This window comes from Haemophilus parainfluenzae (assembly GCF_003253005.1).
GTDB lineage: Bacteria > Pseudomonadota > Gammaproteobacteria > Enterobacterales > Pasteurellaceae > Haemophilus_D > Haemophilus_D parainfluenzae_M.
Genome location: NZ_QEPZ01000002.1, coordinates 115,343 through 173,013, shown reverse-complemented (window position 1 = coordinate 173,013; position 57,671 = coordinate 115,343). Strand labels below are relative to the sequence as shown.

Here is a 57,671-nt window from a genome sequence, read left to right as displayed (position 1 = left end):
TCAAGTAAACCGTGATTGACGCCATTTACATAAATATTATTCACATCTAAATGAATACCACAATCCGCTTCTTGTGCAATAGCATTTAAAAATTCTACTTCATTCATTGTGCTGGTGGGAGAATGTAAATAATAAGAGGTGTTTTCTAATGAAATTTGTAATCCTAAAAAATCTTGCACATAGCGGATTCTCTGTGCTACGTGTTTTACAGCTTCTTCTGTAAATGGCATAGGTAATAAATCATATAAATGCCCTTCACATTCACAATAACTCAAATGTTCAGAAAAAAATGTCGAATTATATTGAGTCATTAATGCTTTAGTATTTTTTAATAACTCGCGATCAAGTGGTGCTTGCCCGCCTAATGAAAGTGATAGTCCGTGTACCGCAAGTGGATATCTTTCCGCTGCCTGATCAAATTTATAACGAGCAGCCCCCCCCATTTTTACCCAATTTTCTGGAGCAACTTCCATAAACCGAATCGCATTATTTGATGATAAATTCAAAAAATCATTTGCTAAATCTCGACGATACCCTAATCCTGCACCTTGTAACATAATTATTTACTCCTTTTAATACAACACTGGCGTAAATTTACACCAGTGTTATGTATGGCATCTAGATTTAAATACGATTATTTAGAGCCGCATTTACCTTCACCACATTTACCTTCTGCGGCTTTCGTTTCGTTTGCTCCACATTTTCCTTCTCCGCATTTACCTTCTGCAGCTTTTGTTTTCACACATTTATCACCCACACAAGGTGTTGCAGCTTTATCTGTACTGCTTGATTTTGACTCAGCATGTGCAACAGTAGCTACTGTCATCGTTAATGCTCCTGCTAATGCGGCTAAAGTGGATAATTTTTTCATTTGAATCTCCTAGAATTTGATATTGAATATATAGTTAGAGGAATTTTAACCAGCTTTTAGTTGGATAAACCTTCTTAATAAGCGTGTCTAAAGAGAGTTTCCCTGCTCCCTGCGTAATTAAGATTAATAAAGTTACCACATAAATTAATGGTAATTTATAACCATTATCACAAACGTTATAACCTGAATCAGCGTGAATACTATACCACGCAACAGAGATTAAAATCGTTAAACCTAATGCACTAAAACGAGTTAGTACTCCGAATATTAGCAAGAAAGGGAGAAGTAATTCCGACCCCATTGCAACGTGCCAATTAATATCAGCAGGAATAAGATTAAACGGAAAAGGAAAACGATCTTGTATTTCAGTAAACCAATTTTGACCATTCCATTTTTCTAACCCTGCCTCTAAAAACTCCCACGCAAGAAAAAAGCGTAAAATCAATAAACTCACGCCGCTGCTGATACCTTGCATCTTACAATCCTTCATTTTTTACCTTTCAAATTTTCTCGCTTTTAAAGCGAAAAGTGTATTGAGTCATTTACCTTACCACACTAGGAAATATTACCCAATTATTTAATTAGTCGAAGATAAACCTTTTTTCTTACAAATTTTTTTGAAAAATTTTAAATATCAACAAAAATCGGGTAATATGTGCACGAATTTTTAACCCCTTATGGAGTAAAACACCTATGGCAATGAATAGTATTCTCGGATTATTTGCCCAGTCTCCTTTAAAACCACTGCAGAAACATTCTGACAAAGTGACTGAATGTTGTGATTTATTAATTCCATTCTTCCAACATACTTTTGTAAAACAATGGGATGATGCAGAAAAAACACGTCTAGACATTTCTCAATGTGAACGAGAAGCAGATAGTCTAAAACGCGAAATCCGTTTGAAATTGCCTCGCGGTTTATTTTTACCCATTGATCGTACCGATTTACTCGAATTAGTCACCCAACAAGACAAATTAGCTAACTATGCAAAAGACATTGCGGGTCGTATGATTGGTCGTCAATTTGGGATTCCTGAAGAAATGCAGGAAGAATTTTTGCATTATGTACAACGTAGTTTAGATTCTATTCATCAAGCTCATTTAGTGATTGAAGAAATGGATAAACTACTTGAAACCGGTTTTAAAGGCCGTGAATTAAAGTTAGTGAACCATATGATTCAAGAACTAGACAGCATTGAAGATGATACGGATCAAATGCAAATTAAATTACGCAAAATGCTCTACACGATTGAAAGTCGTTATAACCCTATCGATGTGATGTTCTTATACAAAATCATCGAATGGGTGGGCGTATTAGCCGATCAAGCTCAACGTGTAGGATCTCGCATTGAATTAATGCTAGCCCGTTCCTAATTTTGACGACATTAACTACAACATAGGAAATCACTATGGAAATTATTAATGCATACGGTTCGTGGTTAGTCTTAATTACCGCGGTATTCGGTTTTTTTATGGCATTTGGTATTGGTGCCAACGACGTATCAAACTCAATGGGTACCTCGGTTGGTTCTGGTACCATTACAGCCAAACAAGCAATTATTATTGCCCTTATTTTTGAATCTGCCGGGGCTTATTTAGCCGGTGGTGAAGTAACAGAAACCATCAAAAGTGGTGTGATCGACCCCACTCAATTTGTCGAAATGCCAGACATATTGGCATTGGGAATGCTTTCTGCTCTCTTTGCATCAGGAGCTTGGTTATTTATCGCTACTAAAATGGGTTGGCCTGTTTCAGGTACTCACACCATCATTGGGGCTTTAATTGGTTTTGCTTGTATTACGATTGGTCCAACTTCTGTTGACTGGTCTACTATTGGTGGGATCGTTGGAAGCTGGTTTATCACCCCCGTGATCGCAGGACTTTTAGCTTATACCATCTTTGCAAGTATCCAGAAACTCATTTTCGATACAGAAGAACCGCTGAAAAACGCACAAAAATACGGGCCTTACTACATGGCGATTACCGTATTCGTACTTTGTATCGTTACCATGGCAAAAGGTTTAAAACACGTTGGTTTAAATCTTTCCAACAATGAAACGCTCATTATTTCATTACTTATCAGTGTTGTTGGTATGATTTTCTGCCATTTCTACTTCCGCAGTAAAGCATTTACAGCAAAAGCAAGAAAAGGATCGTTCGGATCAGTAGAAAAGATTTTTAGTATCTTAATGCTTTTAACCGCTTGTGCTATGGCGTTCGCACATGGTTCTAATGACGTAGCCAATGCAATTGGTCCGCTTTCTTCTGTGGTATCAATCGTGCAAAATGGCGGGAAAATCCTGAGTGGTGGTGATTTAGCTTGGTGGATTTTACCTTTAGGTGCATTAGGTATCGCTGTTGGTCTTATCGCAATGGGACAAAAAGTGATGGCAACCGTAGGGTCAGGAATTACAGATTTAACCCCAAGTCGTGGTTTTGCTGCACAATTTGCAACGGCGATGACTGTTGTTGTTGCATCTGGTACAGGTTTACCAATCTCTACCACACAAACTTTAGTGGGTGCAATCTTAGGTATCGGTTTCGCACGTGGTATTGCGGCGCTTAACTTGACGGTTATCCGTAACATCATTAGTTCATGGGTTGTGACGTTACCTGCTGGTGCATTCTTTGCGATTGTGATTTTCTACATCCTTCGCGCGGTTTTCCACTAGTATAATTATTATAAGTGCTGTTTGTTTCATTTTCTAACCGCACTTTGTTCATGCTAGGAAGTATTATGTCAAAAGTGAGTAAACATTTATTTTCTTGTGTTCTATTGGGCTCAACCATTGGAACAGTACAAGCTGAAACGCAATATGTAACAGAAAATCTGAACACCTATTTACGTCGTGGTGCAGGTGATCAATTTAAGATCGCGGGTGCAATCCAATCTGGCGAAGCGGTAACAGTCTTGGAACAACAAGGAAAATACACCCTAATTCGTGATAATAAAAATCGTGAAGCTTGGATTTTAACCTCTGAACTGAGTTCTACGCCAAGTAGCCGCGAAGAAAATCCAAGATTGAAAGCGCAGGTTCAAGAATTGACTTTGAAGCTGAGTCGCGTTGATTCAGATTGGCAGCAACGTACAAACGAAATTCAACGTCGTAGTAAACAAGCGGAACAACAAAGCAGTGAATTGCTTGAACAAAATTCACAACTTAAACGTGAATTAGAAATGACGAAAAATAAAAATCGTGATTTAGAAGCCATGCTTGATGCCAATAAACGTGAAATTGCAATTCAATGGTTTATTTATGGTGGTTCTGTGTTGGGCGTAGGTTTATTAATTGGTCTTGTAGTACCTTACATTTTACCTAGACGTAAACGCCGTGATAGCTGGTAATGATTCATCGTTGAGGTAGGCTTTTGCCTACCTTTTCTTTATATTTTGACGGGAGAGCAAAATGGAAATTTATCTTGTCGGCGGTGCTGTACGTGATCAACTTTTAGGTTTACCGATTAAAGATCGTGACTGGGTTGTCGTGGGAGCCACACCAGAAATGTTGCTGGCTCAAGGTTACCAACAAGTTGGCAAAGACTTCCCTGTTTTTCTTAATCCTGAAAGCCATGAAGAATACGCGCTTGCCCGTACAGAACGAAAATCAGGTAAAGGCTACACTGGATTTATTTGTGATTTTTCAGATGATATTACGCTTGAACAAGATTTAATTCGTCGAGATCTCACCATTAATGCCATTGCCCAAGACAAAGATGGCAAGCTGCACGATCCTTATCATGGCGTAGAAGATATCCACCAACGTATTTTACGCCATATTTCCCCCGCTTTTGCTGAAGATCCACTTCGTGTATTACGTGTTGCGCGCTTTGCTGCTCGCTTTCATCATTTGGGTTTCTCTATTGCCGAAGAAACCCTTAAATTAATGGCTAAACTCACAGAACAAGGCGAACTCGACCACCTAACGGCTGAGCGTGTTTGGATGGAAACAGAAAAAGCATTAAACGAACCGCATCCTGAAATTTATTTTGAAACACTACATCAAGTTGGCGCGCTCAAAATGCTCTTCCCTGAGATTGCCGCCTTAGATGGTGTACCGAACCCAGCCAAATATCATCCTGAAATTGATAGCTTTGTTCATACTATGCTCGTATTGCAACAATCCGTTAAGCTTACAGAAAATAGCAATTTGAATAAAAGTGCGGTCCGTTTTGCTGCGATTTGTCATGATCTTGGAAAAGCCCTTACCCCAAAAGAAATGTGGCCTAGTCATCATGGACATGAAAAAGCGGGGATTAAACCGACTCGCTCATTATGCAAACGCCTTAGAGTGCCTAATTATCTTCAAGAATTAGCTGAATTAACTTGCGAATATCACACGCATGCACACAAAGCATTAGAACTTCGTCCAGAAACAGTAGTGAAACTCTTTAATACTTTTGATGTTTGGCGCAAACCTCAGAGATTTGAGGAATTTTTATTGGTATGTTTATCTGATACTCGCGGACGAACTGGCTTTGAAAATAAAGAATATCCGCAAATTGATTACCTCAAAACACTTTATCAAGCTGCTCTAGCCGTTGATGCGCAACAAGTGATTTCCGATGGTTTTGAAAAGCAAGGTATTCGAGATGAATTAACCCGTCGAAGAATTGCCGCAGTGAAAGCCGAGAAAACTCGCTTAAATGCTTAATCAAGCTTTACTAAAAGTAAACTAACCCTTACAATATGTGCAATTTTTTAGTAAATATTTTGTTATGAAATTATTAAAATCTCTTCTCGCACCTGTATTTGCAAGTGTGATCTTGTCTGCTTGTACCCTTGATGCAGAACGCCCAACAGATGTTCAACATATCGATAAGAACGATATTACGTGGCAACAGCACCTCAAAAAAATCAAACAAATTCAATCTTATAGCACAAAAGGACAAATTGGTTACATCAGTCCACAAGAGCGTTTTTCTAGTCGCTTTGAATGGCAATATCAAAACCCTAAAGCCTATAAGTTAAAACTTTATTCTCTGATTAGCAAAACGACGCTAACTATGGAAATGCATCCTAATGGCATGACGATTTCAGATAATAAAGGCAATCAACAATCTGATAAAAATGCCAAATTATTGTTACGCGAAATCATCGGAATGGATGTGCCATTAGAGCACTTATCTTATTGGTTAAAAGGTCAGCCAGCAGATAACGCAGATTACCAAGTTGGAACGAATCATCTTTTATCCGAATTTAGCTACCCACTTGATGGCTCGATGTGGACAGCCGATTACTTAAGTTATCATGCCGATAATTCGATGCCTGAAAATATTCTGTTAAAGAACAAAAGCACATCGCAAACCCTAAAAATTCGTGTGGATGAATGGGCGTTCTAATGAAAACACATCACTTTTCGACCGCACTTTCAACTTCTCTTGGAAAGCCTAACCGCTTTCCAAGCCCCGCAAAACTCAATTTATTTCTCTATATAAACGGTAAACTGCCAAACGGCTACCACGAATTACAAACTCTTTTCCAATTTCTTGATTTCGGCGATTGGCTCACCATTGATATTCGCCAAGATAGGCAAATCCATATTACACCAGAAATTCCAGGCTTACCTCTAGAGCAAAACTTAATCTATCGTGCAGCCACGCTCCTACAAGAAAAAACAGGTTGTACGCTCGGCACAACAATTCATTTAGATAAAATTCTTCCAATGGGCGGTGGGATTGGAGGTGGCTCATCCAATGCCGCAACAACTCTGCTTGCTTTAAACTATTTATGGCAAACCCATTTATCCATTGATGAACTTGCCGAACTTGGGCTAAAACTTGGGGCTGATGTGCCTATCTTTGTTCATGGCCAAGCCGCTTTTGCAGAAGGTGTGGGTGAAAAAATTCAATACTGCGAACCACAAGAAAAATATTATGTGGTACTAAAACCTGAAACTGCGATTTCTACTGCAGTAGTTTTTAGCGATCCCGATTTACCACGTAATACAGAAAAAAGATCCCTTGCCGAACTTTTGAATCAACCGTTTGCAAACGATTGCGAAAAAGTCGTGCGAACTCAATATCCTGAAGTTGAAAAAGCCCTACTATGGTTGCTACAATATGCACCAGCCAGATTAACCGGAACCGGGGCTTGTGTTTTTGCTGAATTTGATGATGAAAAATCGGCACAAGCTGTTTTCCAACAAAAACCGAAGGAATTTTTCGGCTTTGTTGCTAAAGGATTAAACGTTTCACCATTACATGCTATGTTGAAACAACTCTCGACCAACCAATCTATCTACACTCAATCTGAGGTTATATAAAATGCCAGACATTAAACTCTTTGCTGGAAATGCTACGCCTGAGCTAGCGAAAAAGATTTCTGAACGTCTTTACATTTCATTAGGCGATGCCACAGTTGGACGCTTTAGCGATGGTGAAATCCAAGTGCAAATTAATGAAAATGTGCGTGGTGCAGACGTGTTTATTATTCAATCCACTTGTGCGCCAACGAATGACAACCTGATGGAATTGATTGTAATGGTTGATGCTTTACGTCGTGCATCTGCCGGCCGTATTACTGCCGTTGTTCCTTATTTTGGTTATGCTCGTCAAGATCGTCGTGTGCGTTCTGCTCGTGTTCCAATCACTGCAAAAGTGGTAGCAGATTTACTTTCAATAGTAGGGATTGACCGAGTATTAACTTGTGACTTACACGCAGAGCAAATCCAAGGTTTCTTTGATGTACCAGTTGATAACGTATTCGGTTCACCAGTTTTACTTGATGATATCTTGAAGAAAACCGATCTTGTCAATCCTATCGTTGTTTCTCCTGATATCGGCGGTGTGGTACGTGCTCGCGCGGTAGCGAAATTATTAAACGATACCGAAATGGCTATTATCGACAAACGTCGTCCACGCGCAAACGTATCGCAAGTTATGCATATTATCGGGGATGTCGCAGATCGTGATTGTATCCTTGTAGATGATATGATTGATACAGGTGGTACATTATGTAAAGCAGCTGAAGCATTAAAAGAACGCGGTGCAAAACGCGTATTTGCTTACGCAACTCACGCCGTATTCTCTGGTGCAGCCGCACAACATTTAGCGAGCGATGCGATTGATGAAATCGTGGTGACTGATACTGTTCCACTTTCACCTGAAATGAAAGCGCTTGGTAAAGTACGCGTGCTTACCCTTTCAGCTATGCTTGCTGAAGCAATTCGTCGTATCAGTAATGAAGAATCTATTTCAGCAATGTTTGAATAATTCTTGTGCTTAGCATTCATTTTAAAAGTGCGGTCAGAAAATCCAGTGTTTTTTGACCGCACTTTTTATGCTGCGACTAAAAATAAGGCAAAAAAAAAGTGCCCCACTGGGGCACTACTCGGAAAGCAAAATAGATGTCGGCTATTTAAGAATAGCACTTATTTTTAGTGATTTAAGAATACGGCAAAGTCCTTTACATTGCAAATAGCAATGTTCAAATTTGTGAGCTAAATCACGATTTTTCTTCACTTTTTTATGTTTAATCGTTTTCATATAAAAAAAGAGGAGCTGACTACTCCTCTTCTCCAGAAATAGAATTAAATTAGCCGTTAATAAATTTTTCGCCTAATTCAATATCCGCACGCAATGTTGGTAACATTGCTTCTAAAGCTTCTTGTTCAAATTTGCTTAAGGTACCGATTGGTAAAATTTCTTCTACACCTTCTTTACCTAAACGTACAGGTTGAGCAAAGAAACGTGCATATTTACCGTCACCTTCAACATAAGTACATTCAACCACAGTTTCGCCTCTTAAGCCTTTCACTAATGAACGCGCAAAACGTGCTGCCGCTTGAGCCATAGAAAGTGTTGCAGAACCGCCACCTGCTTTTGCTTCAACCACTTCAGTACCTGCGTTTTGGATACGTTTAGTTAATGGTGCAATTTCCTCTTCTTTCCACTCAGCATACTGAACTTGTGAAAGTAATGGAAGAATCGTCACACCTGAGTGTCCACCAATAACTGGTACGCTTGTACGAGAAACATTTAAGCCTTTTAATTCAGATACAAATGTTTCAGAACGTAACACATCTAAAGTGGTGACTCCGAATAATTTACGTTTGTCGTAAACACCCGCTTTTTTCAATACTTCTGCAGCAATCGCAACAGTCGTGTTCACAGGGTTGGTGATAATACCTACACAAGCTTTTGGACAAGTTTTTGCAACATGTTCAATTAAGTTACGCACGATACCTGCATTGATATTGAAAAGATCTGAACGATCCATACCCGGTTTACGAGCTACCCCTGCAGAAATTAAAACGACATCAGCACCTTTAAGTGCAGGTGTTGGATCTTCTCCTGCAAAACCTTCTACTTTAACCGCTGTCGGAATATGACTCACATCTTTAGCCACACCTGGTGTCACTGGTGCAATATCATACAGTGCTAATTCACTTTCAGCGGGTAATTGTAATTTAAGTAATAAGGCTAATGCTTGACCAATACCGCCTGCTGCGCCTAATACTGCAATTTTCATAAAATACTCCTCATGTATTAATTAATCCTAACTAGGTAGGATTTTAAAGTTTTCATTAATAAATTACAAACAGAGAAATTCAATTATGCGATCTAGTTCAAACTTTTCAAATGACAGGTTTATTTTAATTGCCTAAAATGAATTTTTATGCAATTCTTATGCAAATTCCCCTATATGAGAATATCTATGTCAGATCAATTAACTAAAGCATTTAAAGAACTGCTCAATCAAGAACGATTTGCTTCTCAAAGTGAAATTGTTGAAGCCTTAAAAAACCAAGGATTTCAAAGCATTAACCAGTCTAAAGTTTCACGCATGCTAAGTAAATTTGGTGCAGTTCGTGCAAGAAATACGAAAATGGAAATGGTGTATTGCTTACCAAGTGAATTAAGCGTCCCCGCCACTAGCAGCCCATTAAAAAATCTGGTTTTGGATATTGATCACAATGATTTCGTTATCGTCATTAAAACCTCTCCCGGTGCGGCACAGTTAATTGCCCGCTTATTGGACTCCATTGGTAAACCTGAAGGCATTTTGGGTACGATTGCGGGAGATGACACCATTTTTGTAACACCAACAAAAGACATAACAATCAAATCACTTCTAGAGCAAATTCAAATGCTTTTTGAAAGTAATCTATCATGAATATCTTAGTGACCGGCGGAACGGGATTCGTTGGAAAACCCTTAGTTGAAGCGCTACTTTCACGTGGCGATACCGTGACAGTATTAACTCGCTCTATTGAAAAAGCCCAAGCTGTTTTTTCTGAAAAAACACCTCAATTTTTGACCGCACTTTTAACACTCAAAGACTTGAATACCTTTGATGCGGTTATTAATCTTGCCGGTGAGCCAATCTTCAATAAAAAATGGACGGTTCAACAAAAAGAAAAACTGCGTCATAGTCGCATTGATTTAACACAGCAGCTTGTTCAACTCATTAACCAAAGTGAATATCCCCCAGCTCTGATTTCAGGTTCTGCAACTGGAGTTTATGGAAACTGCGGTGACGAGCAGATCACTGAAAATACAAATCCAAGTACTCAATTTACCGCACAGCTTTGTATTGATTGGGAAAATGCAGCAAAGCAAGCCAACACAAGAGTCTGTTTAGTGAGAACCGGATTAGTACTTTCTCCAAAAGGTGGGGCTTTTGCTAAAATTCTACCGCTCTATCGCTTCGGATTAGGCGGAAAATTAGGGAATGGTGAGCAACATTGGAGTTGGATTGCGTTAGAGGATATGGTAGAAGGACTTCTCTTTTTACTTGATCATAATAATTGTGAAGGTGCATTTAATTTTACTGCGCCACATCCTGTTAAAAACAAGAGATTCAACCAACTATTAGGTAAAGCATTACATCGACCTTGTTTTGCTCAAGTGCCTCAATTTTTATTAACTACTATTCTAGGTGAGAGTGCTTGCATTCTTTTAGATAGCCAAAATGCCTATCCAAAACATTTGTTAGATTGCGGATTTACATTCCAATACTCAGAATTAAGTGATTACTTTCACAAAATACTTTAAAAACAAAAGGCTGCTCAAAACCAGCCTTTATTATATCCATTAAGCTAAATATTCTAAAAATTCCCCTACGGTGTGGAAAGATCCAAATACCAGCACAATGTCATTTTTATCTACATTTTTAACCGCACTTTGAATCCCTTCAATGACAGAGTCTTCAGAAACACTTTTTGCTGATGGACAAACTGTTGTTAATTTTGCATTTAAGTCATCACCCGATTGACCACGGTAACCGCCTAATGTTACACAGTGCCATTGGTCAATAACGGAAGTAAGTTGGGTAAACACCGACTCGGCATCTTTATCTTTTAACATTCCGCAAACGGCAATGATTCGACCTGAAATTTGTGTTTTAAGTACGGTCAATTTTTCGGCTAAATATTTTGCCGCATGAGGATTATGCCCAACATCGATGATCACTTTTGGCAACTGTGAATAGGATACATTCAAGTGTTCTGCTAGCTTTTCTAATTGATTACCTTTCAATTGCTGGAAACGACCCACCAATCCCACTTCAATTAATGAACGTTTAATGGTATCGACAGAAATATCAAAAGGCAGCTGTTCAACAGCAGCCAAAGCGGTTGCCGCATTAGCTAATGGAATTTGGCAAAATGGCAGATTTTCTAACCGCACTTTATTACTCTGCCACATCCAAGTTTGCTCATTAGCTTTAAACGACCAAGTGACATCTCGGCGTGAAACATGGCAATGTAATTTCTCCGCTTGTTCTAACATAGGTTGCGGAACATTTGGTTCGCCAATTACAACCGGTTTATTCGCACGGAAAATCCCCGCTTTTTCAAAGCTAATTTCTTCGCGAGTTGAACCAAGAAAATCTGTATGATCAATATCAATACTGGTGATAACCGCCAGATCATTATCGACAATATTCGTTGCATCCAAACGCCCACCAAGCCCTACTTCTAAAATCACCACATCAAGTTTTGCTTGTTTGAATAAATGCAAAGCTGATAAGGTGCTAAATTCAAAATAAGTGAGGGACTGCGTTTTATGTTTTTCAATAAAATCAAAAGAAGCGGTATGCATTTCATCTGGCAAGTCTTGATTTTGAATACGAACACGTTCGTTATAACGCAATAAATGAGGTGAGGAATATACCCCCACACGCAAGCCGTGATTTAACAAAATAGTTTCAAGCAAACGACAAGTCGTGCCTTTACCATTTGTGCCCCCCACCGTGATCACATAAGGTGCGAGATTCAAAAGATCTAATTCTTCTGCCACGGATTTAATACGATCCAGCCCTAAATCAATAGCTTTAAAGTGACTATTTTCCAAATAAGAAAGCCACTCAGCGAGTGGCGAAGTGGCTTTTAAATTCATTGTATTACTCATGTTCAACAACTTCTACTTCAACAAAGGGTGAAGGTTGATTGGTGAGTTTGCTTAAAAGGTTTCCAAGGGTTGAACGCATTTCTGAACGTTTCACGATCATATCAATCGCCCCTTTCTCGAGTAAGAATTCACTACGTTGGAAGCCTTCCGGTAATTTTTCACGTACGGTTTGTTCGATAACACGTGGGCCTGCAAAACCGATTAATGCTTTTGGCTCAGCAATATTCACATCACCTAACATCGCAAAACTTGCAGACACCCCACCTAATGTTGGGTCAGTTAATACAGAAATAAACGGCACACCTTTTTCACGCATTTTTGCTAAGACAGCACTGGTTTTTGCCATTTGCATTAAGGAGAAAAGTGCTTCTTGCATACGCGCACCACCACTTGCAGAGAAACAAACGAACGGACAATTTAATTCCATTGCTTTTTCTGCCGCTTTCACAAATTTTGCACCCACAACAGAGCCCATTGAACCGCCCATGAAACTGAAGTTAGATGCGGCAACGACTACAGGCATGTTGTAAAGTGTACCCGTCATTGTGATTAATGCATCTTTTTCACCGGTTTCTTTTTGTGCAGCAGTAATACGATCTTTATATTTTTTTAAATCTTTAAATTTAAGAATATCTTTTGGTTCTAAATCAGCCGACAATTCTTGGCTTGAACCCTCATCTAATAAGGCTAAAAGGCGCTCACGAGCATCAATGCGCATATGATGGCCGCATTTTGGACAAACATATAAATTACGTTTTACTTCTTCACCGTAAAGAACTTGTTCACAAGAGGTACATTTTGTCCAAACCCCTTCTGGTACGTTGGCTTTACGTGATGCAGAGGAAGAGGTTCCTTTGCTAAAAATTCTATCAATCCAGCTCATTTTTTACCTTTTTTATTAACTAGAAAAGTTTGCGTATTTAATCATAATTTAACGAAATTTGCTAGTCAGATGAGATTATCTTCTAAAAACAATGGCCCTAAATTTTTCTGTGGAATCGCAAATTTTTCAGGGTAAATGACATTCACTAAATATAAGCCTTCGGGTTTCGCTGTTGGAGCGGCTAATTTACGATCTTTTTGCTCTAACAACCATTTTATCCACTCAACAGATTGATTGCCTGCGCCGACTTCTATCAAGCTTCCCACAATATTGCGTACCATATGATGCACAAAAGCATTAGCTTGAATATCCACAATAATGTACTGACCTTTTCGCACCACATTTAAATGATGCACATTTCGCCAAGGGGTATTCGATTGACATTGTGCCGCACGGAAAGAGGAGAAATCATTTTCGCCCAATAAAAACTGCCCCGCTTGGTGCATTTTCTTTTCGTCTAAATCTAAATGGCAATGGGTAATCCCTTCTGGCAAAATGGCTGAACGTAATTTATTACAATACAAAATATAACGATAGCGACGCGCGGTTGCCGAAAAACGGGCATGAAATTCATCATCCACTACTTTTGCCCAACTCACTGAAATATCATCGGGTAAATTCGCATTGGTACCAAATGCCCAAGCTTTTTCAGGGCGAACTGCTGTGGTTTCAAAATGCACCACTTGTCCTGTACCATGCACACCAGAATCTGTTCTGCCCGCACAAAACACTTCAATTTTTTCATTTGCCACGAAAGATAACGCTTTTTCTAATTCTTCTTGTACGCTACGCACTTTCTCTTGTCGCTGCCAACCACAATACTGTTTTCCGTTATATTCAATGCCTAAGGCTATCTTCATTGGAAAATACTCCTAAAACGATTTCAAATTTGACCGCACTTTGCCCGAAAAGAAAAAAACACCAATAACTCATCATTATTGGTGTTCTTATCACAAGCTAAAAATTAAGCACGTTTGAAGTCAATGTGAACCAATTTTGGTTTGAATGGGTGACGTTGCATTGCTTGAACTTTCACTGCAACTTCTTTACCTTCAACCACTAAAGTGATTACATCGCTATAGAAAGAATCGTGAACTTGTGCGTTGTTTAATTCATCGTGATTTAAGATGATTGAAACAGGCGCTTCGCTGCCACCATAAATGATTGCAGGGATTTGACCGTTGTGACGCAGGCGGCGGCTCGCACCCTTACCTTGCGCTTGACGAACTTCAGCGTTAAATTTAAATGCCATTTTAATGTTCTCTTGATTAAAAGTTTAAAATAAAAAATTGCAGGCGACCCAGCAATTTTCCTAAATTTGCTCAAAGACAAACTTTGAGAGCGACGGATTATAAAATATTCAGCCCCACAATGCAAATTTACACAGCAAATTTTTTCTAGGCTTTTCAAGGCAAAGCGATTAAAATAAGCCCCAATTTTTAATTAATTTTAACTAACTGATTGTAAGTGGGTTTCAAATGGAATTTCTTATCAGCTTTTTTACCGATTACGGTTATTGGGCGGTGCTATTTGTTCTTATTATTTGTGGCTTTGGTGTACCTATTCCAGAAGATATCACGCTTGTCTCCGGCGGTGTAATCGCTGGCCTCTATCCTGAAAGCGTCAATTCCCACTTGATGTTAGTCGTGAGTATGATTGGTGTACTTGCCGGTGACTCAACCATGTACTGGCTTGGTCGCATTTACGGCACCCGAATTTTACGTTTCCGACCAATGCGTAAAATTGTAACATTAGAGCGCCTCAAAATGGTGCGTGAAAAATTTGCCCAATACGGCAACCGTGTTTTATTTGTAGCTCGTTTCCTTCCAGGATTACGCGCACCAATTTATATGGTTTCAGGCATCACCCGCCGTGTCAGCTACACTCGCTTTGTATTAATTGATTTCTGTGCTGCCATTATTTCCGTACCAATTTGGGTTTATCTTGGCGAATTTGGTGCAAAAAACTTAGATTGGTTACACGAACAAATTCAAAAAGGTCAGCTTGTAATTTATATCCTTGTTGGCACATTAGCGGTTTTCTTATTCTGGAAATGGAAAAAAGCGAAGAAATCTAAAGTTAACTAATCTCATACAATCCAATAAAAAGTGCGGTAAAAAACAACATTGTTTTCTACCGCACTTTTTTCATTCCAACTAAGCTTTAGCTGCTAAATATCGTTCCACTGTATCCACAATCGCTTGTGTTTGCGGATCAATTTCAATATTCACTAAATCACCAATTTGGCGTTTACCTATAAGTGTTCGGTGTAAAGTTTCAGGAATTAAATTCACGCAGAATTCATCGTCTTTCACTTCACCGATAGTAAGACTGATGCCGTCAATCGCGATAAATCCTTTGGTGAGTATATATTTCATCACGTCTTTAGTAGGTAATTTAAACCAAACCTGACGATTGTTTTCGCTTTCAATAATCTGTGAAACGCTTGCGGTACAATAAACGTGACCAGATAAAATATGCCCGCCAATTTCAGCGCCCATTTGCATCGCGCGTTCGATATTGACAAAATCTCCTGCTTTTAAGTTGCCAAGATTGGTGATACGCAAGGTTTCTTGCATTAAGTCAAAGCTCACAAGATCGTCATGAATTTCAGTCACCGTTAAGCACACGCCATTATTCGCCACTGATGCACCGATTGCTAGACCTTTTCGCATTTCAGCTGGTAATTTTACGATCTGTGTTCTAAAATTATCGCTATCTTTGATTGCATGAATTTGGGCGATGCCCTGTACAATACCTGTAAACATTATTATTCCTTCATAAAAAATTTTTCCAATATTATAGCAAATTTTATGAATTCTCGTCTTTTTTCTCAATACCGCATTGATATTCAAAAACTTATCCGAATTGCGACACCTATCGGGCTTGCCCAGTTAGCTCAAACTGGCATGGGCACCGTGGATGTGATTATGGCGGGGCGTGTAAGCTCGGCTGATGTTGGCGGTGTCGGTATTGGTGCCTCTATTTGGCTACCTTTAGTGCTTTTCGGACAAGGATTATTACTCGCCTTGCCACCAACAATTTCCTATTTAAATGGTTCAGGGCAGCGCCATCGTATTGCACACCAAGTGAGACAAGGCCTTTGGATTTCATTTTTAGTGATGATTCCCCTTGCTTTCATCATCTATCATAATGATTTCATATTACAGTTTATGAATATGGATGCCCACATGGCAGATGTGACGATGAATTATTTGCGTGCGATGGTGTGGGGCTTACCTGCCTATTTATTGCTGATTAATTTCCGCTGTTTGAATGATGGCATTGCCAAAACAAAACCCGCTATGGTAATTACCTTCATGGGGTTAATGCTGAACATTCCACTGAATTATATGTTTATTTACGGCAAATTTGGTGCACCTGCACTGGGCGGTGTCGGTTGTGGTGTGGCAACGGCTATTGTCAACTGGGCGATGGCAATTTTGATGATTACCTATTCGACCAAAAACTATAATGAACGTAGTTTAAAAGTCTTTGAAAAGATTATTGAAAAGCCTGACATCAAAACACTGAAAAAATTGACCGCACTTGGTTTACCTATTGCCATTGCGCTGTGCAGTGAAGTGTCACTATTTGCCTTGAGTAGTTTATTACTTTCCCCATTAGGTGCGGATGTGGTCGCTAGCCACCAAATTGCCTTAAACACCAGTGCCGTAGCCTTTATGTTCCCCATGTCTATTGCCATGGCTGCAACTATTTTAGTGGCGCAAGAGCTCGGTAATCACGCACCACAAAAAGCCAAAATCATGGCTTACGCCGCTATTATTCTTGGTTTGATGGCGGCAAGTGTATTGGCGTTGGTGATTTGGGTATTTAGTGCAGAAATAGCCGCATTAATTGTGGGTGATAATACCACAGTTATTGCCCTTTCAGGCAGCTTATTAGCGATGGCGGCGATTTATCAATTTTCAGATTCAGTGCAAGTCGTCGTGAGCGGTATTTTACGTGGCTATAAAGACACTAAAATTATCCTTTATATCACGTTACTTGCTTATTGGGGCGTGGGTATCCCTGTTGGTTATATTCTTTCCCGAACGGATTGGATTGTTCCAAGCATCGGTGCAAAAGGTTTCTGGGTTGCGTTTATCATTGCATTAACTATTGCTGCCGCTTTACTCTTTATACGTATGCGAAAAATCCAATCACAACCTGATGAAACCATTATTCAACAGTTAGAAAGATTGAAATAGTTAAAGGAAAAACCATACAAGTTTCTTTTAGCTGTTTACAGTTGCAAAAGGGAGAAAATCTATGACAATATTAAAAGTATTATCTATCTTCCCCCTCAAAAATTATGAAATTAGTAGTGATTTTCCATATTCAAAATATGCTAGAACATTCCCGTATTCTTTATTTAGAATGTCCAAAATAGTTTTATCTAACAAAGATATAATCTTATCTCTACTAACACCGATAAGCATCTTCTCATTTTGATGTTTAATAAGTATCCCTGCAAAATGAAGGTTAATTTCTTTCTGTTTTTTGAATTCCTTTTTTTCATTATCATAACCACCTATAGAATAGGAATATTCCTTTTTATCTGCATAAAATATTGCTCCCCCACTCATTCCTTTTGGAGAATATCCTTTTTCTTTTTTTCCGTCGTAAAAATACTCTGCATTCGACAAATCGTTATAAGAAATTATATGTCTATCATTATATTCTTCAAATTTTGAAATTAAAATAAGCGACTGATTAATTGACGAACGTTCTTTTTCATGACCATCTATTGATTGTGTAGTAAGTTTACTATTATATAAATCTTTTACATTTATAGTTTTATGAATTACTTTTGGTGATTTCTTCACTGGATATCCTACAATATAAAGAAAATCAATATCAGATCCGCTCCCTAACCGCTCATCTATAACAATATATTCATGATCTGAAATAATAATTTTAACATCCATAATCAGAATGTCATATTCAGAATATCTGTATAAACCCTTAATATACTCACTGATATTTATATCACCATGTTTACTTATAAGAAAAACCCCGTTTTTTTTATAATCATAAGAATCATGAATACAGTGAGAAGCAGTGATAAAGTAAGGTCTTTCTTTATAATATACAAGAGTTAATGTTCCTGCGAAAAACAAATTACCACAGTCTTGTTTTATATAAAAAGGCAAAACATAATTTTCACAATAGCCATATTCATGATACCAATCAAGATAATCCACATAATCTCCAATTAAATATTATATTAAAAGTCTATTTTTATTGATAATTTTTTAAATAAGTTAACCTTATTTAGCTATAAAAATCGCTGTCAAATTTGACCGAACTTTTGTCTTTTACATCACCACCACATCAAACTGTTCTTGGTTGTAGTACTGCTCTGTTTTAACTTGAACCTGTTTGCTTATGAACATTTCAACCTCTGGCAATAAACCGTGCGATTCTTCTTTGATTAAATAATCCGCTACGGCTGGAGATGCATAAACCACAAATTGTTCACTTGAGAATAAGTGGTTAACGCGAATGATCTCACGCATAATTTCATAACATACCGTTTCGACGGTTTTCACGCGTCCACGACCTTGGCAAGTTGGGCATTCATCACATAAGACATGCTCTAAACTTTCGCGTGTGCGTTTACGGGTCATTTCTACTAAACCAAGTTGAGTGAAACCATTCACATTCGTTTTTACGCGATCTTTTGACAGGGCTTCTTCCAAGGATTCAATCACGCGATTGCGATGCTCATCGGTTTGCATATCAATAAAATCAATAATGATAATACCGCCTAAATTACGCAGTTGTAACTGCTGAGCAATGGCTTTAGTGGCTTCAATATTGGTGTTAAAAATTGTTTCATCTAAATTTCGATGACCAACGAATGCGCCCGTATTGATATCAATGGTCGTCATGGCTTCGGTTTGCTCAATAATGAGATAGCCGCCTGATTTTAAATTCACCCGTTTCTCAAGTGCATTTTGAATGCCTCGTTCTACACCATAAATATCAAAAATCGGCTGACTGCCCGTATAAAGCATTAATTTTTCACTTAATTCCGGCATAAATTCATCGGTAAATTCTTTCACTTCGTTAAAACAAAGTTTGGAATCAATATGAATTTTCTCTAAATTAGCACCGATAAAATCACGCAGAATACGTTGTGGTAATGCGGGCTCACCATAAATTTTAGAACGGGTTGGATATTTGCCTTTACGCTCAAGCACTTTACGCCATAAACGTTTTAAAAATTCTGCATCTTGACGCAATTCCTCTTCCGTTGCACCTTCGGTGGCCGTTCTAATAATAAAACCACCTAATTCATCACAAAAAGGCTCAACTAACGCTTTTAATCTTGCGCGTTCCTCTTCGCTTTCAATACGTTGCGACACACCAACATGGCTATTTTCTGGCATAAAGACAAGATAACGAGAAGGCAACGTAATATCGGTGGTTAATCTTGCGCCTTTGGTACCCAAAGGATCTTTTACCACTTGTACCACGATATCCTGTCCTTCTCGTACGAGTTCAGAAATGCTTTTTGCACGGAATTGCTTTTGTTCATTCACATCCACACACTCGGTATGTGAAACAATATCGGAGGCATGCAAAAATGCAGCTTTTTCTAAACCGATATCCACAAACGCAGATTGCATCCCTGGTAAAACACGGGTTACTCGCCCTTTATAGATATTCCCCACGATGCCACGTTTGGCTTGACGTTCAATATGAACTTCTTTTAAAACGCCCGTTTCCACCAACGCAACGCGGGTTTCATTGGGCGTAACATTCATTAATAATTCAACAGAATTCATTTTTTCGACCTTAGTTTTAATGATATAAGTCTATCGAAAAGGAAAATAGAATAATAGACCCAAATAAGGTAAAATATGACCTTTCTCAAATTTTCATGACTTTTTGGGGTACTTAATGTTTGGTTTAGACCCAACACTTATTACTTTTAGTATTTATATTTTCGGCATGATTTTAATCGGTGTCCTTGCCTATTATTATACAAACAACTTATCCGATTACATTTTAGGCGGCCGTAAACTCGGTAGTTTTGTGACCGCCATGTCTGCAGGCGCATCTGATATGTCAGGCTGGCTATTAATGGGCTTGCCAGGTGCGGTATATGTATCTGGCCTAGTAGAAGGTTGGATCGCCATTGGTTTAATCCTTGGAGCTTATTTTAACTGGTTGCTCGTGGCGGGTCGCTTACGAATTTATACCGAATTTAACAACAATGCGCTCACATTACCAGAATATTTCCACCATCGCTTTGGTACAAATCATCATCTCTTAAAAATTGTGTCTGCATCAATCATCTTAGTATTCTTCACGATTTACTGTGCTTCAGGTGTGGTTGCGGGTGCTAAATTATTCCAAAACCTATTCTCAGTCGACTACTCCACCGCCATTTGGTACGGCGCATTAGCGACGATTATTTATACCTTTATCGGTGGATTTTTAGCGGTAAGTTGGACTGATACCATTCAAGCTACTTTGATGATTTTTGCCTTAATTTTAACGCCACTCTTCATCTTTTTAAGTTTGGGCGATACATCACAATTTACGGAAGTACTCCATCAAGCTGAAATTGCTGCAAGTAAAGACTTTACCGATTTATTTAGTTCTACCACGCCATTAGGTTTATTAAGTTTAGCGGCTTGGGGCTTAGGTTATTTTGGTCAACCGCATATCCTTGCGCGTTTTATGGCGGCTTATTCAGTAAAATCATTAATCAAAGCACGCCGTATTAGTATGACGTGGATGGTGATTTGCTTAGCAGGTGCTATCGGTATCGGTTTCTTCGGTATCCCTTATTTCTTTGCGAATCCTGATGTTGCGGGCGTAGTAAATAATGAACCAGAACAAGTGTTTATTGAACTGGCTAAATTGCTCTTTAATCCATGGATTGCCGGTATTCTGCTTTCTGCAATTTTGGCAGCGGTAATGAGCACACTTTCCGCACAATTATTAATTTCTTCAAGCTCTATTACTGAAGATTTTTATAAAGGGTTTATTCGCCCAAAAGCCGCTGAAAAAGAATTAGTTTGGTTAGGTCGTGCAATGGTTTTAGTTATTGCCGCTATCGCCATTTGGATTGCGCAAGATGAAAACAGCAAAGTACTAAAACTCGTTGAATTTGCCTGGGCAGGATTTGGTTCAGCATTTGGTCCTGTGGTGCTTTTCTCCTTATTTTGGAAACGTATGACTTCTTCTGCAGCTTTAATTGGAATGATTGTGGGGGCTACCGTCGTATTTTCTTGGAAATATGTGATTCCTAAAACCAGTGAGTGGTTTAACGTCTATGAAATGATCCCAGGTTTTACGCTTGCTAGCCTTGCAATTATTGTGGTTTCTCTCCTTTCTGCCGAACCAGAAAATGAAGTTAAAGAAACCTTTGAGAAAGCCGAAAAAGCCTATAAGGAAGCAAAATAATGATTGATTTTCGTCCTTTTTATCAGCAAATTGCCACCACCAATTTATCTGCTTGGCTAGAAACGTTGCCTTTGCAGTTAAAAGAATGGGAAAAACAAACCCATAGTGATTATGCCAAATGGTCAAAAATCGTAGATTTTCTCCCTGATTTGCAGGCAGATACTATTGATTTAAAAAATGCCGTGAAATCAGACCGCACTTCCCCACTTTCGGAAGGCGAAAAACAACGTATTATCCATCATTTGAAGCAATTGATGCCGTGGCGAAAAGGACCTTATCATTTATTTGATATTCACGTGGATTGCGAATGGCGTTCTGATTTCAAATGGGATCGTGTTTTGCCTCATCTTGCACCATTAAAAGATCGCACCATTTTAGATGTGGGTTGCGGTAGTGGCTACCATATGTGGCGCATGGTTGGTGAAGGTGCAAAAATGGTGGTGGGTATTGATCCAACCGAACTTTTCCTTTGCCAATTTGAGGCCGTTCGAAAATTATTAAATAATGATCGACGAGCTAACTTAATCCCATTAGGCATTGAAGAAATGCAACCACTTGCGGCATTTGATACGGTATTCTCAATGGGTGTGCTCTATCATCGTAAATCGCCGCTTGATCATCTCACTCAACTAAAAAATCAATTAGTAAAAGGTGGCGAGCTCGTCTTAGAAACCTTAATAGTTGATGGCGATGTCAATACGGTATTAGTACCTTCAGATCGCTATGCAAAAATGAAGAACGTATATTTTATTCCTTCTGCTGCTGCACTCATTAATTGGTTGGAAAAAGTCGGCTTTACTAATGTGCGTTGTGTGGATGTCGCCACCACAACATTAGAAGAACAGCGTAAAACGGATTGGTTAGAAAATGAAAGTTTGATTGATTTCTTAGATCTAAATGATCACAGCAAAACTATTGAAGGCTATCAAGCCCCAACTCGCGCAGTGATTTTAGCCAATAAATAATTGCTTAAATAAAAGAACGATCAAAAAATTCAATGTTTTTTGACCGCTCTTTGCTTTTCTATTTTAATGCAATATGCACCGTAATCTCTTCGCGATCGTGATACAAATGCTTAGCCTGAATATCAAATTCCAGTTCTTTTTCTGCCAACATCACTGCAAGATTTTCTAAGCACAACATCACTTCTTGATAGCGTTTTTTCATTGGCAATTTTAAATTGAAAATGGTTTCTCGGCACCAGCCGTTAATCAACCATTTTCCCATTAAATTCGCAATTCGACTTGGTTGCTCCACCATGTCACACACAAGCCAATCAATATGCTTGCGTTTTGGTGGTTGGAATTTAAATCCGTCTTCTGGGCAATGTTCTATTCTACCGGTATCATGCAAACTGGCAGCCATTTTACCGTGATCGACCGCATACACAAATAAACCACGCTTCACTAATTGATAAGTCCAGCCGCCAGGGCAAGCTCCGAGATCAACGCCAACCATATTTTCATTTAAGCGTTTACTTTCTTCATTTCGAGGAATAAAGGTTAAAATCGCTTCTTCCAATTTTAAAGTTGAACGACTTGGCGCATCCGCTGGGAATTTCAAACGTGGTATCCCCATAAAATGAGTAGAGTTATTGCCAAGATAAGAATACCCTACATAGCAGCAATTCGGCTGAATAAAAAAACAATGTAAAATCTGACCGCGCTTTGCATTCGGCTTACCTTGTAACCAACCTTGTTTTTTCAACGCTTGGCGTAACGGAACGGTAAATTTTCGGCAAAATGTCGAAAGCTCTTTGGCTTCATTCGTATCTGCTGTTTCGACAAATAACTCTACCGCTTGCTTAAGATTAATGTCTTCTGCTATGCTTTTATATTGAGCCATAATTGGCGAGATACGATCTTGAGGCTCGAGATTTTCTAAGAGATCTGACACAACGATCATTTGACGCGCAAAAATCAAACGATTAAAAGGGATTTCTCGCGCTAAACGATCTGCATCACCCGGTTGATAACATTCAAAAATGACATAGCCGCTGTTTTCTACTACGCGAGCAAAACCAAATATGCCATGCTCAGAGGCTTGGTCAGTAATTTCTGCGGCGACTTCTTTTTCAAAGCCAATTCGACAATATAAGGCTAATTTATTCATGTTTTCCTAATTTAATTGAATCTTTAATCCATTTTCTAAAGGCTTGAATTTGTTCATCATCTAAACGATCTAAATGATTGACCACATAGAATGATTTTGGATCCCGCAATTCGGTTGGTAACACAATTTGCAAATGACCGTTTTCAATTTCTTGCTGAGCCAAAATACGATTAGCTAACGCAATACCCTGCCCATGAACAGCTGCTTGCAATACCATAAAGGTGTGGCTAAATAACGGACCTTGCTGAATATTCAAATCATCTAATTTGAGATAATCCGCCATCGCTTGCCAGTTATCTCGGGTATGCGTGTGAATCAGCGTATGCTTTTTCAAATCATTAGGACAACTTACTGGTATTTTCTCAAGCAATGAAGGCGCGGCTAAAATCACGAGGTTTTCTTCGCCTAAACGATCGACCTGTAAATTTTCCCAATCACCTTTTCCATAATAAATGGCAATATCAATTTCTTTATTCAATAAACCTTCATCTTGATCGACGCCCTTCAAGCGTACCTCAATTTCAGGGTGTTGCTTATTAAAATCACTCAAATGTGGCACAAGCCATTGAATACCAAAGGTTTGTGGTACACTAATTGCCAAATGTGGCTCTGCTTTAAGTGTTAATAAACGTTCGGTTGCTTCATTTAATTTTCGTAATATTCTATTGATATCAACAAAGTAGGCTTTCCCAAATTCCGTCAATTCGAGTGAACGATTTTTACGAATAAAAAGCTCAACACCTAAAAAATCTTCTAATAATTTAATTTGATGGCTCACTGCGGCTTGTGTCACAAAAAGTTCATCTGCCGCTTTTGTGAAGCTTAAATGTCGTGCAGCAGACTCGAAAGACTTCAATGAATTCAAGGGAGGCAAACGTTTATACATAATTCTTCCCAACAGCTAAATTTTAGTTTATAATAATGAAGATTCAATTCGGATTAGTTTTTTTTATGCGTCAAATAAAAAAACATCATTTGTCCTTCCATCACCTTCTACCTACAATACACCCATACTTAATGATTGGTAATTCCTTACAAGTTAATGAGTTTCAGACTTAAGTATGATGTTGTGTTTGCATATAGTTCGGTTCTCCGAACTGGAGTAACAATTAAGTTACTCATTTACTTCCTGTATATATTAAACCATTCTGGTTAGGCGCTGCTCGTTTCGAGCGGCGTTTTTTTATTCCTGGCATTCTAACATAAGCAAAATTTTATTTCCTGATCAACTTCACAAATTTGAAAATCCAATAAAAATTTTGAGAAATCACAATATTTTTGTGTTTAAAGGTTTTCATAGTTATCGTAATGGTGTAGATTAACTGCATTTCCATTCATAAAATTATTTATACAAATTAAGGAAGCAAAATGAAAGACTTAGACTGGAACAATCTTGGATTTAGTTATATCAAAACAGATTACCGATTCATCGCACATTGGAAAGATGGTAAATGGGATGAAGGTAAACTGACCACTGATAATATGCTACATATCCATGAAGGCTCAACTGCAATTCACTACGGCCAACAATGCTTTGAAGGCTTAAAAGCCTATCGTTGTAAAGACGGTTCAATCAATCTATTCCGTCCAGATCAAAATGCAAAACGCATGCAACACACGTCTGATCGCTTATTAATGCCACAAGTGCCAACAGAATTATTTATCCGTGCTTGTAAAGAAGTGGTGAAAGCAAACCAAGAATGGTTAGGTCCTTACGGATCTGGCGCAACATTATATTTACGTCCATTTCTCTTTGGGACCGGCGCAAATATCGGTGTAAAAACCGCACCTGAATTTATTTTCTCTGTATTCTGCTGCCCTGTTGGCGCTTATTTCAAAGGTGGTTTAGCACCATCTAACTTCATTACGACTGATTACGACCGCGCTGCACCTATGGGTACTGGTGGTGTAAAAGTAGGTGGTAACTATGCAGCAAGTTTGCTTCCACATGAACTAGCCGCAGAAGAAGGTACGCCAGAACGTAAATTCGCTGATGCGATCTATCTCGATCCAAAAACACATACTAAAATTGAAGAAGTGGGTGCGGCAAACTTCTTTGGTATCACCAAAGATAATAAATTTATCACACCAGCATCTGAATCTATTTTACCAAGTATAACTAAATACTCATTACTTCACATTGCAAAAGAACGTTTAGGTATGGAAGCCATTGAAGGTGACGTGTATATCGATCAACTTGATCAATTTGCTGAAGCAGGAGCTTGTGGTACTGCCGCAGTGATTACGCCAGTAGGCGGTATTCAACACAAAGGCAAATTCCACGTGTTCTATTCAGAAACTGAAGTAGGTCCTGTTACACGTAAGCTTTACAACGAGTTAACCGGTATCCAATTCGGTGATGTGGAAGCACCTGAAGGCTGGATTGTAAAAGTAGAATAATTTATTTATCTATCAATAAAAAGAGCGGTCAAATCAAATTGACCGCTCTTTTATTTATTACGATTTTCTTTACTTAACCAAATTCATGGCTAAATTCTTCGCACCTTTGAAATCCACTTTACCACTTCCTAGCATCGGAATTTCATCCACTAAGAAGACTTGGCTTGGGAGCATAATCGGCGGTACATTTAATCCTTTAATACGTTCATTAATCTCATCTAAAGAAAGTGCAGATTTGATTAAAAGTACAATGCTCTCGCCTTTTTTATCATCGCTCAAGGCAACGGCAACAAATTGATTTTCCTCATCAAATACTTGTGAAAGTTTCTCTTCCACGCTGCCAAGGCTAATCATTTCACCGCCGACCTTAGCAAATCGAGAATAACGATCCACAATGGTAATAAAGCTGTTATGATCGATATGGCCTTTATCACCAGTTTTGTAATAACGTACACCGTCAATTTCAACAATCACTTCTGCTGTTTTTTCTGGTGCATTCAAATAACCTTTCATGACTTGTCCACCACCAATCAAGATCAAACCGTCTTCGCCGACTGGTAATTCTTGCAAGCTTTCCGGATCCACAATTTTAATAATGGTGCCTGGTAATGGCATGCCGACTGTACCAGCTTGATTGAAGGTAAATTCTTGTAAGGTTTCCGGATCAAGTAAATTAGGCATATTTACACTAGCTACCGGTGCTGTTTCAGTTGCGCCATAGCCTTCGTAAATGTCCAAGCCAAATTTAAGTTTGAAGGCTTCTTTTACATCGGCTTTCAATTTTTCGGCACCCGCAATAACCATACGCACGTTTTGTAGCATTAACGGATGGAATTTCTTATTGCGTACATACAATCTAAAGAAAGTTGAAGTACCGAATAAAATACTCACCCGATGTCGAGCACACATTTTTCCTACTGTCGCCCCATCTGTCGGATCCGCTACACTTACCATTTTAATGCCTTCACACAATGGCAATAAAGTTGTTACTGTTAAGCCGAATGAGTGGAAAATGGGTAAGGAATTCAAAATCACATCATCTTTGTGGAAGTTTAATAATTCACCGATCTGTTTAATGTTTGTCAGTAAGTTTTTATGGCTTAACTCAATGCCTTTTGGATCACCTTCACTGCCACTACTAAATAAAATGGTTGCATTATCTTCCAAGCTTACATCTGCAAAGTAACGTAATTTAATCCACCATTGTGGCGCCAAAAATGCTGTTAAAAATGACCGCACTTTATCAACCTTGGTGATCGATTTCCCTAAATTTTCCATAAAGAGGGCTTTATCAGCCATCACTTGGCTAAAGTCAAAACCTTTTGCGTTCAACTTATCCAAGAATTTTTCAGAGGTAATGACTTGCGAAATATTGGCTTTTTTCAACGCTTTTTCCATCACTTCTGGGCTTAGCGTGTAGTTTAAATTTACCGGTACTTTGCCCATCACCATTAGGGTCATATTAATAATTGCCCCGATTGATGAACTTGGTAATAACACACCGATATTTTTTTCATTCCCTAAAGCAGCTTTCAAGGTTTTCACAAACATTAGTACTGCAGCAATAAATTTCAGGTTATTCAATTTAGTGCCTTGTGCATCCACGGTCGCTTCTTTGAATAAATTCGATTTTGCTGAATTCAACCAATGATGCATCAGCGGTTTACGTTTACTCATAACTTTTTCCCATACGGAGAAAGAAAGTTCGAGTACTTTTTGCTTCATCGCTGTCGCATCAATAAAGCCATGAATTGGTTTACCAAATGCCACTAAAATTTCACGTTTTCCTTGACGTTTAGTTAAATTCTTATAGAAAGAATCCGCACGGGAGAAGCTGCTGCCCCATAATCCACGTAAATAGAAAGGAACAGTCGTCACATTCTCTAAATCTTTTAATACGTGCTCAAAGCCTTTTTGGAACTCATTGATTTGACCGTTATAGCTGATATGACCTTCAGGGAATAAAGCCACTACTTCACCACGCGCTAAATATTCACGAATGGTTTCAATAGATTCACGGCTTGAACCGCCACCAATTGGGATCACTTTGAAAATACGGAAGAACCAAGTGAGATACCATTTGTTGTAAATTGGACGATACATCACAAATTTAATCGCACGCGGGCTAGCCGCTTGTAATACTAACCAGTCAATCCAGCTAATATGGTTACCTAATAACAACACGCCACCACTTTGTGGAAGATTTTTTAACCCATCCACATGAAAGCGGTAATTCGCTTTTAATGCAAAGAGCAAGAATAAACGCGTAAATAAATGAGGCACTTTCGACATGGTATATAAACTTGCAGCAAAACATGTAGCAGAAGTCACTAAGAATAAACCTTGAGTCGAAATATTAAGTTGTACAAAAACAATGCTTAATAGCAAAAAGACCACCATGAACACGTTTTGTACAAAGTTGTTACCTGCCATGATTTTGCCACTGATTTTCTCTGGTGCGAAATACTGAATAGTCGCATTTAGTGGCACGATTAATAAACCGCCAGAGAAACCAAAGATAAAAGAACAAAGTGCTAATACCACTCCACTTTGTGCGAGAGTTAAGAAGAATAATGATACACAAATACCCAATGCACCAAGCGGAACAATACCTAACTCAATATGTAAACGAGAAGCACGTCCAGCAAGATATGAACCAAGCGCAAGCCCTATGCCGCTCACCGCAAGAATCGCTTGAATGACAACAGCATTATCTTCATTGAACATTGCTTTATAATGCGCAGGGAATGCCGCCACAATAATTTGTGACACGCCCCAAAACAGGCTTAATCCAATAACACTCAACCAAATATTTTGATCTGCTTTTAATGTGCGAACGTTATCTTTTAAATACCCTAAAGAAAGGTATTTTCTCATATCAAACTGGCCATCCGTATTTTCAGCTTCTTGATTAAAGAATGGGATTTTAAACGCAAAATAGGCTTCTAGTGCACTCAGTAATACTAATGCTACACCTATCACCCAAACACTTTGTAATACTTCATTCGGATCATCTGATGCCACATAATGCGCTTCAAAGAAGAAAGAAAAAGCAAAAGAACTAAATAGAATGGCCACAATAGTAAGCGCTTGAATAACACCATTTGCCATACCAATATTTTCAGTGCCCACAATTGATTTAATAATGCTATATTTGGCTGGAGAATAGACCGCACTTTGCGCTGCCAAAATCAATGTCAGTACAAAGGAAATAGCAAACATACCCGTCATATAACTCAATAAAATCCCAGCACTGATCACCACAGCCGCTAAACTGCTATAACGAATCACATTGGTGCGAGAAAATTTATCGTTAATAAATGCCGAAGGCGAAAATAAGAAAATAAACGGCAATAAAATCATCGCATTAATTAATGCCGTTAAAACAACCAAACTCTCACCTGAAAAACTTTTCAGTAATACATTTTGAATGGTAATTTTATGCGCCAAATCCACACTGGCATTAATAAAGGCAATGGCCAAATAAGGTACAAAGCCAGTATATTTTAAGAGTTTCATTTCGCACTCTCCGCTTGATAAAGATTAAAGGTTTTCATATTCAAGAGATAAGGTTTTAACACCAACAATAAATCAAATAAATGTTTTAATTTTTCATCTTTTTGTTCGCTATTAGCTAATGCCGCTAAAGTCACATTCACCTCTTTTTCTGCTAACATGTTTGCTGCAGCTAAATAAGCTTTCACTACCTCCATTTCGGCTTCATCACAACGAGCCAAGATCGCCAAAATATCACGTTCTTTTGCTGTAAAAATGCCGTCACGAGGATTCAATAAGCCTTCCGCTACCATGTCTTCGATTTGTTTAGCAGAAAGATGAAATTCTTCACATAATTGCTCAATAGTGAACACTTCATTTTCAGCGCCCATGATGATATCCAATAATCCAATAAGGCTTTCATAAGGATTATTCCAATCAAAATGAGGATGAGCAAAAAGTGCTTTAATTTGTGAAATCGTCGCATTGAAATTGCTTTGTAGATATTTAATAAAACTAAGCAACTCTACACAATATTCATCATAGAGATGAAAATTCGGTTTATCTTTTAGTGGTTCTGGCAACAAACCTTCTTTCACATAGTACAGCACCGTGGATTTTGGTGTCTGACTAAGCTTAACCAAATCATTCATTTTTAACATAAAGATTTCCCTCTAGGTTGATTTGTTGTGTATTGTATCGTATAAAAATAAAAAGTAAATAGTGTTACTCTACGCTTTTATTAAATTTAATAAAAAAAGTTGTTCACCACATCATGAACAACTTTCTTAATCAGCTTTAGCTTTCAACTTTTCGCCATAGATCCTTACTGTAAATGACGCCCACCGGATTTTTCTTCGCCCCCATAATAGTTGGAGAAAGATAAACTGGCGTGGTGTATTGGAAAATCGGTAAAGCAAGGTTTTCCTGTTGGATCTTCTCACTTAATTTTAAGTAAATTTCTGACCGCTCTTTTTCATTTAAACTTTTCAATGCTTGCTCAAAAAGTTGGTCATATTCCGCATTGGCATAGCCATTTTTATTATCAGGACTTTTAGAATAGAACAAACTCAAGAATGCCATTGGATGATTAAAGTCCGCACACCAACCAGAACGAATGACTTGGAAATCACCTTTTTGACGTTTAGCTTGTAACGTTTGCCAACTGACTGGTTGTGCATCCACACGCAACATATCTGATTGCGTTAATTGCCCGACTAAACGTTGTGCGATATTTACATGCAATGGCGTCTCATCATAAAGCACATTTAAGTGTAGCGGATGTCTTTCATTAATTTTATTTTGAGCCAATAGCTGCTCGGCAACAACGGGCTCCCATCTTGAATCTTGGCCATTTAACATGGCTTTCGGTAAAAAATACGAACTCGGAATTGCCGCGGGAATCTCATTATTCACGATATTGGTGACAGAGACCAACGAAGCAATCGCCTTGCGCACATCGGCCTTAGCAACTTTAGGATCGTTGAGATTAAATTCATAAAAATAACTGCAAAGCTGTGGGAAATGTTGAAGGTCAGCGTGCACTTCTGGTACATCAACCACCACATCAAAGTCAGATAATTTAGTGGCGATAAAAGGCAAATATTCTACACGCTCAAAAGCCACATTATTTTTCTGCCAATAATAGGGATTTTTAGTTAAGTGTATGCTTTTCACGCTTTCGCTTTCGATCATATAAGCCCCGTTTGTCACCGGGGAATCAGGATCGCGATATTGAGGCACAAGACTGATATGCGCCAACATTTCCGGTAAATAAGGCGTTGCTTTATCGAGCTCAATGCGTAAAGTGCGGTCATTTTCCGCATAAATTCCTAAGCTCCTGAAAGGTTTATTTTTCTCTAAAACGCCTTTCGCATTTTTTAAATTGAGATAAGCTAAATAAGATCTTAAAGGACTATTTGATTGAGACAGTGCTTGCCAAGAAAGCATGACATCTTGGGCAACTAAAGGATCGCCATTTGACCAACGAAGCCCTTCACGCAAGGTAAAGATCCAGGTTTTGTTGTCTTTTGTTTGCCAACTTTCTGCGATACCCGGCACTATTCTCCCTTCCGGATCATAAGCGGTTAAACCTTCATACAAATCACGTAATAAGCCCTCTTGTTCTGGATAACGAACAAACCAAGGCTCAAAAGAAGGAGGATGAGTAAACGCCCGAGTCAGTAAAGTACGGTTCAGTTTTGAAGTATTCTCTTGTTTGATAGACTGGCTTTGTGTTGGTTGCTCATCCGTTTCTGTGTTTATCGATTTCTGGCTGTTTAATTTATCACAACCACTCAATCCAAAAACGATACCGAAAATGACCGCACTTTTAAGCCAATTAAGGAAAGAATTATCCATTTTTAACGTCTTCTGTTTTAATCCAAAAGAAAAAGAACCAATATTTTACCGCAATTAAAATGGCAATAATCGTTCGACCCATTACACTTGGGGTAAAGTAAAAGCCAATTAAAAGCATCGTAGTTGAAAAGGTTAGAATAGAAATTTTTGCTTTTTTCGTCAATGCACGACGTTCATTAAAGGATTTCAGGTGCTTTTGATAAAGCTTCGTTCCTAAAAACCATTGTTCTAAACGAGAAGAACCTTTCGCAAAAGAATAAAGTGTAAGCAGTAAAAAAGGTGTTGTCGGAAGAATAGGTAAAAAAATACCAATAACACCTAATATTAAAGAAATGCATCCAAGAACAACATACACGGCCTTGGTTAAAGACGTTTTTGGGAAAAACTTAAGTGAAACAACACCTACAACGATCGCAAGAGCAATGATGCCAGAAAAAATGATAATAGAAAAAAAGGAAGTGCCGTCCATCATAAATCCTAAATAAAAGTGATACGCAATTATCACTGATTTTTTAGATTTTTCAACCTTGATATTATAGAATTTGCCGCAATTTATTAAAGAAACTATTAGCAAAAGGAATATTTATGTCTAATCCATTACTTCATATTGAAGGCTTACCTCCGTTTTCTCAAATCAAACCGGAACACATTCAACCAGCAATTGAAAAACTTATCGAAGAAAATCGTCAAGCTATAGAACAAGTGCTAAAACAACCGCACTTTACTTGGGAAAACTTTATTGAACCGCTTTCTGAAGCAGGCGAGCACTTAAGCCGTGCTTGGTCACCAATCTCCCATTTAAATTCAGTTAAAAACAGCCCTGAATTACGTGATGCGTACCAAGCTTGCTTACCACTACTCTCTGAATACAGTACTTGGGTAGGCCAACACGAAGGGTTATACAATGCCTATTTAGCCTTAAAAAATAGCCCTGAATTTGCGACTTATTCAGTCGCACAAAAGAAAGCCATTGAAAACGCATTACGTGATTTTGAACTTTCAGGTATCGGTTTATCCGAAGAAAAACAAAAACGTTATGGAGAGATTGTTGCTCGCTTATCTGAATTAAGCTCACAATTTAGTAATAATGTACTCGATGCCACCATGGGCTGGGAAAAAGTCATTGAAGATGAAAGTGAATTAGCGGGTCTTCCTGAATCAGCATTACTTGCTGCAAAACAATCTGCAGAAAGTAAGGGCTTGAAAGGCTATCGCTTTACGTTAGAAATCCCAAGTTATTTGCCAATCATGACCTATTGTGAAAATGCAGCATTACGCGAAGAAATGTATCGTGCTTATGCGACTCGCGCTTCTGATCAAGGTCCAAACGCAGGTAAATGGGATAATACGGCGATTATTGAAGAAATCATGACGTTACGCGTGGAATTAGCTAAATTGCTAGGTTTCAATACCTATACTGAACGCTCACTTGCTACCAAAATGGCAGAGAATTCACAACAAGTGTTAGACTTCTTAAATAACCTTGCGGATCGTTCAAAAGCACAAGGTGAGAAAGAATTAGCTGAACTCAAAGCTTATTGTGAAAAAGAATTTGGCGTCACTGAACTTGCGCCTTGGGATATCAGTTTCTATTCTGAAAAACAAAAACAACATTTATATGCGATCAATGACGAAGAACTTCGTCCTTATTTCCCTGAAGATCGCGTTATTTCGGGTTTATTTGAATTAATTAAACGTATTTTTAATATTCGTGCAGTTGAACGTTTTGGTGTAGATACTTGGCACAAAGATGTACGTTTCTTTGATTTAATTGATGAAAACGATGAAGTACGTGGCAGTTTCTATCTCGATCTTTATGCGCGTGAAAATAAACGTGGCGGCGCATGGATGGATGATTGTATCGGCAGAAAACGCAATGCCGACGGTTCAATTCAAAAACCAGTTGCCTATTTAACGTGTAACTTCAACGCGCCTATTGGTGATAAACCTGCGCTATTCACCCATGATGAAGTCACCACTCTATTCCACGAGTTTGGTCATGGTATTCACCATATGCTCACCAAAGTTGATGTGCCAGATGTTGCGGGTATCAATGGTGTACCTTGGGATGCGGTAGAACTTCCAAGTCAATTTATGGAAAACTGGTGTTGGGAAAAAGAAGCCCTTGATTTTATTTCGGGTCACTTTGAAACGCACGAACCATTGCCAGAAGAAAAATTAAATCAACTTCTCAAAGCGAAAAACTATCAAGCGGCAATGTTTGTGTTACGTCAGCTTGAATTTGGCTTGTTTGATTTTACCCTTCATCATACTTTTGAAGTGGGTAAAGCTAACCAAGTGCTTGATACCTTAAAAGCTGTGAAAGATAAAGTTGCCGTGATTAAAGGTGTTGAATGGGCAAGAGCGCCACATAGCTTTAGCCATATTTTTGCGGGCGGTTATGCGGCCGGTTATTACAGCTATTTATGGGCTGAAGTGCTATCTGCTGATGCCTTCTCTCGTTTTGAAGAAGAAGGGATTTTCAATCCAGTTACGGGTAAATCCTTCTTAGATGAAATTCTCACTCGCGGTGGCTCTGAAGAACCAATGGTATTATTCAAACGCTTCCGTGGACGTGAACCTCAACTAGACGCATTGCTTCGTCATAAAGGCATTGCAAACTAATGAACTAAAAAAGAGCGGTCAAATTTTTGACCGCTTTTTATTTTTCCAATATGCTGAAAATAAAAAAGCCCTCGGTAATCCGAAGGCTTTTATTTTTACTATCGTAATAAAAATTAGCGACGTAAACCTAAACGAGCGATAGTGCTTTGGTATAAAGCAAGATCAGTACGTTTTAAGTAGTCTAAAAGTTTACGACGACGAGAAACCATACGTAATAAACCACGACGACCATGGTGGTCTTTTTTGTGCTCAGCAAAGTGAGCTTGTAAGTGGTTGATTTGTGCAGTTAATAATGCGATTTGAACTTCAGAAGAACCAGTATCTTTCGCATCGCGACCAAATTCAGCAACGATTGCTGCTTTTTTTTCAGTACTTAGAGACATTTTTTACTCCTAAAAGGTAGTGTTATTAATACATCATTCGCCGATCTCTAACTCAGCGATGACAAGGAGCCTGAATTTTAACGATTGAGCAGGATAAAGGCAAGCTTTATTCTACTCATTCCTTAATAAATTAATCTTTCAGCGCTTTAATTTTTTCAATTACGTTTGTAGTTGAACAGCCATTTTCGAAATTCAATACGAGAACATCACCGCCGTTCGCCCATACTTCTTTACTGCCAGCAATCTCTTCTGGTTTGTAATCGCCACCTTTTACCAATAAATCCGGTAAAATATCGCCGATTAAACGTTGTGGTGTATCTTCATCAAAAGAGACCACCCAATCCACTGAAGCTAAACCAGCCAATACTGCCATACGTGCATTCAGATTGTTAATTGGACGATTTTCACCTTTTAAGCGTTTGACTGAATCATCCGTATTCACGGCAACAATTAAACGATCGCCAAGTTTGCGAGCATTTTCTAAATAAGACACATGGCCAGGGTGAAGAATATCAAAACAACCGTTTGTCATCACAATTTTCTCACCGCGCGCTTTAGCATGAGCTACTGCAGTTTTTAATTGGCTTTCTGACATAATACCGAAACCTGTTTCAGAACGGCCATGGATTGCATTCTCTAATTCCACAGTAGAAACGGTTGATGTTCCCAATTTACCGACCACAATACCTGCCGCCACATTGGCTAAGTAGCAAGATTCTTCAAAAGAACGACCATCTGCAAGTGCGGTTGCTAATACACTGATTACGGTATCGCCTGCCCCCGTTACATCAAACACTTCTTTTGCAAGCGTTGGTAAATGGAATGGTTCTTGATTTGGACGAAGTAATGTCATGCCTTTTTCAGAGCGCGTCACTAAAAGTGCGGTCAATTCTATGTCTGAAATTAATTTTAAACCTTTCTCAATGATTTCTTCTTCAGAACTGCATTTACCTACCACCACTTCAAACTCTGACATATTTGGTGTCAGTAAAGTCGCACCACGATAACGCTCAAAATCCGTGCCTTTTGGATCGATCAACACGGGCACGTTCGCTTTGCGTGCAATTTGGATCATCTTTTGCACATCTTTTAACGTGCCTTTACCGTAATCCGAAAGCACTAACGCACCGAAATTTTTCACTTCAACTTCTAATTTCGCTAGCAACTCTTGGCATTCTACGTTTTGGAAATCTTCTTCGAAATCCAAACGAAGTAACTGTTGATGGCGGGATAAAATACGTAATTTCGTAATAGTTGGGTGAGAATCCAATGCCACAAAATTACAATCAATTTTTTGATGCTGTAATAAATTCGTTAAGGCAGAACCTGTTTCATCCTGACCAATTAAGCCCAAAATTTGTACGGGTACATTAAGAGAAGCAATATTCATCGCCACGTTTGCTGCACCACCTGCGCGTTCTTCGTTATTTTGTACGCGAACCACAGGAACCGGTGCTTCTGGCGAAATACGATTAGTTGCACCAAACCAGTAACGGTCAAGCATGACATCGCCTAACACTAATACTTTCGCTTGATTAAAATTGGCAGAATATTGAGCCATTTTGAAATCTCTCTGTTGGAATAATAAAAATTTGGTGCAATTTTACCACAACTCAAATTTGCGATAAACTACACGCCGAACTAACCAGAAAAGAATTATGAAAAACGAAAAACTCCCTCAATTTCAACCTCACTTTCTTGCACCTAAATACTGGGGCTTTTGGCTTGGTGTGGCGATTTGGCGAAGCCTTTTGTTACTTCCCTATCCAATTTTACGTCACATCGGCAACGGCTTAGGCTGGCTTTTCTCAAAACTAAAAGTGGGAAAACGTCGTGCAGCGATTGCTCGCCGAAATCTTGAGCTCTGCTTCCCAGAAATGCCCGAGCAAGAACGTGAAGCCATTTTGCAAGAAAACTTGCGTGCTGTTGGTATGGCGATTATTGAAACCGGCATGGCGTGGTTTTGGTCTGATGCGCGCATTAAAAAATGGTCAAAAATTGAAGGCTTAAATTATTTAAAAGAAAATGCTCAAGACGGCATTATCTTTGTGGGTGTTCATTTCCTCACTCTTGAGTTAGGCGCCCGTATTGTGGGCTTACATCATCCTGGAATAGGTGTTTATCGTCCAAATGACAATCCTGTACTGGACTGGTTACAAATTAAAGGTCGCTTACGTTCAAATAAAGATATGCTGAACCGAAAAGATCTACGTGGAATGTTCAAAGCTTTACGCAAAGGTGAAACCATTTGGTATGCCCCTGATCATGATTACGGCAGAAAAAATGCCGTATTTGTACCGTTCTTTGCTGTACAAGAAGCGGCAACCACGATGGGGAGTTACTATCTACTTAAATCCGCACCAAATTGTAAAGTCGTGCCTTTTGCCCCATTGCGTAATAAAGATGGTTCAGGCTATACGGTCAGTATTTCTCCTCCAGTGGATTTTTCTGATCTTTCAGATGAAACGGCGATCGCTACAAGAATGAATAAAGTCGTGGAAAAAGAAATCTTAAAAGGTGTGGAACAATACATGTGGCTACATCGCCGATTTAAAACCCGTCCAACTGAAGATGAGCCGAGTTTATACTCATAAGTGCGGTTGATTTTTCATCTGTTTTTGAATGCTAAAACGACATATCGAAAAATAAGGAAAGTTTTCCTTATTTTTTTCTTGATCTTTATATAATTAAATATATAATGAGTCTCGTTTTAGATAGTAAACTTGTGTTATGACAAACACACTACTGGCTAGTGCATTCCCCCCACTCCTTTTGCACTAGCCATTTTTTTTGAAATCTCTTACCATATCTCACCTTTTTCTTTTTTCTTAGAAATCATGAACAATCTAGAACTTGAACGTTTACTAAACGAAAAACTTAGCACAGACAGAATTAACGATTACGCGCCTAACGGTTTGCAAGTAGAAGGCAAAGCGGAGATCAAAAAGATCATTACGGGTGTCACCGCAAGCCAAGCACTAATTGATTATGCTGTTGCAAAACAAGCTGATGCGGTACTTGTCCACCACGGCTATTTTTGGAAAAGTGAAAACCCTTGTATTCGTGGCATGAAAGGCAAACGTATCAAAACCCTGCTTGTGAATGACGTTAATTTATACGGCTACCACTTGCCTCTGGATGTTCACCCAGAATTAGGCAACAATGCAAAACTTGCTCAGTTATTAGGGATTGGCGATCTTCAACCTTTAGAAAATAGCACAACCAGCATTCCTGTTTGGGGAACATTAAAAGATCCCATTACCGCTGAAGAATTTGCACAACGTATTGAACAAGTGCTTCAACGCAAACCGTTAATTTGCATCGAAAATGGACCGCACTTAATCCGTAAAATTGGCATTTGTACCGGTGGCGGACAAGGCTATATTGATTTAGCTGCAGCACAAGGTTGTGATGCCTTTATTACCGGTGAGGTTTCGGAGCAAACAATTCACTCTGCTCGTGAGCAAGGTATTCATTTCTTTGCGGCGGGTCATCATGCGACTGAACGCTATGGTATCAAAGCATTAGGTGAATGGTTGGCAACGGAATATGGTCTGGATGTAGAATTTAAAGATATTGATAATCCGGCCTAACTGGTACAACGTGTGATTAATTGCCGAAAGCACACAAAACAAGTATAATCTTGTCGATTTTTTTAACTCAAACATAGGAAAAAATATGGGTTTCTTAACTGGTAAACGTATTTTAGTGGCAGGTCTTGCAAGCAACCGTTCTATTGCTTACGGGATCGCAAAAGCAATGAAAGAACAAGGCGCTGAACTTGCTTTCACTTATTTAAACGATAAATTACAACCACGCGTAGAAGAATTTGCAAAAGAATTTGGTTCTGACATCGTATTACCTTTAGACGTAGCGACCGATGAAAGCATCCAAAACTGCTTTGCTGAATTAAGCAAACGTTGGGAAAAATTTGATGGTTTCGTACACGCTATCGCATTCGCACCAGGCGATCAATTAGATGGTGATTACGTAAACGCAGCAACTCGTGAAGGCTACCGTATTGCTCACGACATCAGTGCATTCAGTTTCGTTGCAATGGCACAAGCGGCACGTCCTTACTTAAATCCAAATGCAGCGTTATTAACCCTTTCTTACTTAGGTGCTGAGCGCGCAATTCCTAACTACAACGTCATGTGTTTAGCGAAGGCGTCTCTTGAAGCGGCAACTCGCGTGATGGCAGCTGATTTAGGTAAAGAAGGTATTCGTGTGAATGCGATTTCTGCGGGTCCAATCCGTACCTTAGCAGCATCAGGTATTAAAAACTTCAAGAAAATGCTTTCTGCATTTGAGAAAACCGCAGCATTACGCCGCACTGTCACTATCGAAGATGTGGGCAACTCAGCAGCATTCTTATGTTCTGATTTAGCATCAGGTATTACCGGTGAAATCGTTCACGTAGATGCAGGTTTTAGCATCACTGCAATGGGCGAATTAGGCGAAGAATAATTTTTCGTACAATCTATTTTTAGGCAGGCTTTTCAGTCTGCCTTTTCTCTTTTTTTAAATATAACTATGTTTCAAGATAATCCTTTACTCGCACAGCTTAAACAACAAATCCACGACAGCAAAGAGCATGTAGAAGGTGTGGTAAAAAGCACAGATAAAGCCTATGGTTTTTTAGAGTGCGATAAGAAAACCTATTTCATCGCGCCGCCTTCAATGAAAAAGGTGATGCACGGCGACAAAATCAAGGCCACCATTGAAAAGCAAGGCGACAAAGAACAAGCCGAGCCGGAATCCTTAATTGAGCCAATGTTGACACGTTTCATTGCAAAAGTGCGGTTCAATAAAGACAAGAAATTGCAAGTTTTGGTGGAGCATCCAAGTATCAACCAACCGATTGGCGCACAACAAGCTAAATCCGTCAAAGAAGAATTACAAGAGGGCGATTGGGTGGTTGCTAATTTAAAAACGCACCCATTACGTGATGATCGCTTTTTCTATGCCACTATTAATCAGTTTATTTGCCGAGCTGACGATGAATTTGCCCCTTGGTGGGTAACATTGGCACGTCATGAGCAATCTCGTCATCCTGTGCAAGGTGCAGAAAGTTATGAAATGTTAGATCAACAAACTCGCGAAGATCTGACCGCACTTCATTTTGTCACTATTGACTCTGAAAGCACGCAGGATATGGACGATGCTCTTTACATTGAACCTATCGAACAAAATGGTACGCAAACCGGCTGGCGATTAGTCGTTGCGATTGCAGATCCTACGGCTTACATTGCATTAGATTCACAAATTGAAAAAGATGCGAAACAGCGTTGTTTTACCAATTATTTGCCAGGCTTTAACATCCCAATGTTGCCTCGTGAATTATCTGATGAATTATGTTCATTAATGGCAAATGAAACTCGCCCTGCATTAGTGTGTTACATTGAAACGGATCTTGCGGGCAACATCACAGCTAAACCGTATTTTGTTTCGGCTTATGTTCAATCTAAAGCGAAATTGGCTTACAACAAAGTGTCGGATTATTTAGAACAGGCAGATAACGCATGGCAGCCCGAAACATCAGAAATTGCACAACAAATTGATTGGTTACATCAATTTACTAAAGCACGTATTCAATGGCGTAAAACGCATTCTCTTTTATTTAAAGAGAAACCAGATTACTCCTTTATTCTCGCTGAAAATGGCAAAGTGAAAGAAATTAAAGCGGAATATCGTCGTATTGCAAATCAAATCGTGGAAGAATCCATGATTATCGCCAATATCTGTGCTGCACAATTCTTAGCCGAACAAGCACAAACCGGTATTTTTAATACACACTCTGGATTTGATAAAAAATTCTTAGAAAACTCGCATAATTTCTTAATGGCAAATTTAGCTAATGAAGAAAATCAAGCCGAGCTTGCAGATCGTTATTCGGTAGAAAATTTAGCAACCTTAAAGGGTTATTGCCAAATGCGCCACGATATTGAACCGATAGAAGGCGACTATTTAGAATTCCGTTTGCGTCGTTATTTAACTTTCGCCGAATTTAAATCGGAATTAGCACCGCACTTTGGTCTTGGTTTAGAAGGGTATGCGACATGGACATCACCAATTCGTAAATATTCTGATATGGTGAACCATCGTTTAATTAAAGCAGTATTGACACAACAAGCTTGTAATAAGCCACAAGATGAGGTGCTTGCCCGTTTACAAGAGGCTCGTCGCCAAAATCGCTTAGTAGAACGTGATATTGCAGATTGGTTATATTGCCGTTATCTTATCGATAAAGTTGCATCAAATGCCGAATTTGATGCAGAAGTGCAAGATGTGATGCGTGGTGGTTTACGTGTTCAATTATTAGAAAATGGGGCATCCATGTTCGTACCAGCTTCTACATTGCATCCGAATAAAGATGAAATGCAAGTGAATGCTGATGAATTAGCTCTGTATATTCAAGGGGAACGCCGTTACAAAATCGGGGATTTAGTGAAAGTGAAACTTACTGAAGTGAAAGAAGCAACTCGCAGTATTGTCGGTCAGCTAATCATTTAATGACCACTTCCCTTCTAATACTACAAATACCGCTCGTTACATAATGGGCGGTATTTTTTTATAGCACCGAAATTGTGACAATATTTTGTACGTTGATAGTATCAAATAAAAGGATTCTTGAGATAGATTAAAGATGAACAATATCAAGATGAGATATTTAGAGGATATCCCCGCCTTGAAGAGCGGGAATAAAATTAGCATTTAGGTTGAATTACATTTTAGGAATTTCAATACCAGATGAAAGCACGTCTTGAATATCAGATTTTAAGACATCTGCTTTCGGCCCATAAATCGCTTGAATACCAGAACCTTTTACAATAAAGCCCATTGCGCCCGCTTGTTTCCAGCTTGCTTCATCACCGACTAAATCTGGATTATGTACGGTAATACGTAAACGTGTCATACAAGCATCAACATCTGCGATGTTATTACGTCCGCCAAGTAAGTTGATGATTTGAATAACTTGCGTGCTAGCATCCGCAACTTTGGGCTCATTGCTAGAAGCTTCATCTGAACCTTTCGCATCATAGTTACCATTACGGCCTGCTGTCGCGAGATTAAATTTCTTAATCATAAAGTTAGCGATAAAGAACATAGCCACTGCAAAGAGGATAGATACCCAAATAAAGTTGATCACATCCATACCGATACCGGCTTTAATCGCCATTGGTGTACGTGTTAAGAACTCAATGTTACCGAATGAATGCACACGTAAGTCAACAATATCTGCCATGGCGAAAGCACAACCTTGTACTAACGCATAAACAATATAAAGCGGTAAGGCGACAAACATAAACATGTATTCAATTGGTTCAGTCACACCAGTTAAGAACACCGCAAGTGCAGAAGAAAGGAAAATACCTTTATAGAGTTTTTTCTTGTCTTCATCCACATTGATATACATTGCGAGAGTCAAACCCATTAAGATACCGGTTGAACCTATCATTTGTCCTACTTTAAAGCGAGCAGGTGTCACGGTTGAAAGTAGCTCGTTATATTGGGTTACATTACCCGCGTCTTTAAGGTTAATTAAGTCAGAAATCCATGCAAGCCATAGTGGGTCTTGACCAAATACTTGTTTACCTTGTTGTACACCTGTTAAGAATTCATAAGTACCGCCTAATGAAGTATAGTTCATTGGGATAGTCAACATGTGGTGTAAGCCAAATGGAAGTAATAGACGCTCTAAGGTACCATAGATAAATGGTGCTAAAATTGGCGCTGAGTTTTGTGAGTTAGCAATCCATTGACCGAAATGATTAATTCCTGTCTGAACTAAAGGCCAGAATAGTGATAGGAAGATCGCCACTAATACAGAACGATAAATAACAACGAAAGGAACGAAGCGTTTACCATTAAAGAATGTCAGTACTTCAGGTAATTTACGGAAATTGTAGTAACAGTTAAAAGTTGTTGCACCCACAAAACCAGCGATAATACCAACGAATACACCCATATTTAACGCAGGTTGCCCAAGCACATTCACAAAGTAATTCGCCACAGGAATTTCACCGGCCAATACTGTACTTACATGTGCATTTGGATCCGCTAGCATTTCAAGTTTCACACCGAAAAAGTTACCGGTAATTAAGTTAATTAAAATGAAAGCAAGACCCGCTGCAAATGCGCCACCTGCACGCTCATTTGCCCAGCTACCACCAATTGCTAAAGCAAATAATAAATGAAGGTTACCAATAATCCCCCAACCAATTTGGGCGATAATGTTTCCGACAAGCGCTAGCCATTTCGCATCGCTAATCAAAGGCAGTGAGTTACCAATACTCACCATTAAACCAGCGGCTGGCATCACAGCAATCACAACCATTAGGCACTTACCGAATTTTTGCCAAAATTCAAAACTGAGCATTTTTTTCATATTGATTCTCCTACAAGATGAGAGCTACTTCTACGCCAAAATGGTCGGAAACAATCGGTTTATTTTTACCATTAAAAATAACCTGACTGGATAAAACCCTCTTTGCTTGGTTTAAAAAAATATAATCTAATCGCTTTTCTTCACTATGGCCTTTCCAACCGTCAATCGCTTTCTCCACAGTGATACCGCTATCCTTTTTCTCTGCCATTTCAAATGTATCGAATAAGCCTAAGGATTTAATCTGCTGGTAAGCTTGCTGATCGCTTATTGCATCAGTATTGAAATCCCCCATCAGGATTTTAAGATTCGCACTTTGACTTCGCTCTACAATATAACGAATATTATCAAGTTGGTTTTCACCATCACAATTTGGCAAATTGATATGGCAAGAATAACATTCAATTAACTGGGCTTGATATTCTACCGTCAAGCCAATGATTTTACGCGAGAGAATCGAGTCAAGACGTTTATGTTGGCTACAATAAAACGCATCAACATCATAAACGGGCAAACGCGTTAAAAACGCAATGCCCTCATCATATTTATCGTAACCAATATGCGAATTGCTCCAAAAAAGCGAGTATTTCTGTGCAACGCGTTGATTGATTTTATTTAACAGAATGACACCATAGTTATCTTGCTTTAACGTTGGCGAAATAGCAGGAGACGACATCAATTGATTAACCTCTTGTAAGGCAATGATGTCATAACCCTTTTCCACAATAGTCTCAGCAAGAATCTCTATTTTTTCCGCTTGGTTAGCTTCTAACCAAGCGTGTACATTCAGGGTAAGTAGTTTCATTGCTTCCCCTTAGCCCTCACAATGCCAAATGTCTGCATTATATTGAGCGATCGTGCGGTCAGATGAGAAGAAGCCCGCTTTTGCGATATTGTGAACGACTTTCTCATTCCAACTATCTTGATCTTCATAATCGGCTAAGATTTGTTCTTTCGCTTCAACATAAGCATTAAAATCAATTAACGTCATAAACCAGTCTTTATTTAATAACTCGTTATAAAGACGTTCTAAACGTGTTTTATTCCCTAATTTCACTACGGCTGGATTAAGAATAAAATCAACCGCTCTTTTAATCTCTTTGTCGTTTTCATAATATTCTTTTGAAACATAACCTGCTGTTTCATAAAGTTTAATAATACTTTCTGAATCTTTACCGAATGTATAGATATTTTCAGCACCGGCTAATTCTGCAATTTCAACATTAGCGCCGTCCATTGTGCCTAAGGTTAATGCACCATTCAGCATAAATTTCATATTACCTGTACCGGAAGCTTCTTTAGAGGCAAGTGAAATTTGTTCTGAAATATCAGTTGCAGGAATCAGTTTTTCCGCCACGCTCACATTATAGTTTTCCACTAAATGGACGTTTAAATACTTATTCACTTCAGGATCATTATTGATTAACTCAGATAAACAAAGAATTAAGTGAATAATATCCTGTGCAATGATATAAGCAGGTGCCGCTTTTCCGCCGAAAATCACGGTAATTTTACGTTTTGGTAATTTACCTGCTTTAATTTCTAAATATTTATGAATCACGTAAAGCGCATTCATTTGTTGGCGTTTATATTCATGGAAACGCTTAATTTGCGTATCAATGATTGAATTTTCATCTAAGTCAATACCTTTATTTTCTTTAAGGTATGCTTTTAATGCCAATTTGTTTTCAAACTTAATTTTCGCTAATTGTTGATGAACTTTTTTATCATCTTTAAAGGCTAACAATTTTTCTAATTTTGTTGCATCATGCAAATACTCATCGCCAATCAATTCTTTAATATAAGCCGCTAATGGTTGGTTAGAAAATTCTAACCAACGGCGGAAGGTAATACCGTTTGTCTTATTATTGAATTTTTCAGGATATAACGCATAGAACGCTTTAAGCTCTGAATTTTTCAAAATCTCTGTATGTAATGCCGCCACACCATTCACAGAATTTGAAAAGTGGATGTCCATATGCGCCATATGCACACGTTTTTGTTTATCAATAATTTGTACGGCTGGATCTTGATATTCCGCACGCACTAATTCATCTAATTTTTTAATGATCACCACTAAATGCGGCACCACTTCATCTAGATAATCTAACGGCCATTTTTCTAGCGCTTCAGCCAAAATCGTATGGTTGGTATAGCCCACCATATTACGTACAATTTCAACAGCTTCTGCAAACTTAATTTTATGTTTTTCCGTTAATAAGCGAATTAATTCAGGAATCACCATTGAAGGGTGAGTATCATTGATCTGTACATACGCATAATCAGCTAAATCATGTAAATTACTTCCGCGCGCAATCGCTTCATCAATTAATAATTGTGCAGCATTTGATACCATGAAGTATTGTTGATAAATACGTAGCAATTCACCGTTTTTATCTGAATCATCTGGATAAAGGAATAAAGTTAGATTTTCTTCAATCGCAGTTTTATCAAACTCAATACCTTTTTTAATCAGTTTAGGATTCACTGATTTAATATCAAATAAATTGAGATAGTTTTTCGTGTCTTTCTTATAACCTAGAATATCAATACGATCTAGTTTAGAGGTTAACGTAAATTTCTTAAATGGCACCTCATAGCTAATATCTGTTGGAATTAACCAAGAGTTATCCTCAATCCAATCATTAGGCTCGGCATGTTGTTCATTCTTTTTAAAGACTTGTTTAAATAAGCCATAATGATAATTTAAACCTACCCCCTCAGCATTTAAGCCAAGCGTAGACATAGAATCAATAAAACAAGAAGCCAAACGACCTAACCCACCATTTCCTAAAGACGGTTCTGGCTCAATATCTTCAATATGGCTTAATGATTTACCCGCACTTGCTAATTCTGTTTTGATATCTTGATACACACCAAGGTTAATCAGGTTATTAGAAAGTAATTTACCAATTAAAAACTCAGCTGAGATATAGTAAACCTTACGTTTACCCGTGTTTTTAGGTTTATCTGCAGAAAGTGCTTTTACGTAATTTAATAATTGAATATAAGTTTCTTTATCACTTAATTGCTCAAGCGACTTATTTGTTTCATTTTTTACAAATGTACTAAATTTAATCATTGGGTTTTCCTGATTAGCACGTTGATATAACGTGGTCATTTTTGCTAAAAAGTCTTTTTTATCTTGTGTTAAATCTGATTGTTGCATTCTCCATTGCCAGTTTCCACCAATTGTTGAAGGAACATTCATTCTTGAACTAGCAGGCAAATCTAAAACATCTTGCATTGTGGCAATCGCTGTATTGCTGACCGTTGCAAAGAGCTGACGAATCATCGTCTGGCAAATCGATTCATCCTTACTACGATGCGTATAATCATTAATATATTGTTGCTGTTGTTCGGTAAGTCCGTTATACCAACCATTAGTCACATCGTTATCATGTGTACCGGTATAAACAATGGAATGCGGGATGCAATAATGCGGGCTATCTAAGCTTTTTCCGCTGACATCTTCAAAACCAAATTGTAGGATCTTCATACCTGGGTAATTACAATCTGCAAGCAATTTTCTGGCTTTATCATCAATATTACCTAAATCTTCGGCAATAATTGGTAAGTCACCCAATTGCTCTTTAACGGCTTTGAATAAATCATAGCCTGGACCTGGTTGCCAACTACCATATTTGGCAATATCGGCTTTTCCATCCACTTGCCAATAATCGGAAAAACCTTTGAAATGGTCGATGCGAAGTACATCATAAATTTTGAAGCTTTCTTCAATACGATGAATCCACCACGCATAGCCTTGTTTTTTATGCTCTTCCCAATCGTAAAGCGGGTTGCCCCAAAGCTGCCCTGTTGCACTGAATTGATCGGCTGGAACCCCCGCAACAAAAAGCGGGTTACGTTCTTTATCTAATTGGAAGAGTTCTGGTTTTGTCCAAACTTCTACGCTATCTGCCGCCACATAAATCGGCATATCACCGATGATCTTAATGCCCCTTTGATTAGCGTAATCTTTTAACTCACTCCATTGTTTGAAGAAGAAATATTGCGTTACTTTAAAGTACTGAATTTGATCCGCTAACATGGTGCGATATTTTTCTAATGTTTTTGGATCACGTGCTACCGCTTTTTTATCATCCCATTTCTGCAATGCTTGATTGCCGAAATGCTCTTTAATTGCCATAAACTCAGCAAAATCGTCTAGCCACAAGCGGTTGTTTTTCTCAAAATTCTTGAAATCTGCTTGGAATGCTTGATTCGCTAAAAAATTTTTCACGGCTGTTTCTAAAATCGGACGGCGTGCGTAAAAGATACGTTCATAATCCACGCTAGTTGGATCATCACCAAAATTGACTGAAGCATAATCAGATTCTTTCAACAAGCACATTTGGATTAGTAAATCAAAATCAATAAGGTGAGTATTACCTGCAATTGCAGAGAAAGATTGATAAGGTGAATCACCATAACTGGTGGTAGTAAGTGGAAGAATTTGCCAATAAGTTTGTTTAGTTTCAACTAAAAAATCGACAAAATCATAAGCCGATTGCCCAAAGCTACCAATCCCGAATGCATTTGGTAACGAGGTAATGTGCATAAGAACACCACTTGAACGAGTAAGCATAATATTTCCTCTAGGAAGTTATCATTTTGGCTCATTCTAACCTAACCGTATTTTTATGCAACAACTTATACGTAAAAGTTTAAAGCATTTTCGAAAAAGAGTGACTAATATCACATTTTATACGTATAACATTTATGATTTTATGATATGCTATGACGACACCTATGGAATCAACGGTCGATAAAAGGATTAAAAATGAGCAAGTACAAGCAGGTCTATAACGAGATAAAAACCCAAATTAACAGTGGTAATTTAGCGCCATTGCAAGAACTTCCGAGTGAAAATGAACTCATGCAAAGCTACGGTTTTTCCAAAGATACTATTCGAAAAGCGCTTTCTCTACTTGAAATTGATGGCTATATTCAAAAGCAACAAGGTCGAAATTCGATTGTTTTAGAGCATGACTTATCTAAGCCACAAATGCTTTCTGAAATTAAAACCGTTAACGAATTAAACAGTGCCTCAACACACCAAGTAAAAACGATATTAACCAGCTTATATATTGTGCAAGGCGAAGAAGAATTGATGGATATCTTTAATGTCAATGATCAGATCGATTTCTACCGCATTGCTCGTCTCCGTGAAATTGATGGTGAAGCGGTTGAGCATGAAGTGTCTTATTTTGATCGCCGCATCGTGCCTTTTATTAGCCGAGAAATCGCTGAGCATTCTATTTATCACTATTTAGAAAACGAATTAAAATTAAGAATTAGCCACTCACAACGAAAAATTGTCTTTCGTTATGCAAATGAAGAAGAAAAAAATGCAATCGATCTTGGTGAATATGACATGGTTGTGAATGTGACGAGTACTACTTATTTGGCTGATGGGCGACCATTTCAATATGGGAGTATTAGTTATCGACCAGATAAGATTGCATTTACATCAACAGCAAAACGGCATGTCTAGTTTTTTTGTAAATGATAAGTTGTGATTAAAAATTCATAAAAAGAGCGGTCAATTTTGATCTGACCGCACTTTCTATTTAAGCTACTTTAACCAAAATTGTCCTTTTAAGAGCTTTCCTAGCGTCATCAGTACTAACCCACCAATCATCAAGTTAGCAAAGATAAACGCACCGTTTGCCAACCCGCTAAGTACGTGATGATGAACAAAAGAAACGGCCCCATTCGCTAAAGAAGCTAATCCGAATGAAAAAGCCCAGAAGCCAATATTTAGCCCTTTTTCACTAATCCAAGGGAAAAGTCGAATTAAAAAGAACATTTGTAAAAAGCCGTATCCCCATAAGAGCTTAACGAAAAGATCGATCTCTCCCCCATTAAGCGATAAATACGCCGAGGATCCCACGAATGCTGGGGCGAGAATGATTCCCATGGTTGGACGAAATTGTGGTTCAATTTGCAACACGCGTAAACGTTGGAATAACACCGGTTCATAAATAATCCAAGCAATCATCCCTGCACCTAAGAACAAATAGCCTAAATCTTGATAGCCTAGTAAGGCTAATGATGAGGCACTTGTAAAGTTAGTCGCCACTGAGGGCAAATAAAACGGTGGCAATGTCGATTTTTCCTCAAATGTGCCATCTTTCCATAACGCACTAATACGAACTGAAGAAAACAATAATTGCCCAATTGTCCCGCTCCAAATTAATCCCTCACCAATGAGAGGAAACCAACGATACAGAATATCTCCGCTTAACATAGTTGTAATCGGTATTAAGGCAAGAAAAGAAAAACGTATCGGACAGCAATATTCATCGCGTACTTCGTGAGAGAAATAAATCATTTTATAAATATAAAGCAAGACGAAAAGTGCCCATACTGAAACAGACGTTACGCCAATAATATCACTCACATTCCGAGAAAAAGAGAGCGTATCGCCCATATGCAGCCAAGCTAAAGACAAGGCACCTAAACCTAATGGAATCGCAAAATACCCTGTTGGTAATGGAAATGGTCGTTTATCAGTCATTATTATTCTCCTAAAAATTGATACCTTATAAGATTACCTCTAAACGCATGAGTATTGATGTGGATTTATCTCAAAGACTAGAATAAAAATCTCATTTCTCTAAATGAAAGAAAGGGCTAATAAAAATTAGCCCTAAATTGAATTAATATATTTTTGATTATTTGCCGATCACTTCTAATCCGCCCATGTAAGGACGTAATACTTCTGGCACCGTAATTGAACCGTCTGCATTTTGGTAGTTTTCAAGCACGGCCACTAATGTACGACCTACTGCCAAACCAGAGCCATTCAATGTATGCACTAAGCGAGTTTTCTTATCCCCTTTCGCTTTGCAACGAGCTTGCATACGACGAGCTTGGAAATCCCACATGTTAGAGCAAGAAGAAATCTCACGGTAAGTATCTTGTGCAGGCACCCACACTTCTAAGTCGTAAGTTTTGCAAGAACCAAAACCCATATCACCAGTACAAAGTAATACTTTACGATATGGTAAATTTAAAAGTTGTAATACTTTTTCTGCATGGCCTGTTAATTCTTCAAGTGCTTCCATAGATTTATCAGGATCTACGATTTGTACCATTTCCACTTTATCGAATTGGTGCATACGAATTAAACCACGAGTATCACGACCATAAGATCCCGCTTCAGAACGGAAACATGGTGTATGTGCGGTCATTTTGATTGGCAAATCTGCTTCATCAACAATCACATCACGGACAAGGTTAGTCACTGGCACTTCTGCTGTCGGGATTAATGCGTAAGGTTGTTCACCTTCTAGCGCTAAAGTATGGAATAGATCTTCACCGAATTTTGGTAATTGACCTGTTCCATAAAGGGTTGCATGGTTGACTAAATAAGGTACATAAGCTTCTAAATAACCATGTTGTTCGGTATGAAGATCTAGCATAAATTGTGCTAATGCACGGTGCATTTTAGCAATTTGGCCTTTCATAACCGCAAAGCGCGCACCGGCTAATTTAGCCCCTGCTGCAAAATCTAAGCCATTGGCATCTTCACCTAGTGACACGTGATCTTTGATCTCAAAATCAAATGTACGCGGTGTACCCCAACGTAAAATTTCTTTATTTTCAGTATCATCTTTACCTAATGGCACTTCATCTGCTGGGATGTTTGGAATGCTTAACGCAATTTGATTGATTTCAGCTAACACGGCATCAAGTTGAGTTTTCGCTTCGTTAAGCTGTTCGCCCATGTTATCTACTTCAGCCAATAATGGTGCAATGTCTTCACCACGTGCTTTTGCCGCACCAATAGCTTTAGAACGCGCGTTACGTTCTGCTTGTAATGTTTCTGTTTTTACTTGTAAATCTTTGCGTTGTTCTTCTAATGCGGTAAGTTTTTCCGTATCAAGAATAAAGTTACGTTTTACTTTTAATTTTTCTGCTACTTCAGCCAGATTATTACGGAGTAAATTTGGATCGATCATTGGAATTCCCTATTTTTCATTATGAAACAGATACCTTTATTCTAGCGTGCTTTGAGCAAATAAACCAGTTAAAACCCTGATTTTTCTTTTATTAATCTCTTCAAAAACATCTAATTTTATGACCGCACTTTGCCATGATTTAATTTTGTGATCTCTATCAAATTCTGAGAATGAGACACTAGAAACAGCAAAAAAAAGTTCTATAATGAAAATGAACATTAACCAAGAGGAGTAACCTATGTTTCCTGAATTTCGCGATTTAATCACTAATCTTAAAAACAAAGATGCTTATTTTGATCGCTTGTTTGAAAAACACAATGTGTTAGACCAAGAGATCAAAAATAAGATTGATAACATAGAACTCGCTACTCATACGGAAATTGAGAACTTGAAAAAAGAAAAATTACGGATTAAAGACGAGCTCTATCAATACTTGAAAAAGAAAGCAGCTGAGTAATTGGTTTAATCTGAAAGCAAAGTGCGGTGAAATTTACCGCACTTTTTTGTTTTAAGTAGTTTTGCTTTTTTGAGAGCCAAGATAAATCGCGACTAATGTCAGCACTGCACCCGCCCATTGCCAATGATTAATGGGCTTATCCAAACCAAAATAATCAATCACGAGCGCCACCACCGGTTCAGAAAGAAGCAATAAACCGAATAGCACGCAGCCCACGACTAACATCGGGGCGGCGTAAGATTTTACTTTATCCATTAAATAAACATCGCCCAGACTGGCAAGCTACTAGCCATAAAGAATAAAATGAGTAGGCTGTTATAGCTGAGTTTCCATTTATTTACACTGTGTAAGAGCAATACACCCGCTATCACTAAGTGAAGCAGAAAATAAATGCCGTATGCGAAAACGTTCGAAAAAACGACCGCACTTGTGCCTTGATAAATAATAAAAATCAGTACTGCCAACGCATTAAGCGCAAGCAGTAAAATCATCAATAACGGCAGTAATGCTATAAAACCTTGTAAACGATTACGAGAAACGGACAAACATAAATTCGCTAACAATACGCCCATTAAAGCTTGTGCAAGTGGGTTATATTGCATGAAATTCGGTGTTGGATTGCCGAAGAAAATCATCAAATAGGCAATGACACCCAATCCACTCACCAAAGATGCCATTAAGAGAAAACCATGGCGAGCTGATTCATCTTTAGGTTGTTTCCATACTGCATATACGGCAGATAATCCGCATAAGCTAACAATATCAGTCATCACGTAATGATGTGGTGAGGCTAAGCTCATTCCAAGCCAAACTAACCAATAAAGTACAAAACAGACATTTGCTTTGATTAAACGTCCGCGTTGTCCTGGACAAATTTCACCTTTAATAAAGGCTACCAAACAAAGTAGCTGAGCAATCAGCACACCAAAGGCTAAATGAGGAATCAGTTTTTCAGCAGATTGCAAAGACTCTGCAAAAAATTCAATAATTAATAGCAACCCAATTGGCAAGAGAGCAAGAAATGCGGCTAAGGGTTTGGATTGTTCTTCTGACATAAGATTCTCGATTAGAAAAAGAAGGCGTCATTATGCCAAAATTTACAGCTTTTTTTAATGGCTTTCGTGCATTTTGACTCATTCCCTTTTAAAATAAGCAAAATTATAACCGCACTTTAGGAACCACAAAAAAATGCTATTAAGCGTACTTTACATTATTGGAATAACTGCCGAAGGAATTACCGGTGCATTAGCCGCTGGACGAGAAAAAATGGATATTTTTGGGGTAATTATTATTGCCTGTGTGACGGCGATTGGTGGCGGTTCGGTACGCGATGTATTACTTGGACACTACCCGCTTGGCTGGGTTAAACATCCTGAATATTTCATTATGGTGGCTGGTGCAGCGGTATTAACGGTTTTTATCGCACCTTTCATCAAACATTTCATGCGCTACTTCCGCACAATTTTCTTGGTATTAGATGCCTTAGGATTAATCGTGTATTCCATTATCGGTGCGCAGATTGCCATTGATATGGGTTATGGTTTTACTGTGACATCCATTGCTGCAACCGTGACAGGTGCATTTGGTGGTGTGTTGCGTGATTTACTCTGTAACCGCATTCCCCTTGTATTCCAAAAAGAACTTTACGCCAGCGTGTCATTCTTCTCTGCCGCTATGTATATGGCATTACAACACCTTCAAGTAGAACACACGCTTTCAATTTTACTCACGTTATTCAGTGGTTTTGCATTACGCTTACTTGCAGTTCGATTTGGTTGGGGATTACCCGTTTTCGATTTCCAAGAGCAAGATGAGGAAACAAATGATAAATTACCGAAGAAAACGAAATAATTAAAAGGAATAATTATGTTAGAACAAATGGGCAAACAGGCTAAAGATGCAGCCTTTATTTTAGCGCAGTTAAACACCACTGAAAAAAATCATGCGCTCAGTATTATTGCAGAGCAATTAGAACAACAAGCGGAGCGTATTCTAGCCGCGAACCAAAAAGATATTGAAATCGCGAAACAAAACGGCTTATCTGAAGCCTTAATTGACCGCCTCTTATTAACCGAAGATCGCCTAAAAGGCATTGCGAACGATGTACGCCATGTGATTTCTCTCGCCGATCCAGTGGGGAAAATCATTGATGGGGGCTCCTTAGATAGCGGATTAAAAATCGAACGCGTTCGTACACCGCTTGGCGTAATTGGTACCATTTACGAAGCACGTCCCAATGTCACCATTGATGTGGCGAGTCTTTGCTTAAAAACCGGTAATGCCGTGATTTTACGTGGTGGAAAAGAAACACAACATTCCAACCAAATTTTAGTGGAAGTGGTACAAAATGCCCTTGAACAAGCGGGATTACCACGCCATGCAGTCCAAGCTATTACCGATCCGAATCGTGAACTTGTGATGCAACTGCTTAAATTGGATCGCTACGTGGATATGATTATTCCTCGTGGGGGCGCCGGTTTACATGAGCTTTGTAAACAACATTCTACTATTCCGGTGATTGTCGGTGGTGTGGGTGTTTGCCATCTTTTTGTGGAAGAAAGTGCTGACCAAGAAAAAGCCCTTGCGGTGATTGCCAATGCAAAATGCCAACGTCCAAGCACATGTAATACGTTGGAAACGCTTTTAGTTCAACGCTCGATTGCAGAAACCTTCCTACCAAAACTCGCGAAATATTTAGCCGAGAAAAAAGTAAAATTCCATGCAAAATCGACCGCACTTTCGATTCTTCAAGCTGCAAATGTCGATGTGCAAGAAGTGACCGAACAAGCACTACGTCAAGAATGGGGCTCACTCGATCTCAATGTCGTGGTGGTTGAAGATATGGATGAGGCAATTGCTCACATTCGTGAATATGGCACACAACATTCAGAAAGTATCTTAACGGAAAACCAACGATTAGCGACACAGTTTATTAATCAAGTAGATGCGGCAGCTGTGTATGTTAATGCAAGTACCCGATTTACCGATGGCGGGCAATTTGGTTTAGGTGCTGAAGTGGCGGTAAGTACTCAAAAACTTCATGCTCGCGGCCCAATGGGATTAGAAGCCTTAACCAGTTATAAATGGATTTGTGTCGGCGATTACACTTCTCGTAAATAGTCTGTTCCATCCATAAAAAAACCGCACCTTGAAACAATCAAAGTGCGGTTATTTTTTATCTCGTTTTTAGTGTTTACCGAATAATTTCATCGCCGGTAATACAATCATACAAGCAATCGCCCCAACAATCACACCAACAACTAACGTTGCCACATTACCTAATAAGCCATCTGCTAATTGATAATCAGCGAGCAAATGATGAATGAAATCCACATTATGCACAAAAATACCGCCACCGACTAAGAACATCGCAAGTGTACCGATAAAACTAAGTGAACGCATAAATTTTGGCATAATCACTAAAATTGCATTTCCGATTGACTTCGCCACACCACCTTTTTTGATAAGGTATAAACCGAAATCATCCGCTCTAACAATCAATGCGACTAAGCCATAAACAAAAATAGTAATTCCGATACCGACTATCGAAAGGGAAATGATGCGAGTCAGCAAGCTCGCTTCGGTTAATTCGCCCAATGCAATGATAATAATTTCAGCGGAAAGAATAAAATCGGTACGAATTGCCCCTTTAATTTTAGCGGCTTCATTAAAGGTTGTTTTTTCTTCATGCTCTTCATGAGCAATAAATTTATGTAGAATTTTCTCTACACCTTCAAAACACAAATACGCCCCACCAATCATCAGAAGCGGCACGATCAACCAAGGTAAAAACGCAGAAAGCAGTAAAGCAATTGGAATTAAAATGATTTTATTGACTAACGATCCTTTGGTGACAGCCCAAACAATGGGTAATTCACGATCGGAAGATGCCCCTGTTACCTGATTAGCATTTAAGGCTAAGTCATCGCCTACCACGCCAACGGTTTTCTTAGCTGCCATTTTGGTCATCAAGGCGACATCATCAAGAATCGATGCAATGTCATCAATAAGAGTAAAAAGAGAGCTAAACGCCATATTCTTTCCTTTATAAAGTTAAAATTTAGAGAAATGAGTTTTAAACTGGTCGAATGCTTTCGACATCCAACTTCGCATCAAACTCTTTTTGCAATAAAAGCAGTTTTTTATCTTGCTGTAAATCCGTACGTGCCTGTTCACGCAAGTCTTGATAAACCTTTTTACGATAATCCATCGGTGTTAAAACATCGGAATCTTCAACAAAAATCGACAATTTGACTGGTTTTTCATATAAACGTTCAAGATGATCCACTAAATTTTTAATATTTCGATCTTGTTTTAAATGGGCTTTTTCAGAATGAAGCCCAAGTTGAATTTCATCTTCTGTTTGCGACTTGATGAAACAATTTAATGCTAACTCTTTTGAAAAACCAATCACGCCAGAGCGTTCAACGATATCCGTCCAAGGATCTTGTTTTTGCGTAATTTGAATAATTTTCTCACGCAATTCTGGTGTCACATCTTTTAAAATCGCCTGTTTAATATCAGAAGGTCGCACACCGCTATCCACTTTAGCTAAATCCGGATTACTCCACTCCCAACGGTAAGTTTCCGCATCCAGAATTTCCTGCTCTTCCGCGTCCATTTCAGCATTGTCATCAATGGTATTTTCAACCGTCTCAACACTTTGCTTTAACGCTTCTGCTTGTTGAGTCATTGGATTTGACACCGCTACTTTTTTCGTTTGCGTCGCTTTTGGTGGGGTCATTTCTCGCACAGGAAGTGCGGTCATTTTTGGTGAATTTTTTTGCTCATCCAACTCTTGGAGATGATGTAAGGTTTCTTCTACGGCGGCTTGCTGTTCATCATGATGATGTTGGCGCTCTGATTGCTCAATTTTCGTCAATTGATTCAATGCTTCCAGCGCAGCAAGGCTGGCTAAATTCAATGAAGATGTGGTTTGCGTGGAAACAGGTTGAGAAGGTGAAGAATGCGCAACTGCTGATTGGGCCATCGGCTTTTGCGCTTGTGCAGAATAATTTGCTTTGATGTTTTGCGACAGCACTGGCATATCCACATAACCAGAAACAGGCTGATTTTCAACCGCACTTTTCTGTGTATTTTGTTCAGGGGATAGCCCACCTTGTTTAGGCGTTTGTGCTGCCGTAAGGAACTTTGGGTGGAATGCCAATGCCCTCAATAATGTCATTTCTGCACCAATTCGACGATTAGGTGCGGAGGCTAATTCTTTTCGACCCGATACAATCACTTGATAGAAAAATTGTACGTCTTCCGGTGAAATATGTTTAGCCAGAAAACCGAGATGATCGTTTTCGTCCGTAGCATTTTTAGCGAGTAACTGCATTAATGCAATTTGATGTAATTTCTCTGCCGTTTCTGCCAGTAATTCATCCCAATCGCCCGCTTTTTCTGCCACCGTTTGGATGGTTTTCATTAAACGCTCACCGTTACCTTGATGTAAAGCGTAAATGATTTCAATCGGCTGATCTTCATCTAACAGCCCAAGCATGGTATTCACCACATCGGTAGAAACCTTACCGTTGCCCATGGCAATGGCTTGATCCGTTAAACTTAAGCTATCGCGAATACTACCTTGTGCAGCTTTGGCTAATTTATCTAGTGCTGGCGCATCAAAATGAATATTTTCGGCAGTAAGCACGCGATTAAGATGTGCTGAAATTTGCGGTTCATCTAATGCTTTGAGATGAAATTGCATACAACGGGATAAAATCGTAATCGGTAATTTTTGAGGATCCGTTGTCGCGAGTAAGAATTTCACATATTCAGGCGGTTCTTCCAAGGTTTTTAACAACGCATTGAAAGAATGGCGGGAAAGCATATGCACTTCATCGATAAGATAGACTTTATAACGCCCCACGACCGGCTTATATTGCACATTGTCTAATAGCTCACGCGTATCTTCTACTTTCGTACGAGAAGCCGCATCGATTT

General features: G+C 38.7%; 50 protein-coding genes and 1 pseudogene (2 of these 51 running past the window's edge). 23 read left to right on the top strand and 28 right to left on the bottom strand.

The features are described from left to right. The 3 genes from DPV97_RS03315 to DPV97_RS03305 all read right to left on the bottom strand — a co-directional run. Nucleotides 1-557, bottom strand: the 5' portion of a protein-coding gene (locus DPV97_RS03315; protein WP_111382881.1) for an HvfB family MNIO-type RiPP peptide maturase. The gene continues 364 nt to the left of window position 1, outside the view; the window shows 557 of its 921 coding nt (coding positions 1-557); it begins with the start codon at nucleotides 555-557; the stop codon falls past the left edge of the window. 77 nt (nucleotides 558-634) lie between these two features. Beyond that, the gene (gene hvfA, locus DPV97_RS03310) at nucleotides 635-871 is read right to left on the bottom strand and encodes an oxazolone/thioamide-modified RiPP metallophore HvfA (RefSeq protein WP_049362713.1); all 237 of its coding nucleotides are present in this window, start codon (nucleotides 869-871) and stop codon (nucleotides 635-637) included. 34 nt (nucleotides 872-905) lie between these two features. Next, the gene (locus tag DPV97_RS03305) at nucleotides 906-1,346 is read right to left on the bottom strand and encodes an HvfX family Cu-binding RiPP maturation protein (protein WP_111382880.1); all 441 of its coding nucleotides are present in this window, start codon (nucleotides 1,344-1,346) and stop codon (nucleotides 906-908) included. A gap of 218 nt (nucleotides 1,347-1,564) precedes the next feature. On the opposite strand from DPV97_RS03305, the gene DPV97_RS03300 reads away from it, so the two are divergent. The 7 genes from DPV97_RS03300 to DPV97_RS03270 all read left to right on the top strand — a co-directional run bounded on the left by DPV97_RS03300 (nucleotide 1,565) and on the right by DPV97_RS03270 (nucleotide 8,083). Beyond that, nucleotides 1,565-2,245, top strand: a complete 681-nt coding sequence (locus DPV97_RS03300) for a TIGR00153 family protein (protein WP_049362716.1) — start codon at nucleotides 1,565-1,567, stop codon at nucleotides 2,243-2,245. Between the two features lie 35 nt (nucleotides 2,246-2,280). Then, complete coding sequence (locus DPV97_RS03295) at nucleotides 2,281-3,543, top strand: inorganic phosphate transporter (protein WP_070713823.1); 1,263 nt, start codon at nucleotides 2,281-2,283, stop codon at nucleotides 3,541-3,543. 65 nt (nucleotides 3,544-3,608) lie between these two features. Then, the gene (locus DPV97_RS03290; protein WP_070713820.1) at nucleotides 3,609-4,217 is read left to right on the top strand and encodes a TIGR04211 family SH3 domain-containing protein; all 609 of its coding nucleotides are present in this window, start codon (nucleotides 3,609-3,611) and stop codon (nucleotides 4,215-4,217) included. Between the two features lie 61 nt (nucleotides 4,218-4,278). Further along, the gene (locus DPV97_RS03285; RefSeq protein WP_070713817.1) at nucleotides 4,279-5,523 is read left to right on the top strand and encodes a multifunctional CCA addition/repair protein; all 1,245 of its coding nucleotides are present in this window, start codon (nucleotides 4,279-4,281) and stop codon (nucleotides 5,521-5,523) included. Between the two features lie 64 nt (nucleotides 5,524-5,587). Continuing rightward, nucleotides 5,588-6,211: a lipoprotein insertase outer membrane protein LolB gene (gene lolB / locus DPV97_RS03280; protein ID WP_005698818.1), complete on the top strand. Its 624-nt coding sequence runs from the start codon at nucleotides 5,588-5,590 to the stop codon at nucleotides 6,209-6,211. Beyond that, nucleotides 6,211-7,134 carry a 4-(cytidine 5'-diphospho)-2-C-methyl-D-erythritol kinase gene (gene ispE, locus DPV97_RS03275; protein ID WP_083313290.1) on the top strand — a complete coding sequence of 308 codons (924 nt, stop codon included), beginning with the start codon at nucleotides 6,211-6,213 and terminating at the stop codon, nucleotides 7,132-7,134. The genes lolB and ispE overlap by 1 nt, the downstream gene beginning before the upstream one ends. Before the next feature lies 1 nt (nucleotide 7,135). Beyond that, nucleotides 7,136-8,083, top strand: a complete 948-nt coding sequence (locus DPV97_RS03270; RefSeq protein WP_070713809.1) for a ribose-phosphate pyrophosphokinase — start codon at nucleotides 7,136-7,138, stop codon at nucleotides 8,081-8,083. 322 nt (nucleotides 8,084-8,405) lie between these two features. On the opposite strand, the gene mdh is transcribed toward DPV97_RS03270, so the two are convergent. Further along, complete coding sequence (gene mdh, locus DPV97_RS03265) at nucleotides 8,406-9,341, bottom strand: malate dehydrogenase (protein ID WP_070713806.1); 936 nt, start codon at nucleotides 9,339-9,341, stop codon at nucleotides 8,406-8,408. Nucleotides 9,342-9,527: 186 nt separating this feature from the next. On the opposite strand from mdh, the gene argR reads away from it, so the two are divergent. Together argR and DPV97_RS03255 are read left to right on the top strand one after the other, a co-directional pair. Next, nucleotides 9,528-9,986 (top strand): transcriptional regulator ArgR, encoded by a 459-nt coding sequence (gene argR, locus DPV97_RS03260; protein ID WP_049362727.1) that lies wholly within the window; start codon nucleotides 9,528-9,530, stop codon nucleotides 9,984-9,986. Next, complete coding sequence (locus DPV97_RS03255; RefSeq protein ID WP_070713804.1) at nucleotides 9,983-10,867, top strand: TIGR01777 family oxidoreductase; 885 nt, start codon at nucleotides 9,983-9,985, stop codon at nucleotides 10,865-10,867. Before argR ends, DPV97_RS03255 begins: the two co-directional genes overlap by 4 nt. Before the next feature lie 39 nt (nucleotides 10,868-10,906). Here DPV97_RS03255 and folC read toward each other — a convergent pair whose 3' ends face one another. The 4 genes from folC to rplY all read right to left on the bottom strand — a co-directional run bounded on the left by folC (nucleotide 10,907) and on the right by rplY (nucleotide 14,358). After that, nucleotides 10,907-12,211 (bottom strand): bifunctional tetrahydrofolate synthase/dihydrofolate synthase, encoded by a 1,305-nt coding sequence (gene folC / locus DPV97_RS03250; protein WP_070713801.1) that lies wholly within the window; start codon nucleotides 12,209-12,211, stop codon nucleotides 10,907-10,909. 4 nt (nucleotides 12,212-12,215) lie between these two features. After that, nucleotides 12,216-13,106, bottom strand: coding sequence for an acetyl-CoA carboxylase, carboxyltransferase subunit beta (gene accD / locus DPV97_RS03245; protein WP_065244847.1), 891 nt, complete (start codon nucleotides 13,104-13,106; stop codon nucleotides 12,216-12,218). A gap of 65 nt (nucleotides 13,107-13,171) precedes the next feature. After that, nucleotides 13,172-13,966: a tRNA pseudouridine(38-40) synthase TruA gene (truA, locus tag DPV97_RS03240; protein ID WP_070713797.1), complete on the bottom strand. Its 795-nt coding sequence runs from the start codon at nucleotides 13,964-13,966 to the stop codon at nucleotides 13,172-13,174. A gap of 104 nt (nucleotides 13,967-14,070) precedes the next feature. Further along, a complete protein-coding gene (gene rplY, locus DPV97_RS03235; RefSeq protein ID WP_014065570.1) occupies nucleotides 14,071-14,358 on the bottom strand; it encodes a 50S ribosomal protein L25 in 288 nt (95 codons plus the stop codon). 226 nt (nucleotides 14,359-14,584) lie between these two features. Here rplY and DPV97_RS03230 point away from each other — a divergent pair, with 226 nt between their 5' ends. After that, complete coding sequence (locus DPV97_RS03230) at nucleotides 14,585-15,193, top strand: DedA family protein (protein WP_070713792.1); 609 nt, start codon at nucleotides 14,585-14,587, stop codon at nucleotides 15,191-15,193. A 69-nt stretch (nucleotides 15,194-15,262) separates the two neighbouring features. Here the strand turns inward: DPV97_RS03230 and DPV97_RS03225 are convergent, their stop codons facing one another. Then, entirely contained in the window at nucleotides 15,263-15,874 is a 612-nt protein-coding gene (locus DPV97_RS03225) for a riboflavin synthase (protein WP_070713790.1), read from the bottom strand. Nucleotides 15,875-15,919: 45 nt separating this feature from the next. Here DPV97_RS03225 and DPV97_RS03220 point away from each other — a divergent pair, with 45 nt between their 5' ends. Continuing rightward, nucleotides 15,920-17,317 carry an MATE family efflux transporter gene (locus DPV97_RS03220; protein ID WP_070713787.1) on the top strand — a complete coding sequence of 466 codons (1,398 nt, stop codon included), beginning with the start codon at nucleotides 15,920-15,922 and terminating at the stop codon, nucleotides 17,315-17,317. A 102-nt stretch (nucleotides 17,318-17,419) separates the two neighbouring features. Here DPV97_RS03220 and DPV97_RS03215 read toward each other — a convergent pair whose 3' ends face one another. Both DPV97_RS03215 and rng read right to left on the bottom strand, forming a co-directional pair. Then, complete coding sequence (locus DPV97_RS03215) at nucleotides 17,420-18,313, bottom strand: hypothetical protein (RefSeq protein WP_049362741.1); 894 nt, start codon at nucleotides 18,311-18,313, stop codon at nucleotides 17,420-17,422. A gap of 114 nt (nucleotides 18,314-18,427) precedes the next feature. Continuing rightward, the gene (gene rng, locus DPV97_RS03210) at nucleotides 18,428-19,903 is read right to left on the bottom strand and encodes a ribonuclease G (protein WP_070713784.1); all 1,476 of its coding nucleotides are present in this window, start codon (nucleotides 19,901-19,903) and stop codon (nucleotides 18,428-18,430) included. Between the two features lie 115 nt (nucleotides 19,904-20,018). On the opposite strand from rng, the gene putP reads away from it, so the two are divergent. Together putP and cmoB are read left to right on the top strand one after the other, a co-directional pair. Beyond that, the gene (gene putP / locus DPV97_RS03205; protein ID WP_070713780.1) at nucleotides 20,019-21,533 is read left to right on the top strand and encodes a sodium/proline symporter PutP; all 1,515 of its coding nucleotides are present in this window, start codon (nucleotides 20,019-20,021) and stop codon (nucleotides 21,531-21,533) included. Further along, on the top strand, nucleotides 21,533-22,498 hold the full coding sequence (gene cmoB / locus DPV97_RS03200; protein WP_070713777.1) for a tRNA 5-methoxyuridine(34)/uridine 5-oxyacetic acid(34) synthase CmoB: 966 nt from the start codon (nucleotides 21,533-21,535) through the stop codon (nucleotides 22,496-22,498). Before putP ends, cmoB begins: the two co-directional genes overlap by 1 nt. Before the next feature lie 58 nt (nucleotides 22,499-22,556). On the opposite strand, the gene rlmM is transcribed toward cmoB, so the two are convergent. Next, nucleotides 22,557-23,645, bottom strand: coding sequence for a 23S rRNA (cytidine(2498)-2'-O)-methyltransferase RlmM (gene rlmM / locus DPV97_RS03195; protein WP_070713775.1), 1,089 nt, complete (start codon nucleotides 23,643-23,645; stop codon nucleotides 22,557-22,559). Further along, nucleotides 23,638-24,531 (bottom strand): transcriptional regulator GcvA, encoded by an 894-nt coding sequence (locus DPV97_RS03190; protein WP_070713770.1) that lies wholly within the window; start codon nucleotides 24,529-24,531, stop codon nucleotides 23,638-23,640. Before DPV97_RS03190 ends, rlmM begins: the two co-directional genes overlap by 8 nt. Nucleotides 24,532-25,013: 482 nt before the next feature. On the opposite strand from DPV97_RS03190, the gene DPV97_RS03185 reads away from it, so the two are divergent. Beyond that, nucleotides 25,014-26,045 (top strand): branched-chain amino acid aminotransferase, encoded by a 1,032-nt coding sequence (locus DPV97_RS03185; RefSeq protein WP_049362750.1) that lies wholly within the window; start codon nucleotides 25,014-25,016, stop codon nucleotides 26,043-26,045. A gap of 69 nt (nucleotides 26,046-26,114) precedes the next feature. Here the strand turns inward: DPV97_RS03185 and DPV97_RS03180 are convergent, their stop codons facing one another. The 4 genes from DPV97_RS03180 to DPV97_RS03165 form a co-directional block, all read right to left on the bottom strand. After that, entirely contained in the window at nucleotides 26,115-29,564 is a 3,450-nt protein-coding gene (locus DPV97_RS03180) for an acyl-[ACP]--phospholipid O-acyltransferase (RefSeq protein WP_070713769.1), read from the bottom strand. After that, complete coding sequence (locus DPV97_RS03175; protein WP_070713766.1) at nucleotides 29,561-30,202, bottom strand: MerR family transcriptional regulator; 642 nt, start codon at nucleotides 30,200-30,202, stop codon at nucleotides 29,561-29,563. The genes DPV97_RS03180 and DPV97_RS03175 overlap by 4 nt, the downstream gene beginning before the upstream one ends. A 136-nt stretch (nucleotides 30,203-30,338) precedes the next feature. Continuing rightward, on the bottom strand, nucleotides 30,339-31,901 hold the full coding sequence (locus DPV97_RS03170) for a peptide ABC transporter substrate-binding protein (RefSeq protein ID WP_070713762.1): 1,563 nt from the start codon (nucleotides 31,899-31,901) through the stop codon (nucleotides 30,339-30,341). Then, nucleotides 31,894-32,370 carry a YbaN family protein gene (locus DPV97_RS03165; protein ID WP_083313289.1) on the bottom strand — a complete coding sequence of 159 codons (477 nt, stop codon included), beginning with the start codon at nucleotides 32,368-32,370 and terminating at the stop codon, nucleotides 31,894-31,896. The genes DPV97_RS03170 and DPV97_RS03165 overlap by 8 nt, the downstream gene beginning before the upstream one ends. A 116-nt stretch (nucleotides 32,371-32,486) precedes the next feature. Between DPV97_RS03165 and prlC the strand changes: the two genes are divergently transcribed. Beyond that, entirely contained in the window at nucleotides 32,487-34,526 is a 2,040-nt protein-coding gene (gene prlC, locus DPV97_RS03160; protein ID WP_111382878.1) for an oligopeptidase A, read from the top strand. 113 nt (nucleotides 34,527-34,639) lie between these two features. Here prlC and rpsO read toward each other — a convergent pair whose 3' ends face one another. Next, the gene (gene rpsO, locus DPV97_RS03155) at nucleotides 34,640-34,909 is read right to left on the bottom strand and encodes a 30S ribosomal protein S15 (protein WP_005628925.1); all 270 of its coding nucleotides are present in this window, start codon (nucleotides 34,907-34,909) and stop codon (nucleotides 34,640-34,642) included. Nucleotides 34,910-35,039: 130 nt separating this feature from the next. After that, nucleotides 35,040-36,470: a bifunctional D-glycero-beta-D-manno-heptose-7-phosphate kinase/D-glycero-beta-D-manno-heptose 1-phosphate adenylyltransferase HldE gene (gene hldE / locus DPV97_RS03150; protein WP_111382876.1), complete on the bottom strand. Its 1,431-nt coding sequence runs from the start codon at nucleotides 36,468-36,470 to the stop codon at nucleotides 35,040-35,042. A gap of 97 nt (nucleotides 36,471-36,567) precedes the next feature. On the opposite strand from hldE, the gene DPV97_RS03145 reads away from it, so the two are divergent. From DPV97_RS03145 to rnb, 4 genes are all read left to right on the top strand, one after another. Further along, on the top strand, nucleotides 36,568-37,503 hold the full coding sequence (locus DPV97_RS03145) for a Kdo(2)-lipid IV(A) acyltransferase (protein ID WP_111382875.1): 936 nt from the start codon (nucleotides 36,568-36,570) through the stop codon (nucleotides 37,501-37,503). Between the two features lie 243 nt (nucleotides 37,504-37,746). Continuing rightward, nucleotides 37,747-38,502: a Nif3-like dinuclear metal center hexameric protein gene (locus DPV97_RS03140; protein ID WP_111382873.1), complete on the top strand. Its 756-nt coding sequence runs from the start codon at nucleotides 37,747-37,749 to the stop codon at nucleotides 38,500-38,502. An 85-nt stretch (nucleotides 38,503-38,587) separates the two neighbouring features. Next, nucleotides 38,588-39,376 (top strand): enoyl-ACP reductase FabI, encoded by a 789-nt coding sequence (locus DPV97_RS03135; RefSeq protein WP_111382872.1) that lies wholly within the window; start codon nucleotides 38,588-38,590, stop codon nucleotides 39,374-39,376. Nucleotides 39,377-39,442: 66 nt separating this feature from the next. Then, nucleotides 39,443-41,422: an exoribonuclease II gene (gene rnb / locus DPV97_RS03130; RefSeq protein WP_111382870.1), complete on the top strand. Its 1,980-nt coding sequence runs from the start codon at nucleotides 39,443-39,445 to the stop codon at nucleotides 41,420-41,422. Between the two features lie 211 nt (nucleotides 41,423-41,633). Here the strand turns inward: rnb and DPV97_RS03125 are convergent, their stop codons facing one another. The 3 genes from DPV97_RS03125 to malQ are packed head-to-tail and all read right to left on the bottom strand — an operon-like array spanning nucleotide 41,634 to nucleotide 47,883. Next, nucleotides 41,634-43,298, bottom strand: coding sequence for a PTS transporter subunit IIBC (locus tag DPV97_RS03125; RefSeq protein WP_111382869.1), 1,665 nt, complete (start codon nucleotides 43,296-43,298; stop codon nucleotides 41,634-41,636). A gap of 10 nt (nucleotides 43,299-43,308) precedes the next feature. Beyond that, on the bottom strand, nucleotides 43,309-44,100 hold the full coding sequence (locus DPV97_RS03120; protein ID WP_070713714.1) for an endonuclease/exonuclease/phosphatase family protein: 792 nt from the start codon (nucleotides 44,098-44,100) through the stop codon (nucleotides 43,309-43,311). A gap of 9 nt (nucleotides 44,101-44,109) precedes the next feature. Beyond that, nucleotides 44,110-47,883 carry a 4-alpha-glucanotransferase gene (malQ, locus tag DPV97_RS03115; RefSeq protein WP_083313288.1) on the bottom strand — a complete coding sequence of 1,258 codons (3,774 nt, stop codon included), beginning with the start codon at nucleotides 47,881-47,883 and terminating at the stop codon, nucleotides 44,110-44,112. Nucleotides 47,884-48,078: 195 nt separating this feature from the next. Here malQ and DPV97_RS03110 point away from each other — a divergent pair, with 195 nt between their 5' ends. Next, nucleotides 48,079-48,792: a UTRA domain-containing protein gene (locus DPV97_RS03110; RefSeq protein WP_070713710.1), complete on the top strand. Its 714-nt coding sequence runs from the start codon at nucleotides 48,079-48,081 to the stop codon at nucleotides 48,790-48,792. 81 nt (nucleotides 48,793-48,873) lie between these two features. Here the strand turns inward: DPV97_RS03110 and tehA are convergent, their stop codons facing one another. Then, nucleotides 48,874-49,818: a dicarboxylate transporter/tellurite-resistance protein TehA gene (tehA, locus tag DPV97_RS03105; protein ID WP_070713706.1), complete on the bottom strand. Its 945-nt coding sequence runs from the start codon at nucleotides 49,816-49,818 to the stop codon at nucleotides 48,874-48,876. 157 nt (nucleotides 49,819-49,975) lie between these two features. Beyond that, nucleotides 49,976-51,265, bottom strand: coding sequence for a serine--tRNA ligase (serS, locus tag DPV97_RS03100; protein WP_070713704.1), 1,290 nt, complete (start codon nucleotides 51,263-51,265; stop codon nucleotides 49,976-49,978). Between the two features lie 238 nt (nucleotides 51,266-51,503). Here serS and DPV97_RS03090 point away from each other — a divergent pair, with 238 nt between their 5' ends. After that, nucleotides 51,504-51,722, top strand: coding sequence for an HP1242/YdcH family protein (locus DPV97_RS03090; protein WP_005695756.1), 219 nt, complete (start codon nucleotides 51,504-51,506; stop codon nucleotides 51,720-51,722). A 51-nt stretch (nucleotides 51,723-51,773) separates the two neighbouring features. Here DPV97_RS03090 and DPV97_RS03085 read toward each other — a convergent pair. Together DPV97_RS03085 and DPV97_RS03080 are read right to left on the bottom strand one after the other, a co-directional pair. Next, a pseudogene (locus DPV97_RS03085) lies at nucleotides 51,774-51,926 on the bottom strand (DMT family transporter); the annotation flags it as partial. Nucleotides 51,927-51,976: 50 nt separating this feature from the next. Then, entirely contained in the window at nucleotides 51,977-52,777 is an 801-nt protein-coding gene (locus DPV97_RS03080; RefSeq protein ID WP_070713694.1) for an HI_1241 family integral membrane domain, read from the bottom strand. Between the two features lie 133 nt (nucleotides 52,778-52,910). On the opposite strand from DPV97_RS03080, the gene DPV97_RS03075 reads away from it, so the two are divergent. Beyond that, on the top strand, nucleotides 52,911-53,573 hold the full coding sequence (locus DPV97_RS03075; protein ID WP_070713693.1) for a trimeric intracellular cation channel family protein: 663 nt from the start codon (nucleotides 52,911-52,913) through the stop codon (nucleotides 53,571-53,573). A gap of 15 nt (nucleotides 53,574-53,588) precedes the next feature. Further along, nucleotides 53,589-54,842 (top strand): glutamate-5-semialdehyde dehydrogenase, encoded by a 1,254-nt coding sequence (gene proA / locus DPV97_RS03070; protein ID WP_070713689.1) that lies wholly within the window; start codon nucleotides 53,589-53,591, stop codon nucleotides 54,840-54,842. Between the two features lie 66 nt (nucleotides 54,843-54,908). Here proA and DPV97_RS03065 read toward each other — a convergent pair whose 3' ends face one another. Together DPV97_RS03065 and dnaX are read right to left on the bottom strand one after the other, a co-directional pair. Then, complete coding sequence (locus tag DPV97_RS03065) at nucleotides 54,909-55,757, bottom strand: DUF808 domain-containing protein (RefSeq protein WP_070713686.1); 849 nt, start codon at nucleotides 55,755-55,757, stop codon at nucleotides 54,909-54,911. Nucleotides 55,758-55,797: 40 nt separating this feature from the next. Continuing rightward, nucleotides 55,798-57,671 carry the 3' portion of a DNA polymerase III subunit gamma/tau gene (gene dnaX / locus DPV97_RS03060; RefSeq protein ID WP_070713683.1) on the bottom strand. Its footprint extends 274 nt past the window's final position, so 1,874 of the gene's 2,148 nt are visible here — the last part of the coding sequence; its start codon lies beyond the right edge, outside the window — the gene reads right to left on this strand; it ends in the stop codon at nucleotides 55,798-55,800.

Coding starts and splice junctions, on each gene's coding strand:
- hvfA (WP_049362713.1), bottom strand. CDS start 871: ATGAAAAAATTATCCACTTTAGCCGCATTAGCAGGAGCATTAACGATG.
- DPV97_RS03305 (WP_111382880.1), bottom strand. CDS start 1,346: ATGCAAGGTATCAGCAGCGGCGTGAGTTTATTGATTTTACGCTTTTTT.
- DPV97_RS03300 (WP_049362716.1), top strand. CDS start 1,565: ATGGCAATGAATAGTATTCTCGGATTATTTGCCCAGTCTCCTTTAAAA.
- DPV97_RS03295 (WP_070713823.1), top strand. CDS start 2,281: ATGGAAATTATTAATGCATACGGTTCGTGGTTAGTCTTAATTACCGCG.
- DPV97_RS03290 (WP_070713820.1), top strand. CDS start 3,609: ATGTCAAAAGTGAGTAAACATTTATTTTCTTGTGTTCTATTGGGCTCA.
- DPV97_RS03285 (WP_070713817.1), top strand. CDS start 4,279: ATGGAAATTTATCTTGTCGGCGGTGCTGTACGTGATCAACTTTTAGGT.
- lolB (WP_005698818.1), top strand. CDS start 5,588: ATGAAATTATTAAAATCTCTTCTCGCACCTGTATTTGCAAGTGTGATC.
- ispE (WP_083313290.1), top strand. CDS start 6,211: ATGAAAACACATCACTTTTCGACCGCACTTTCAACTTCTCTTGGAAAG.
- DPV97_RS03270 (WP_070713809.1), top strand. CDS start 7,136: ATGCCAGACATTAAACTCTTTGCTGGAAATGCTACGCCTGAGCTAGCG.
- mdh (WP_070713806.1), bottom strand. CDS start 9,341: ATGAAAATTGCAGTATTAGGCGCAGCAGGCGGTATTGGTCAAGCATTA.
- argR (WP_049362727.1), top strand. CDS start 9,528: ATGTCAGATCAATTAACTAAAGCATTTAAAGAACTGCTCAATCAAGAA.
- DPV97_RS03255 (WP_070713804.1), top strand. CDS start 9,983: ATGAATATCTTAGTGACCGGCGGAACGGGATTCGTTGGAAAACCCTTA.
- folC (WP_070713801.1), bottom strand. CDS start 12,211: ATGAATTTAAAAGCCACTTCGCCACTCGCTGAGTGGCTTTCTTATTTG.
- accD (WP_065244847.1), bottom strand. CDS start 13,106: ATGAGCTGGATTGATAGAATTTTTAGCAAAGGAACCTCTTCCTCTGCA.
- truA (WP_070713797.1), bottom strand. CDS start 13,966: ATGAAGATAGCCTTAGGCATTGAATATAACGGAAAACAGTATTGTGGT.
- rplY (WP_014065570.1), bottom strand. CDS start 14,358: ATGGCATTTAAATTTAACGCTGAAGTTCGTCAAGCGCAAGGTAAGGGT.
- DPV97_RS03230 (WP_070713792.1), top strand. CDS start 14,585: ATGGAATTTCTTATCAGCTTTTTTACCGATTACGGTTATTGGGCGGTG.
- DPV97_RS03225 (WP_070713790.1), bottom strand. CDS start 15,874: ATGTTTACAGGTATTGTACAGGGCATCGCCCAAATTCATGCAATCAAA.
- DPV97_RS03220 (WP_070713787.1), top strand. CDS start 15,920: ATGAATTCTCGTCTTTTTTCTCAATACCGCATTGATATTCAAAAACTT.
- rng (WP_070713784.1), bottom strand. CDS start 19,903: ATGAATTCTGTTGAATTATTAATGAATGTTACGCCCAATGAAACCCGC.
- putP (WP_070713780.1), top strand. CDS start 20,019: ATGTTTGGTTTAGACCCAACACTTATTACTTTTAGTATTTATATTTTC.
- cmoB (WP_070713777.1), top strand. CDS start 21,533: ATGATTGATTTTCGTCCTTTTTATCAGCAAATTGCCACCACCAATTTA.
- rlmM (WP_070713775.1), bottom strand. CDS start 23,645: ATGAATAAATTAGCCTTATATTGTCGAATTGGCTTTGAAAAAGAAGTC.
- DPV97_RS03190 (WP_070713770.1), bottom strand. CDS start 24,531: ATGTATAAACGTTTGCCTCCCTTGAATTCATTGAAGTCTTTCGAGTCT.
- DPV97_RS03185 (WP_049362750.1), top strand. CDS start 25,014: ATGAAAGACTTAGACTGGAACAATCTTGGATTTAGTTATATCAAAACA.
- DPV97_RS03180 (WP_070713769.1), bottom strand. CDS start 29,564: ATGAAACTCTTAAAATATACTGGCTTTGTACCTTATTTGGCCATTGCC.
- DPV97_RS03175 (WP_070713766.1), bottom strand. CDS start 30,202: ATGTTAAAAATGAATGATTTGGTTAAGCTTAGTCAGACACCAAAATCC.
- DPV97_RS03170 (WP_070713762.1), bottom strand. CDS start 31,901: ATGGATAATTCTTTCCTTAATTGGCTTAAAAGTGCGGTCATTTTCGGT.
- DPV97_RS03165 (WP_083313289.1), bottom strand. CDS start 32,370: ATGGACGGCACTTCCTTTTTTTCTATTATCATTTTTTCTGGCATCATT.
- prlC (WP_111382878.1), top strand. CDS start 32,487: ATGTCTAATCCATTACTTCATATTGAAGGCTTACCTCCGTTTTCTCAA.
- rpsO (WP_005628925.1), bottom strand. CDS start 34,909: ATGTCTCTAAGTACTGAAAAAAAAGCAGCAATCGTTGCTGAATTTGGT.
- hldE (WP_111382876.1), bottom strand. CDS start 36,470: ATGGCTCAATATTCTGCCAATTTTAATCAAGCGAAAGTATTAGTGTTA.
- DPV97_RS03145 (WP_111382875.1), top strand. CDS start 36,568: ATGAAAAACGAAAAACTCCCTCAATTTCAACCTCACTTTCTTGCACCT.
- DPV97_RS03140 (WP_111382873.1), top strand. CDS start 37,747: ATGAACAATCTAGAACTTGAACGTTTACTAAACGAAAAACTTAGCACA.
- DPV97_RS03135 (WP_111382872.1), top strand. CDS start 38,588: ATGGGTTTCTTAACTGGTAAACGTATTTTAGTGGCAGGTCTTGCAAGC.
- rnb (WP_111382870.1), top strand. CDS start 39,443: ATGTTTCAAGATAATCCTTTACTCGCACAGCTTAAACAACAAATCCAC.
- DPV97_RS03125 (WP_111382869.1), bottom strand. CDS start 43,298: ATGAAAAAAATGCTCAGTTTTGAATTTTGGCAAAAATTCGGTAAGTGC.
- DPV97_RS03120 (WP_070713714.1), bottom strand. CDS start 44,100: ATGAAACTACTTACCCTGAATGTACACGCTTGGTTAGAAGCTAACCAA.
- malQ (WP_083313288.1), bottom strand. CDS start 47,883: ATGCTTACTCGTTCAAGTGGTGTTCTTATGCACATTACCTCGTTACCA.
- DPV97_RS03110 (WP_070713710.1), top strand. CDS start 48,079: ATGAGCAAGTACAAGCAGGTCTATAACGAGATAAAAACCCAAATTAAC.
- tehA (WP_070713706.1), bottom strand. CDS start 49,818: ATGACTGATAAACGACCATTTCCATTACCAACAGGGTATTTTGCGATT.
- serS (WP_070713704.1), bottom strand. CDS start 51,265: ATGATCGATCCAAATTTACTCCGTAATAATCTGGCTGAAGTAGCAGAA.
- DPV97_RS03090 (WP_005695756.1), top strand. CDS start 51,504: ATGTTTCCTGAATTTCGCGATTTAATCACTAATCTTAAAAACAAAGAT.
- DPV97_RS03080 (WP_070713694.1), bottom strand. CDS start 52,777: ATGTCAGAAGAACAATCCAAACCCTTAGCCGCATTTCTTGCTCTCTTG.
- DPV97_RS03075 (WP_070713693.1), top strand. CDS start 52,911: ATGCTATTAAGCGTACTTTACATTATTGGAATAACTGCCGAAGGAATT.
- proA (WP_070713689.1), top strand. CDS start 53,589: ATGTTAGAACAAATGGGCAAACAGGCTAAAGATGCAGCCTTTATTTTA.
- DPV97_RS03065 (WP_070713686.1), bottom strand. CDS start 55,757: ATGGCGTTTAGCTCTCTTTTTACTCTTATTGATGACATTGCATCGATT.